50 protein-coding genes and 2 pseudogenes (1 of these 52 cut by a window edge) are annotated in these 55692 nt (G+C 67.1%); 41 read left to right on the forward strand and 11 right to left on the reverse strand.

What is annotated here, in order from left to right; all coding sequences use genetic code 11:
• From GVY39_RS09645 to GVY39_RS09680, 8 genes are all read left to right on the forward strand, one after another.
• Positions 1 to 1258 carry the 3' portion of a condensation domain-containing protein gene (locus GVY39_RS09645; protein ID WP_159922774.1) on the forward strand. The gene continues 209 nt to the left of window position 1, outside the view, so the window shows 1258 of its 1467 coding nt (coding positions 210-1467); its start codon lies off the left edge, out of view; its stop codon occupies positions 1256 to 1258.
• 106 nt (positions 1259 to 1364) lie between these two features.
• A complete protein-coding gene (locus GVY39_RS09650; protein ID WP_159922776.1) occupies positions 1365 to 4850 on the forward strand; it encodes a non-ribosomal peptide synthetase in 3486 nt (1161 codons plus the stop codon).
• A 19-nt stretch (positions 4851 to 4869) separates the two neighbouring features.
• Positions 4870 to 6276 carry a condensation domain-containing protein gene (locus GVY39_RS09655; RefSeq protein ID WP_236565370.1) on the forward strand — a complete coding sequence of 469 codons (1407 nt, stop codon included), beginning with the start codon at positions 4870 to 4872 and terminating at the stop codon, positions 6274 to 6276.
• Positions 6273 to 7424 (forward strand): acyl-CoA dehydrogenase family protein, encoded by a 1152-nt coding sequence (locus tag GVY39_RS09660; RefSeq protein WP_159922778.1) that lies wholly within the window; start codon positions 6273 to 6275, stop codon positions 7422 to 7424. Before GVY39_RS09655 ends, GVY39_RS09660 begins: the two co-directional genes overlap by 4 nt.
• A complete protein-coding gene (locus tag GVY39_RS09665; protein ID WP_159922780.1) occupies positions 7421 to 8701 on the forward strand; it encodes a wax ester/triacylglycerol synthase domain-containing protein in 1281 nt (426 codons plus the stop codon). The genes GVY39_RS09660 and GVY39_RS09665 overlap by 4 nt, the downstream gene beginning before the upstream one ends.
• Before the next feature lie 106 nt (positions 8702 to 8807).
• Complete coding sequence (locus GVY39_RS09670; RefSeq protein WP_159922782.1) at positions 8808 to 10448, forward strand: long-chain-fatty-acid--CoA ligase; 1641 nt, start codon at positions 8808 to 8810, stop codon at positions 10446 to 10448.
• Between the two features lie 102 nt (positions 10449 to 10550).
• Positions 10551 to 10982, forward strand: coding sequence for an ATP-binding cassette domain-containing protein (locus tag GVY39_RS35235; RefSeq protein WP_159922784.1), 432 nt, complete (start codon positions 10551 to 10553; stop codon positions 10980 to 10982).
• 92 nt (positions 10983 to 11074) lie between these two features.
• Positions 11075 to 12205, forward strand: a complete 1131-nt coding sequence (locus GVY39_RS09680; RefSeq protein WP_159922786.1) for an MAB_1171c family putative transporter — start codon at positions 11075 to 11077, stop codon at positions 12203 to 12205.
• A gap of 326 nt (positions 12206 to 12531) precedes the next feature.
• On the opposite strand, the gene GVY39_RS09685 is transcribed toward GVY39_RS09680, so the two are convergent.
• Positions 12532 to 12954 carry a hypothetical protein gene (locus tag GVY39_RS09685; RefSeq protein ID WP_201295191.1) on the reverse strand — a complete coding sequence of 141 codons (423 nt, stop codon included), beginning with the start codon at positions 12952 to 12954 and terminating at the stop codon, positions 12532 to 12534.
• Positions 12955 to 13430: 476 nt separating this feature from the next.
• Between GVY39_RS09685 and GVY39_RS09690 the strand changes: the two genes are divergently transcribed.
• Positions 13431 to 14048, forward strand: a complete 618-nt coding sequence (locus tag GVY39_RS09690; RefSeq protein WP_159922788.1) for a DUF6545 domain-containing protein — start codon at positions 13431 to 13433, stop codon at positions 14046 to 14048.
• Positions 14049 to 14305: 257 nt separating this feature from the next.
• On the opposite strand, the gene GVY39_RS09695 is transcribed toward GVY39_RS09690, so the two are convergent.
• Together GVY39_RS09695 and GVY39_RS09700 are read right to left on the reverse strand one after the other, a co-directional pair.
• Complete coding sequence (locus GVY39_RS09695) at positions 14306 to 14746, reverse strand: nuclear transport factor 2 family protein (RefSeq protein WP_236565371.1); 441 nt, start codon at positions 14744 to 14746, stop codon at positions 14306 to 14308.
• Positions 14747 to 14859: 113 nt separating this feature from the next.
• Positions 14860 to 15249 (reverse strand): cupin, encoded by a 390-nt coding sequence (locus tag GVY39_RS09700; RefSeq protein WP_159922790.1) that lies wholly within the window; start codon positions 15247 to 15249, stop codon positions 14860 to 14862.
• Between the two features lie 205 nt (positions 15250 to 15454).
• On the opposite strand from GVY39_RS09700, the gene GVY39_RS09705 reads away from it, so the two are divergent.
• Together GVY39_RS09705 and GVY39_RS35240 are read left to right on the forward strand one after the other, a co-directional pair.
• Positions 15455 to 16117 (forward strand): TetR/AcrR family transcriptional regulator, encoded by a 663-nt coding sequence (locus GVY39_RS09705; RefSeq protein ID WP_159922792.1) that lies wholly within the window; start codon positions 15455 to 15457, stop codon positions 16115 to 16117.
• Between the two features lie 141 nt (positions 16118 to 16258).
• Positions 16259 to 16390, forward strand: a pseudogene (locus GVY39_RS35240) (hypothetical protein); the annotation flags it as partial.
• A 627-nt stretch (positions 16391 to 17017) separates the two neighbouring features.
• Here the strand turns inward: GVY39_RS35240 and GVY39_RS09710 are convergent.
• Positions 17018 to 19066, reverse strand: coding sequence for a M13 family metallopeptidase (locus GVY39_RS09710; protein WP_236565372.1), 2049 nt, complete (start codon positions 19064 to 19066; stop codon positions 17018 to 17020).
• A gap of 362 nt (positions 19067 to 19428) precedes the next feature.
• Here GVY39_RS09710 and rplN point away from each other — a divergent pair, with 362 nt between their 5' ends.
• The 5 genes from rplN (at position 19429) to GVY39_RS09735 (ending at position 22823) form a co-directional block, all read left to right on the forward strand.
• Entirely contained in the window at positions 19429 to 19797 is a 369-nt protein-coding gene (rplN, locus tag GVY39_RS09715; RefSeq protein WP_039795505.1) for a 50S ribosomal protein L14, read from the forward strand.
• 1 nt (position 19798) lies between these two features.
• Entirely contained in the window at positions 19799 to 20116 is a 318-nt protein-coding gene (rplX, locus tag GVY39_RS09720) for a 50S ribosomal protein L24 (RefSeq protein ID WP_040864865.1), read from the forward strand.
• A gap of 1 nt (position 20117) precedes the next feature.
• Positions 20118 to 20681 (forward strand): 50S ribosomal protein L5, encoded by a 564-nt coding sequence (gene rplE / locus GVY39_RS09725; RefSeq protein WP_040864866.1) that lies wholly within the window; start codon positions 20118 to 20120, stop codon positions 20679 to 20681.
• 4 nt (positions 20682 to 20685) lie between these two features.
• Positions 20686 to 20871 (forward strand): type Z 30S ribosomal protein S14, encoded by a 186-nt coding sequence (locus GVY39_RS09730; RefSeq protein WP_014981705.1) that lies wholly within the window; start codon positions 20686 to 20688, stop codon positions 20869 to 20871.
• 398 nt (positions 20872 to 21269) lie between these two features.
• On the forward strand, positions 21270 to 22823 hold the full coding sequence (locus GVY39_RS09735; RefSeq protein ID WP_159922794.1) for an acyl-CoA carboxylase subunit beta: 1554 nt from the start codon (positions 21270 to 21272) through the stop codon (positions 22821 to 22823).
• Positions 22824 to 22973: 150 nt separating this feature from the next.
• On the opposite strand, the gene GVY39_RS09740 is transcribed toward GVY39_RS09735, so the two are convergent.
• Positions 22974 to 23633: a hypothetical protein gene (locus GVY39_RS09740; RefSeq protein ID WP_159922796.1), complete on the reverse strand. Its 660-nt coding sequence runs from the start codon at positions 23631 to 23633 to the stop codon at positions 22974 to 22976.
• Between the two features lie 194 nt (positions 23634 to 23827).
• On the opposite strand from GVY39_RS09740, the gene GVY39_RS33860 reads away from it, so the two are divergent.
• The 12 genes from GVY39_RS33860 to GVY39_RS09790 all read left to right on the forward strand — a co-directional run bounded on the left by GVY39_RS33860 (position 23828) and on the right by GVY39_RS09790 (position 31184).
• The gene (locus GVY39_RS33860; RefSeq protein WP_201295192.1) at positions 23828 to 24289 is read left to right on the forward strand and encodes a Fic/DOC family N-terminal domain-containing protein; all 462 of its coding nucleotides are present in this window, start codon (positions 23828 to 23830) and stop codon (positions 24287 to 24289) included.
• Positions 24261 to 24737, forward strand: coding sequence for a Fic family protein (locus GVY39_RS35245; RefSeq protein WP_201295193.1), 477 nt, complete (start codon positions 24261 to 24263; stop codon positions 24735 to 24737). Before GVY39_RS33860 ends, GVY39_RS35245 begins: the two co-directional genes overlap by 29 nt.
• Complete coding sequence (locus GVY39_RS33870; RefSeq protein WP_201295194.1) at positions 24619 to 25173, forward strand: hypothetical protein; 555 nt, start codon at positions 24619 to 24621, stop codon at positions 25171 to 25173. The genes GVY39_RS35245 and GVY39_RS33870 overlap by 119 nt, the downstream gene beginning before the upstream one ends.
• Positions 25174 to 25380: 207 nt before the next feature.
• Complete coding sequence (locus GVY39_RS09750) at positions 25381 to 25695, forward strand: WXG100 family type VII secretion target (protein WP_159922798.1); 315 nt, start codon at positions 25381 to 25383, stop codon at positions 25693 to 25695.
• A gap of 15 nt (positions 25696 to 25710) precedes the next feature.
• Positions 25711 to 26010 (forward strand): WXG100 family type VII secretion target, encoded by a 300-nt coding sequence (locus tag GVY39_RS09755; RefSeq protein WP_159922800.1) that lies wholly within the window; start codon positions 25711 to 25713, stop codon positions 26008 to 26010.
• The gene (locus GVY39_RS09760; protein WP_159922802.1) at positions 26007 to 27320 is read left to right on the forward strand and encodes a polymorphic toxin type 24 domain-containing protein; all 1314 of its coding nucleotides are present in this window, start codon (positions 26007 to 26009) and stop codon (positions 27318 to 27320) included. The genes GVY39_RS09755 and GVY39_RS09760 overlap by 4 nt, the downstream gene beginning before the upstream one ends.
• Entirely contained in the window at positions 27320 to 27727 is a 408-nt protein-coding gene (locus GVY39_RS09765; protein WP_159922804.1) for a HEAT repeat domain-containing protein, read from the forward strand. The genes GVY39_RS09760 and GVY39_RS09765 overlap by 1 nt, the downstream gene beginning before the upstream one ends.
• Positions 27728 to 28294: 567 nt before the next feature.
• The gene (locus GVY39_RS09770; protein WP_159922806.1) at positions 28295 to 28798 is read left to right on the forward strand and encodes a hypothetical protein; all 504 of its coding nucleotides are present in this window, start codon (positions 28295 to 28297) and stop codon (positions 28796 to 28798) included.
• A 161-nt stretch (positions 28799 to 28959) separates the two neighbouring features.
• Positions 28960 to 30117, forward strand: a complete 1158-nt coding sequence (locus GVY39_RS09775; RefSeq protein ID WP_159922808.1) for a helix-turn-helix domain-containing protein — start codon at positions 28960 to 28962, stop codon at positions 30115 to 30117.
• Between the two features lie 169 nt (positions 30118 to 30286).
• Positions 30287 to 30448, forward strand: coding sequence for a hypothetical protein (locus GVY39_RS09780; protein ID WP_159922810.1), 162 nt, complete (start codon positions 30287 to 30289; stop codon positions 30446 to 30448).
• Positions 30445 to 30978: a hypothetical protein gene (locus GVY39_RS09785; protein WP_159922812.1), complete on the forward strand. Its 534-nt coding sequence runs from the start codon at positions 30445 to 30447 to the stop codon at positions 30976 to 30978. Before GVY39_RS09780 ends, GVY39_RS09785 begins: the two co-directional genes overlap by 4 nt.
• Positions 30975 to 31184 (forward strand): hypothetical protein, encoded by a 210-nt coding sequence (locus GVY39_RS09790; protein WP_159922814.1) that lies wholly within the window; start codon positions 30975 to 30977, stop codon positions 31182 to 31184. The genes GVY39_RS09785 and GVY39_RS09790 overlap by 4 nt, the downstream gene beginning before the upstream one ends.
• 50 nt (positions 31185 to 31234) lie before the next feature.
• Here the strand turns inward: GVY39_RS09790 and GVY39_RS09795 are convergent, their stop codons facing one another.
• Entirely contained in the window at positions 31235 to 31483 is a 249-nt protein-coding gene (locus GVY39_RS09795; protein WP_159922816.1) for a ribbon-helix-helix protein, CopG family, read from the reverse strand.
• Between the two features lie 109 nt (positions 31484 to 31592).
• Complete coding sequence (locus GVY39_RS09800; protein WP_236565374.1) at positions 31593 to 32246, reverse strand: Uma2 family endonuclease; 654 nt, start codon at positions 32244 to 32246, stop codon at positions 31593 to 31595.
• Positions 32247 to 32528: 282 nt separating this feature from the next.
• Between GVY39_RS09800 and rpsH the strand changes: the two genes are divergently transcribed.
• From rpsH to map, 9 genes are all read left to right on the forward strand, one after another.
• Positions 32529 to 32927: a 30S ribosomal protein S8 gene (gene rpsH, locus GVY39_RS09805; protein ID WP_039795549.1), complete on the forward strand. Its 399-nt coding sequence runs from the start codon at positions 32529 to 32531 to the stop codon at positions 32925 to 32927.
• A 14-nt stretch (positions 32928 to 32941) separates the two neighbouring features.
• On the forward strand, positions 32942 to 33481 hold the full coding sequence (rplF, locus tag GVY39_RS09810) for a 50S ribosomal protein L6 (RefSeq protein WP_159922818.1): 540 nt from the start codon (positions 32942 to 32944) through the stop codon (positions 33479 to 33481).
• A 2-nt stretch (positions 33482 to 33483) separates the two neighbouring features.
• The gene (gene rplR, locus GVY39_RS09815) at positions 33484 to 33891 is read left to right on the forward strand and encodes a 50S ribosomal protein L18 (protein WP_159922820.1); all 408 of its coding nucleotides are present in this window, start codon (positions 33484 to 33486) and stop codon (positions 33889 to 33891) included.
• A gap of 70 nt (positions 33892 to 33961) precedes the next feature.
• Complete coding sequence (gene rpsE / locus GVY39_RS09820) at positions 33962 to 34621, forward strand: 30S ribosomal protein S5 (protein WP_159922822.1); 660 nt, start codon at positions 33962 to 33964, stop codon at positions 34619 to 34621.
• Entirely contained in the window at positions 34621 to 34800 is a 180-nt protein-coding gene (rpmD, locus tag GVY39_RS09825; protein ID WP_039795559.1) for a 50S ribosomal protein L30, read from the forward strand. Before rpsE ends, rpmD begins: the two co-directional genes overlap by 1 nt.
• Position 34801: 1 nt before the next feature.
• A complete protein-coding gene (gene rplO / locus GVY39_RS09830; protein ID WP_159922824.1) occupies positions 34802 to 35245 on the forward strand; it encodes a 50S ribosomal protein L15 in 444 nt (147 codons plus the stop codon).
• A gap of 171 nt (positions 35246 to 35416) precedes the next feature.
• Positions 35417 to 36739, forward strand: a complete 1323-nt coding sequence (gene secY / locus GVY39_RS09835; RefSeq protein ID WP_159922826.1) for a preprotein translocase subunit SecY — start codon at positions 35417 to 35419, stop codon at positions 36737 to 36739.
• Positions 36736 to 37281: an adenylate kinase gene (locus GVY39_RS09840; protein ID WP_159922828.1), complete on the forward strand. Its 546-nt coding sequence runs from the start codon at positions 36736 to 36738 to the stop codon at positions 37279 to 37281. The genes secY and GVY39_RS09840 overlap by 4 nt, the downstream gene beginning before the upstream one ends.
• Positions 37282 to 37310: 29 nt before the next feature.
• Positions 37311 to 38108 (forward strand): type I methionyl aminopeptidase, encoded by a 798-nt coding sequence (gene map / locus GVY39_RS09845; protein ID WP_159922830.1) that lies wholly within the window; start codon positions 37311 to 37313, stop codon positions 38106 to 38108.
• Positions 38109 to 38424: 316 nt separating this feature from the next.
• Here map and GVY39_RS09850 read toward each other — a convergent pair whose 3' ends face one another.
• The 4 genes from GVY39_RS09850 to GVY39_RS09865 all read right to left on the reverse strand — a co-directional run bounded on the left by GVY39_RS09850 (position 38425) and on the right by GVY39_RS09865 (position 41628).
• Positions 38425 to 38748, reverse strand: coding sequence for a hypothetical protein (locus tag GVY39_RS09850; protein WP_159989298.1), 324 nt, complete (start codon positions 38746 to 38748; stop codon positions 38425 to 38427).
• Positions 38749 to 38857: 109 nt separating this feature from the next.
• Positions 38858 to 39289, reverse strand: coding sequence for a DUF4254 domain-containing protein (locus GVY39_RS09855; protein ID WP_159922832.1), 432 nt, complete (start codon positions 39287 to 39289; stop codon positions 38858 to 38860).
• The gene (locus GVY39_RS09860; RefSeq protein ID WP_159922834.1) at positions 39286 to 39744 is read right to left on the reverse strand and encodes a DNA-directed RNA polymerase subunit beta; all 459 of its coding nucleotides are present in this window, start codon (positions 39742 to 39744) and stop codon (positions 39286 to 39288) included. The genes GVY39_RS09855 and GVY39_RS09860 overlap by 4 nt, the downstream gene beginning before the upstream one ends.
• Positions 39745 to 40104: 360 nt before the next feature.
• Complete coding sequence (locus GVY39_RS09865) at positions 40105 to 41628, reverse strand: hypothetical protein (protein ID WP_223518775.1); 1524 nt, start codon at positions 41626 to 41628, stop codon at positions 40105 to 40107.
• Between the two features lie 166 nt (positions 41629 to 41794).
• Here GVY39_RS09865 and dtd point away from each other — a divergent pair, with 166 nt between their 5' ends.
• The 4 genes and pseudogenes from dtd to GVY39_RS09885 form a co-directional block, all read left to right on the forward strand.
• Positions 41795 to 42238 (forward strand): D-aminoacyl-tRNA deacylase, encoded by a 444-nt coding sequence (dtd, locus tag GVY39_RS09870; RefSeq protein WP_159922836.1) that lies wholly within the window; start codon positions 41795 to 41797, stop codon positions 42236 to 42238.
• A 179-nt stretch (positions 42239 to 42417) separates the two neighbouring features.
• Positions 42418 to 42741: a hypothetical protein gene (locus tag GVY39_RS09875; RefSeq protein WP_159922838.1), complete on the forward strand. Its 324-nt coding sequence runs from the start codon at positions 42418 to 42420 to the stop codon at positions 42739 to 42741.
• Positions 42742 to 42754: 13 nt separating this feature from the next.
• Positions 42755 to 43255 (forward strand): YbaB/EbfC family nucleoid-associated protein, encoded by a 501-nt coding sequence (locus GVY39_RS09880; RefSeq protein WP_159922840.1) that lies wholly within the window; start codon positions 42755 to 42757, stop codon positions 43253 to 43255.
• 37 nt (positions 43256 to 43292) lie between these two features.
• A pseudogene (locus tag GVY39_RS09885) lies at positions 43293 to 55692 on the forward strand (hypothetical protein); the annotation flags it as partial.

The following is a 55692-nucleotide window of genomic DNA, read 5'->3' on the forward strand; positions in this document are numbered from 1 at the left end:
CGACGACTCCTACACTTTGGACGAGGTCGTCGCCTCGTACGAGCGGCTGGTCAACGCCTCCGAGGTGCTCGGTTCGGTCATCGTCGTCGGCGACGACGGCGTTGTGCGACGCGAGCCGAAACGCTGGGACGGTCGCTGGGTCGTCCCGGGCGAGGTTTGGGAGTGGGGCTCGATGCCCGAATCCGAGGAGGCCGCCGAGGGGGGCTCGCACGAGCAGAACGTCCGTGCCGCCGCCGTGGCGCTGTCGACTGCGTCGTTCCGGCTTCGACAGGACCCGCCCATTCGCGCGCGCGCCTACGCGGGCAAGAACGGCGGCGTCGCCATGGTGCTGGTGCTGCACCACTTGGCCGGTGATGAGACCGCGTTGTCCCCGATTCTCGGTGAGCTGGTGGCGCGTGCGGGTTCGGCCGAGGCTGCTGCGCCGTCCGCGCCGCAGGCGCCCGCACGTCCGGTCGCCGCGCTGGACCGCGCCGTGCGGCACGCGGTGCGGACCTGGGCGGCCGAGGGCATTCGCTATCCGCTGTCGGGCAGGTTGCCTGAGACCACTCCCGAAGAGAGCTGGTTGTCGGTGATGGGGGAGGGGCCGGGGGCATATCTCACCCGCCCGATCGATCCCGCCGATGTCGCCGCGCTCGCCGGCGTCGCCCGTGAGATCGGCGCGACGCCCCATGCGGTATTCATCGTCGTGTCCGCGCTGAGTATCGCCGCTCTGACCGGCGCCGACGACTATGTGCTGCTGGTGCCCGCCGACAACCGGCAGCCGGGCGATGCGGCCGACAAGGTCGGCTATTGCGGCAACGTGGTGCCCATGCGCTTCACCTTCGATCCGGCGGCGAGCACGAAGGACGCGCTTCGCGACGCGGTCTCGACGGTCTACGGGTCGATGGAATTCTCCTCCGTCGACTACGGCCCGATTCTCACCGCACTGCGCAGCGACGGCAGGCGTTTCCCGGTTGCCGAGGTGATGGCTCTGGTGAAGAACACCCCGCTGCGTGGCGTCCCGATTCCCGGCGGCGCGCGCGTGACCTGCGAGACCGTCTTCAAGGGCGTCGTGCACTATCCACTGGCGCTGGCGTTCGAGATCGCCGAGGACGAGCAGGTGCGGCTCGAGGTCGAGTACCGGACCGACATCCTCCACGAGGCGTATGCACAGCGCGCCGCGCAGGTGGTCGCCGAACTTGTCGCGCGTGTGCCGGATGCGCTGGATCTGCCGCTCTCGGACCTGTTCGGCACGCTCCGTGCCGCGGCAGGCGCGTAGACATCGGCGGCCCACGCGGGCCCGCCTGGGTCACGCCGAACCGAGATATCCTCATGCTAAGCTAGGCAAGCCTAGCCTAACTAAAGGTCTGATCGTAGGGAGTCACGTGATTTCGAAAGACCAGCTACGTGCTGATGTCGCGGCCTTACTGGGTGTTCCCGGTGACTCCATTGGCGACAGTGACGATCTGGTCCGCCTGGGCCTGCACTCCATGCTGCTGATGAAGCTTTCCGGCACATGGCGTCGTCAGGGTTACCGGGTGCAGAGTTCGCAACTGGCGCTGGAACCGACGATCGAGGCCTGGGCCGGGCTGCTGTCCGGTGGTGAGCCCGCCGCCCCGGCCGACCCCGCGCCAGTTCCAGCCGACTCCGCGCCGCTCACCGAGGACACCACGGGTACCGAGGACGACGAATTCGCGCTGGCCACCATGCAGCACGCCTACTGGGTCGGACGCCAGTCCGGGCAGGCCCTCGGCGGTGTCGCGGCGCACCTATACGTCGAGTTCGACGGCGCGGGCGCTGATCCCGATCGCCTGGAACGCGCTGTCGCACGGGTAGTCTCGCGGCACGACCAGCTGCGGGCCGCCTTCGGCGAGGCCGGCGGGCAGCGCATCCTGACGCAGCCGCCGCAGTCGGTGTACCGCGTGGTGGACCTGCGCGCCGACGCCGACGCGGACGCCGAACTCGAGCGCATGCGCGACCGGATGAGCCACCAGCTGCTGGACGTGGCCGCGGGCCGGGTGGTCGAGTTCGTGCTCACCCTGCTGCCCGGCGGTAAGCACCGCCTGCACCTGGACGTCGACATGCTCGCCGCCGACGCCATGAGCTACCGGCGCATCCTCGACGATCTCGCCGCTGCCTACGAGTCCGACGCGGCGCTGCCGCCGGTCGGCTACAGCTTCCGTCAGTACCTGGCCGAGCGCGGCGCCCGCATTCCGGCCGACGAGCACGAGGCCGCTCGTCAGTGGTGGACCGAGAAGCTGCCGAGCCTACCCGGAACCGCCGAACTGCCGACTATCCCGGAAGTCCGTCGCGCCGACCCGTCGCGCAGCGTGCGCTTCCATCACTGGCTCGAGCCGGAAGGTAAGACGCGACTGTACGCCCTGGCCCACGGCCATGGCCTCACCCCTGCGGTGACGCTCGCTTCGGTGTTCTCCGAGGTGATCGCGCGCTGGTCGGCGCGGCAGCGGTTCCTGCTGAATCTGCCACTGTTCAGCCGGGAGCCGGTGCACGACGAGATCGACCAGGTAGTCGGCGATTTCACCAACTCGGTGCTGGTTGACGTCGACGCGCGCGAGAGCGAATCGCTGCTGGCGCGCGCTCGCCGCCTGCAGCGCGAACTGCACAGCTGTGCCGCGAACGCGACCTACGAAGGTCTCGACGTGCTGCGCGATTTGGGCAAGCTGCACGGCTCGGCGGTGACGCCGTCGGTGGTGTTCACCTCCGGCCTCGGGCTCGGTGAGCTGTTCTCCGAGCGCGTGACGCGACTGTTCGGCAGCCCGGTGTGGATCCTGTCGCAGGGTCCGCAGGTCGATCTGGACGCCCAGGTGGCCGAGGTCGGCGGCGGACTGCTGGTGAACTGGGACACCCGCCGCGACGCCCTGCCCGAGGGCGTCATGGAGTCGATGTTCGCCGAGTTCCGGGTGCTGCTCGACAGCCTGCTGGCGCCTGATGCCGACTGGAACGCACCGCTGTCCATCGCGTTGCCCGCAGAGCAGCTATCCGCGCGGGGGGCAGTGGAAACCACGTCGGCGTCCATCGCGCCACGCAGCCTGCACGCGACTTTCTTCGAGCGCGCGGCATGTCAGCCGGAGCGCGTCGCCATCGTGACGTCGCAGGGCGAGGAACTGACCTACGGCGCGGTCGCCGAGCAGGCCCTGTCGCTGGCGAAGGCGCTGACCACCGCGGGCGTGAATCATGGCGACACCGTCGCCGTTATCGTGCACAAGGGTCATCAGCAGGTGATCTCCGTGCTCGGCGTCCTCGCTGCGGGCGCGGTGTACCTGCCGGTTGGCACCGATCAGCCGGTCGCCCGCCGCGACCGAATCCTCGCGCGCGGCCTTGTTCGTGCCGTGATCACCGGTGCGGCGGTCGACGTGCCCGAGGATATCGAGCGGATCGTCTTCGACGAGTCCGTCTCCGGCCCGCCCGCCGAGCGGGCCGTGGTGCCTGCTCCCGACGCCCTCGCCTACGTGCTGTTCACCTCCGGGTCCACCGGCGAACCGAAGGGTGTCGAGGTCAGCCACCGCGCGGCGGCCAATACCATCGATGCGATCGCCGAGGAATTCGCGCTGCACGCCGACGACCGCACCATCGGCCTGTCGGCGTTGGAGTTCGACCTGTCGGTGTTCGACATGTTCAGCCCGCTCGCGCTCGGCGGCGCGGTGGTCTGCATCGACGCCGGCAAGGTGCGTGACGCCGCGTCCTGGGCGGAACTCATCGCGGCGCACCGGGTTTCGGTGCTCAACTGCGCGCCCGGCCTGATCGGCATGCTGCTCGATTCCGCAACCGCCGAGCAGTTGCGCACCCTGCGCGTGGTGATCACGGGCGGCGACCGCGTGGATGCGGGGGTGGCTGCCCGGATCCGGGCTCAGGTTCCCGGACTGCGCTTTGCCGGTCTGGGCGGCACCACCGAAACCGCGATCCACTCCACCATGTATGAGGTCACCGACGAGTTCCCCGCCGAGTGGACCGCCGTACCGTACGGCCGCCCACTGTCCGGTGTGCACTGCCGCGTGGTGAACGAGCGCGGTGAGGACGCTCCCGACTGGGTCACCGGTGAGCTGTGGATCGGCGGCGTCAGCGTGGCCGACGGCTACCGCGGCGATCCCGAGCGCACCGCCGACCGGTTCGTCATGGCGAACGACATCCGCTGGTACCGCACCGGCGATCTGGCACGCTATCTGCCCGGCGGCACCATCGACTTCCTCGGCCGGGCCGACCATCAGGTGAAGATCCGTGGCTACCGCGTCGAACTGGGTGAGGTGGAGGCCGCCGCCAAGACCCTGCCCGAGGTCGGCGAGGCGGTGGCGGCAGTCGTCTCCGGACGGCTGAGCTTGGCCGCGGTGCGCGCCGAGTCCGGGCAGGCGGTCGACACCGTCGCGGTGGCCGCCGCCCTGGCCGAGCTGCTGCCGGAGTACATGGTCCCCGACGTCCTTTACTTCCTGGAGCAGGTGCCGCTCACCAGCAACGGCAAGATCGACCGCGCAGCCATCCGCGCGGTGCTCGAGCGTGCGGCCCAGGGTCGTGCCGAGGTCGAGTACGTGGCGCCGGAGACCGCGCTGGAGGCAGCGGTCGCCTACATCGCCGCGCAGGTGCTCGACATCGAGCGGATCGGCGTGACCACCGACTTCTTCGATGCGGGCGCCAACTCGATCCTGGCCACCACATTCGTGGCGAACGTACGCGGCCTGCTGGCCGTCGACGGCGTGGGCGTCACCGATGTGTTCGGCGCGAAGACGGTGCGCGGTTTCGCGGCCCGGCTCGTCGAACGCCAGCAGGTGCCGGGCCGGCTCACCCAGGTGGCAAAAATCCTGTTGGAGGTCACTGGAATTCCCGACCCGTCGGCCGACCTGGCCACGGCGCGAGTCTGATCGGCGAGGGACGATCGACGTGGCGTCATTAGAGGACCTTCAGGCCGCCATGCGGGCCCGACTGAGCGCTGTGGGCATCTCGGTCGCGGCCGGCGTGGCGACCCGGCGCGATCCGGGCCGGGCACCGCTGTCGTTCGCCCAGCGCACTGTGTGGGCGTATCAGCGGCAAACACCGGAAAGCACGGCCCACAATCTCTGCCTCGCCTTCACTTTCACCGGCGAAGTGGACGCGCCCGCGTTGCGCCGCGCGTTTCTCGCCCTGGTCCGCAGGCACGAAGTGCTCCGCACTACCTATCACGCGGACCCGGATGGCACGCCATACCAACGCATTCACGAGGATCTGCCGCCGCGCGTCGAGTCGCTGGATCTGCGTGACGAGCCAGCGGCGGACGCGCGGTTGCGCGCCGTGATGGCCGCTGCCGTCACCGAGCCCTTCGATCTCGCGGCCGAATCGTCACTGCGGCTGACCTTCGTGGAGTTGCCGCCGGACGATTCGGGACAGCCGAGAACCGCCGTGGTCATGGCGCTACAGCACATCGCCTGGGACGGTATGACTCTGCCCGTCCTCTCGCGGGATCTGGAACGCGCCTATGTGCGCGCGAGGGAACGGCCGGGTTCGGAACTGGATTTCGCGCCGCTGTCGTTGCAGATCGCCGATTTCGCCGAGTGGGAACAGAAGCGGTTCATCGAGACCGACCACGCCGACGATGTCCGTTTCTGGAAGCGGCAATTCGGCGGAGTCGAACCGCTGCGCCTGCCTTACGACCGGCAGCCGGATATTGTCTCCGAACGCAGCGGGCGTTGCGATCGCACGCTGAGCACGACGGCCGATAACAATCTGCGCGCCCTGAGCACGACCCTGCGCACTCCGGCGTTCTCCGTGTTCCTCGCCGCGTACTACCTGACGCTGCACCGGATCACCGGTCAGCGCGATATCGTCATCGGCACCGCGGTCGCCAATCGCGAGGAATCCGGGATGGAATCGCTGATCGGCAATCTCAGCAATTCCATCGCGCTGCGTATCGACGCCGGCGACGTCTCCTTCGCCGATCTGGTCGCGCACGTTCGCGCGGTCACGGACGCCGCGTTCGGCCACCGTGAATTTCCCTACGACCACATCGCCGAGGCGGCGCGACAGGTCGGAGGACCGGCCAGGCCGTACGAATCGCTGGTGCTGTTCCTGGAGCAGAAGATCGATGGCCCACAGCTCCCAGGCTGCACTACCGCCTGGGAACTCGCGGAGAAGGGATACACCCTGCTCCCGCTGACCGTGGAAGCGTTCCTACACGCCGACCATACCGATGTACAGATCGCCTATCAGGTCGATCTTTTCGATGAGCAGACCGTGACACGCATCCATGAGGATCTCGATCGGGTCCTCGCGAACGCGACCGCGGACGGACAGGACAGAGAGCTCGAACAGTGACCGGCATTTCGTATCAAGAAGTACTTGCCAAGGCGTTCGACGACCGCGTGGTCGCCTGGACCGAGCAGGCCGAGCTGGACAAGAAGTTTCCGCGCCGACTGCTCGAGCACCTGGGCGCCGCCGGGGTGTTCGCACATAAGTGGGAGAATCGCAAGCTCACGGAGCTCGAACACCACTTCGCGCTGGCCTACCAGCTCGGCGCGCTTGGCTCGGCGGCCATCGGAGTCGGTGTCAGCCTGCACGATTCGGCGGTCGCGATCCTGCGCCGCTTCGGGCGCAACGACTTCCTGCGCGACCTCGCCGATGAGGGCATCGCCGTGGAGAAGGTGCTGTGCATCGGCGCCTCCGAAGAATCGGGCGGCTCGGATTTGCAGAACGCGAAGACCATGATCGAGCCGGAAGGCGACGGCTATCGGGTGGTGGGGCACAAGAAGTTCGTCTCGCTCTCGCCGATCGCGGACTACATCTTGATCGTTGCCCGCAGCGCCACCAGCGGCTCGGCGGGCGATGTGGGCAATGTCGCCCTCGCGGCAGTGCCCACCTCGCAGGTGCAGGTCGGCACACCGTACGAGAAGCTGGGCGCGGGCCCGCTGGATACCGCCCCGGTGACGATAGACACCTGGATCCCGGAAGAGGCACTCATCGCGCGCCCTGCGACCGGACTCGCGGTCATCAGCTGGGGCCTGGCCCATGAGCGCTATTCGGTGGCGGGTCAGATCGCCGCATCGTGTGAGGTGATGCTCGGCGTCACCCTGGCCCGGATGTACGACCGTGTCCAGTTCGGCAAGCGCCTCTACGACCACCAGGCGTTGCGGCTGCGGATCGCGGATCTGCAATCGCGCGTCGACCTGCTGCGCTACGCACTGGCCGGTGTCGCCGCCGAAGGCAAGATCAACCTGCGCACGGCCGCCGCGCTGAAAGCGACCGCCGCGAAACTCGGCGAAGAAGTGGTCTCGGAGTGCCTGCACATCTTCGGCGGCATCGGCTATCTACAAGTCGGCTTGCCGTTCGAACGCTGGTACCGGGACATGAAGCTGGCCCGCGTCGGAGGCGGCGCCGACGAGGTGCTGTGGGAGCTTGTCGCGGCGGCCATGAAGCCCGACAACGAGCGCTACGCGCAAATGATGGCGAAGGTGGAACAGCCATGAGTACCGAGATCACGTCCGTCGTCACCGAGCTGACGCCGTCGGATCACACTTACCTGCACCTGGATAGCGGGAGTCGGCCGATGCACTGGTCGATGCTGCTGGAGCTGGCGACTGGCGGCCCGCAGTTGGCGGTCACGGATGTGCGCGAGCGGGTGCGTGAGCGCAGCGAGCTGTTCGAGCTGTTCCGCATGGGCATCCGGAACGGGCGCTGGCGCAAGCCGCAGGTGGTGCTGGCGGAAAAGGTTGATCTGGACCGGCATCTCACGGCAGTCGACTACGCCGACGAGGCCGATCTGCGCAAGCGGGTGGCGACCCTGCTGGAGATGCCGCTGCCGCGGCCGGAGCCGATGTGGCACATCACCATGTTCACTCCCATGGGTGACGGCTCCCAGTTCTTCCTGCTGCGCGTGCACCACGCCGTATCCGACGGCATCGCGGGTGCGGCCTTCGCCGCGCTGCTGGCCGACGGCACGCCGGAAGAACTCACCGAATTCGAGCGGTTCGCGACCAGTCCGCGTTTCCGCACCCCGGCCATCGACCCCGAGGTGCTGAAAGAGTCCAAGGCCGCGTTCAACGAGCAGTGGGCCGCGGGCCGCAACGGCCGCGGCTGGCCGAAGCTCACCAAGACCGGCAAACGCGAGTACGCCCTTTACAGCGCGTCCACGCGCGACCTGCGCCGCGCCGCCAAGAAGAACGGCGCGACCGTGCACGAGTTCGTGCTCGCCGCGATCGGCCGCACCGTGAGCATCGCGCCGCCCGCCACCACGACACCGGCCGAACTCATCCGGGTGACGCTGCCTGTCACCAACGATCCGGCCTTCCGCCACACCGGCAACGCGGTACTGGTCTCCCCGCTCAACCTGCTCGGCAATGAGACCGATCTGGCTCGGCAGATCGAGCGGACCCGGTCGGAGCTGGCCACCATCGAGCAGCGCCGTCCCGAGCTCGCGACCGCGGCCCCCGCCACCGCGCCCGGCTTGCCGTGGGCGGTGCAGCGGGCGATCGCGGCTGCGGCCATGGCGCATATGAGCCCGGATATCCATATCGGGTTGAACCCCGGTTTCTCACGGATTCGTGCTGTGCTCGGAAAGCCGATCGCGGAATTGACCCCGCTCTCACCGCTGGCCGGCTATTCGCTGTCCGTGACTGTGCTGATCCTGGGCAGCAAGACATCATTCGGCATTGTTACCGATCCCACCGCACTGGCGGTGGGGTACGCCGACACCTTCGTAGAGCATTTCGATCGGATGCTTCGCGAAACAGCTACACCGGAATGACCTGGCCGTGTCCCGGCGCCGACGGAATGGAGAGCCGGAACCGACTCCGATTGGATGCCGCGGTGCGTGCTGCGCGACCGGCGTGCGGGAAGAAAATGGAACACCAATGAGCAGAATCACCGAGTTGCTTTTCGAGCAGCATGCTTCCGAAGTGAACGGCCTGTGGAGCGGTATCGAGTCGTCGGATCTGGCGTTTCGATCCTGGTCTCAGGTGCGGTCGGTGGCGGGCCGGGTCGCGGGCGGTCTGGCCGAAGCCGGTGTGGGGCCGGGAGACTCGGTCGCCATCCTCGCGGGTGCCCCCGGCGACGTCGCGGTGACCGTGCAGGCAATCTGGATGCGCGGCGGGGCTTTCACGATGCTGCACCAGCCCACCCCACGCACCAATCTCGAGACCTGGGTGGCGGATACGCGCGCGGTGATCGAGATGCTGAACGCTCGCGTTGTGGTGGTCGGGGCGCCGTTTGCCGAGGCGGTGCGGGGTTTGGATATCGGTGTTCCGTTCGTGTCGATCAACGAGCTGGCCGATCGGTACGAGGAGCTGCGGCATGTGCCCACCGACGAGGAGGATATCGCGATCCTCCAACTGACCTCCGGCACCACGGGCGTGCCGAAGGCGGTCACGATCTCGTACGCGAATCTGCATCAGAACCAGGTGGCGATGGTCACGGCGGCCGGAGTCACGGCGGACGAGGTGGTCGTGAGCTGGCTGCCCCTGTACCACGACATGGGTATGGTCGGCATGTTGCTGACGCCGATGTTCGCGCAGGTCACCGCGGTCATCATCACACCGCTCGGCTTTCTCGGGAACCCGCTGTCGTGGGCGGACCTCATCACTCGATTCGGTGGAACACTCACCGCAGCACCAAATTTCGCCTATTCTCTGCTCGCCCGTCGGTTTCGCCGCGCAGCCGACGGCGCCTACGACCTATCGTCCATGCGCGTCGCGGTCAACGGTGCGGAGGCCGTCGACGAGAGCACGCTGGAGGAGTTCGTCGGCGAGGCCGCACGGTTCGGCTTCCGTCCGGAAGCGCTGATGCCCGCCTACGGCATGGCCGAGACCACGCTCGCGGTGTCGTTCACCGCCGTTGCCGAGCGGTACACGGTGGACGTCATCGACGCGGAGCGGGTCGAGGCCGACGGTGTCGTGCGGCGCGAGGAGATCACGCGCTCGCGCACCATGATGCGGCTGGGTGTCCCGGTCCCTGGGATCGAGCTGAAGGTGGTCGATGATCACGGCTACACCCTGCCCGCCGATCATATCGGCGACATCCTGGTGCGCGGCGAGGCCGTGGCCAAGCGCTACCTCGGCCCCGACGGCTACGTTTCGGCCAACGACGCCGAGGGTTGGCTGTCCACCGGCGATCTCGGCTACATCGTCGCGGGCACCGGTGAGATCGTGGTGTCCGGCCGCAAGAAGGACGTCATCATCGTCGCCGGCCGCAATATCTCCCCCACCGTGGTCGAGCGGGCGGCGGGTGTCGTCTCCGGTGTGCGGCCCGGCAGTGTCGCGGCCCTGGCGGTCCGGCTGCCCCACATGGCCAGGGAAGGCATCGCCGTCATCGCCGAATCGGATCTGGCGGCCGACGCCGACCAGAGCGAGCGCATCCGCAAAGAGGTGGCCCGTGCGGTCTACGACGACGTGGGCATCGCGCCCGCGGTGGTCACGGTCGTGCCCAAGGGCGCCCTGCCCAAAACCCCGTCCGGGAAGCTGCGCCGCTCCTCGGCGGTGAGCCTGATCCCCGCCTGATCCACCTCGAATCACCCGCAGCGACTCTTCGGTAACGCCACGGTCACACGGAGAGTCGCTGCGTCGTGTGGCATCCTCAGCAATACTCACAGGATTTCTCTCATGATCAGCGTTCGCGGCGTTTCCAAACGCTTCGGCGAGAACGTCGCCGTAGACGATGTCAGCTTCGAGGCCGGAGCGGGCTCGATCACCTATCTGCTCGGGCCCAACGGTGCGGGCAAGACTACGGTCACGCGCATGGTCGCCGGTCTCACGCAGGCCGGTTCCGGCTCGGTCGTCATCAACGGAACGGGCTGCTGGAATTCCAGGACACGATCCGCGAGATCGGTTTCGATCTCGGTGCATTCTCCCGCAACCCCAAGCACACCGTCGAACAGCATCTGCTCTAGCAGGCTCGGCTGGGTGGCGTGCCGCACCGAATGTCGGCCTAGCGCTCGATCGGGTGGGACTCGAGGGGGTAGCGCGCCGCTCGGTCGGCAAGCGCATGTGCCTCCTCGTACCGTCGGCTCTCGACCTGGTGGAGCAGCACTGTAGGCCGGAATCGCCGCGAGGAGAATGGGTATAGGGCGACGTCGCTCTGCGCTCGAGGTGGCCGTACTCCGCTCGACGACCTACTGTCGACCAGGATGAACGCGGTGCCGGTTTCGGTGGTGCTGCCGGTTGTCGTCTGCCTTGGGTTGATGACGGTGGGCCGGTGGCTTTTCGTCAACGAGACGATCGCCGATCGACTGATCAACAGAACGTGGAGCTCGATTCTGGTCGCGCTCCTGCTGTACCAAATCGTCTTTGCCTTGCAGCATCCCGACCTTGCGCGGCGCCTGTACCTCGGCGTTGGCATGATGTCAGTCGCCAGTTTCCTTGGGCTCGCCCGGCTCGTCGGCGGTGCTGACGTGGAGACTGCTTACCGGCGTCAGCGCCGATACGATGCGGCATTCGCCGCCGTCGGTGTTTCCGTGGTATTGGGCACACCGGCTGTCCACGCAGTGTTGCAGTTCGACTATGCCGAAGTCGTCTGGACGCTGTCGGCACTTCCGGCGATCTATGGCGGTCTTCTGTTCGGCCGTGCCTGTGTCCGCGAGTTGCGCGCCGCGAGTTCCTCGACCAGGGAAAGGTTCACCTATGCGGTGTTGCTGGCGATCTCGGCCTACTGGGCGGTCGGCTCGGCGATCATGGTCCTACGTTCGCTCGCCGGTACGCCGCCCAGCGAGCCGGGGAGTGCCTGGGGAATCCTGGCCTTCCTCATGCTCTTGGCGGTGACCCTGTTGACCGCGATCCCGCTGGTGACCGTGCTGCTCGCGCGGGCAGGGTGGGATCGGTCCAGTCGCATCTGCCGCAGCCTGCAATCGCTGTGGCGAGATTTGACCGCTGCTGTGCCGGAAGTCGTTCTGGTATTGGATAATTCGTTTCGGCATGATTCGTCCTCCCGGTTGTACCGGATGACCGTCGAGATTCGGGATGCACTGCTGCACTTGAAGCCGTACCTGCCGGAATCACCTGGGCACATCACTTCTGCCGAGATCAACAACGACGTGCGCGGCGACGCACTCCGGCTGGCGTGTGCCGTGCGAGCGAAGCGCGCCGGCGACGCACCGGCCATTGACCCGGCCGGTCGCAGTGCGGCACAATCCGAGCCTCGCGATCGAGCCGCGGAATTGCGGTATCTTCTCGAGCTCGCCCGTGAATGGTCGAAAGTTGGTGGGGAGCAGAGTGTCGACAGCCAGTCGAGTCCCAACCATCTCAACCGCAGGTTCGGCTGAGTCGTCCGTCATCTCCGGGTCGGCAGGACCGCTTCGATCGGGCGGATACTAGTGCCCGCACTGGGATCCGATGCCCAGCCGAGACCAAATATCGCATCGCGGGCTCGGAGCGCCGGACAGCCTACTGCCGAGCGCGATGAACGCTATTCCGGCTCGGTCGTGCTGCCGGTCGTCGTCTGCGTCGCCCTCGCGACCGTGGGGCGGTGGCTTCGGCCGGGGCCACCGCTCGATCGCTGTCTCAGGCGTTCGGGCGGGCCATTGGGAGCCGACCGTGCGAACCGGGGCAACTGTCGGCCCGCAGTCTCATCGACTTGCGGGGAAACGCACTACCCGATGTCGTGCGAGCTGGAGGCCGAACTGGTGCACCGACATCCACGACGGACGGTCAGGTCCTGCGTGTACTCTTCGGGATCGGAATCCGCGACGAAGAACCCGCCCCAGTGCAGGTCGTCGGCGAACTGTGCCTTGACGCCGATCGGCACAGCCGAATCCGCTGCTCCGAGACCGTCCAGCAGAGCGAGCAGGCGCGGGTCGTGGATGCGCAGCACGCACCAAGAAGTCGGATGTTCGAGCACGAATCCCTCGGAGTCCCGCCGGAGCACGGCGAACTTCGACAGCGTGGCCGACCACGCAGGCAGACTCGTCGAGGGACGAGCCGGTGGCTCGCCATACGACCGGATGGTATAGAGATCGCGCCCACCGTCGCGCACCGTGTAGTTGGTCGGGTGGGTACTTGTGATGGCGGGCAAACCGCTGACCTCCGCTAGCCGATTAGACAATCTGGTTTCGCACCTATAGCGACCGGCTGGTCAGCCAAGGCTAACCTATTTTAGGTTCCGGGGAAGAATCGCTTCGACCCTGTCCGGGATCACCGAGCAGCCGGTTCCCCTGTCCGGGATGTCTCGCACCTGCCTGGCCGTGACCGTGCCACGAATTGCGGCAGTTGCTGGAACTCGCGCGAGAATGGCCGAAAGCCCGCGCGGCCGGGGGTCGGATCCGACATCCGCTGAGCGCTGGTTGCGGCACTTCCGATGTATCGGGCTCGCGAGTCGCCATCCGACGGTCCATACCCTGCGTTGCGCGGCTCGCGCGTTGCCGATCGAACACACCGCGCTTGGTCGGCGGCTGCACCCGCACCGCCATGGAACCTGATCTCGAGCGCGATGAACGCTGTTTCGGTGGTGCTGTCGGTCGTCGTCTTCGTCGCCCTCATGACCGTGGGGCGGTGGCTCTGGTGAACGAGACGAGCACCGATCGGCTGATCAACCGTACGTGGAGCTGGGATGTTGTTGCTATCCCGCTGTATCAGGCCGCGGTCGAGTTGCATCGTCCCGACCTCGGGCGGTCGCTATACCTCGGCGCTGCGCTGATGGGGATTGCCAGTTTCTACGGGATGGCCCGGCTGCTCGACGGCGCCGATCCGGGGAGCGCGCGCCGCCGTCAGCGCCAATACGATTCGATATCTGCCGCCATCGCCATCTCGCTGATACTCGGCACGCCGGCCGTCCGGGGAGCGTTCGGGATCGACTTATTATTCGCGTTCTCGATCTACTGGTCGGCCTCGTTCGTGATCATGATCGGCCGCGCACTGGCCGGCACACCGCCGAGAGAATCGGGCACAGCGGCGGCTGTCGTGGTCTACCTCATGCAATTCATGCTCACGCTCTTGACCGGTACGCCCCTGGTCACCGTACTGCCGGCACGGACAGGATGGGATCGGACCGGACGCACCTGCCGTCGCCTGCGTCCACTGTGGTACGACCTGACCGCCGCCGTGCCGGAGGTTGTCCTTCGCGACGCTCGGTCGACGCCATGGACTCGGACTCGCGGCAGCACCGGATGACCGTCGAAATCTGAGACGCACTACTGCACCTGAAACCGTATGTTTCCGAACCTGCTTCGCCCGTCACGATCGAGACCGACGTGCGCGGTTACGCGCGCCGATTGGCTCGAGCCGTGCGAGCGAAGCGTGCAGGCAACGCACCGGCAGCTGCCTTCCCCGGTCGAGGCGCTGTCCAGGAGCCTCGCGATCGTGCGGCGGAGTTGCGTTATCTGCTCGAACTCTCGCCCACGAATGGTCGAAAGTGTCGCGGCCGTTGGCTACGAGTCCAGCACTCCACATGCAGCCGCGATCGCCGCGGTGTCCCAGTAGAACGGGTACACCTCGGCGATCCGGCCGTCGGCGAAGGTGATCGTCTGCAGGATCCCGAAGGAGAGTTCCTGGCCCGTCGCGCGTGCTCGCGCGTGCACTTCGGTGTGTACCACCGTGGCGTCGCCGGTCGCCAGGAATCGTTGATCGAGCAGGTCGAACTTCTCCCAGGTGTTGCTCATCGCGAGAAAGAAGCGTTCCATGCCGTCGTGACCCCGCCAGGTCCCGCCGTACGGCAGGCTCTCGGCCTGATGGAGCACCACGGTAGGGGAGAAGAACGGGGCGAGCAGGTCGAACGAGGCGGCGCCGGGGCCGCCTGCGCCCAGGTATTTCGCCTCGGCATCGTACATTCCGGTCAGCACGGTCATCGGGTCGCTGGTAATCCGCGTCATGTCGCCAGTCTCGCGGTCGGCCTATCGCGGGTCCGGCGGTTATCGGACGTCGCGCTGCACAGTCCGATTCCCGCCCACGTATCGGCCGTGTGCGGGAACCGGTGCGCCGCGGGTCAGCCGGCTGCTACGCGCTCTTGGCGAGTGCCGTGACGCAGGCCGATCGACATGATGTCGGAGGGTTCGTCCAATTCGATGCGATGCCAGCGGTTTCGGGGAACCACGAAGGCGGTGGCCGCGGTGAGGCGGACCATCGACTCGTCGTCGCCGGGGCGCTCCGGCCGCAGGTAGAGGCGCAGCGCGCCGGTCAGACAGCACACCGCCTCGTCGCTCCCAGGATGGATCTCCCAGTGGTCGGCGTGCACATCGGCGTCTGATTCGACGTGGAAGGTCGCGAGTTGCCAAGCTCCCTCACCGGTGCTCATCCGCCGTTCACCGGCCGCTACCCGGCCGTCCGGGTCGAAATGAATGGCGCGGCCGAACATATCGATCGGTGCGTGGGTCATTGTGCGTCCTCTCGTTGCGATTTGCGAGTACTTCTCGTCGGTGCGACGCCTGTCGAAAGCCCACCGGCGGTTCGCACTGGGCTCGCACGCTGCGCGGTCGAAGCGACGGCAGGCCGCCCGGTCGAGTTTTTATACATGTATAGAAACTAACCGGATATGCCGCCCTTGTCCACACCCGGTGCCGGGCATGGACGATGATGGACTGATGCCGAGCTCGTCGTCGCAGCCCCAGCGCACCGGCCGACCTGCGCGTATCTCGCGGGCGGAGATCGTCGCGGCGGCCAACGCGGTGATCGATGCCGAGGGTGTGGAGAAGCTGACCATGCGCCGCCTGGCCACCGAACTCGGTTGCACGCCGATGGCGCTCTACCACCACGTCCGCGACAAGGAAGACCTGCTCCGGTTGCTGCTCGACGACTATGCGGACCAGGTGGTGTGGCCGCCACTGCCGGAGCACCCCAGGGAGCGCGTCCGCACCGCGGCCCGCGCCATGCACGACGTCCTCGCCGTCCGGGCCTGGATCGTCGAAATCCTCGCTGCCGACGATCTTTTCGGTGTCTCGGCGCTGTGGGTCAGCGAGTCGATAGTGGACGGGTTCGTGGCTGCCGGCCTGCCGCTGGACCGCGCCGTCCTGGCGTATCGGGCCATCTGGCACTACACCGCGGGCGATCTCATCGTGCGGGCTCGATCCGCCCGCCGGGCCGCCGAGGATCGGCCCACTTTCCGCGCGCAGGTCTTCGCCGATCTCGACGCCGAGACCTACCCCCGCCTGGCCGCCCTCGGTACCGACTACTTGTCGCTCGCCGCCCGGGACACCTACGAACTCGGACTCGACGCCCTCATCGAAGGTCTGCTCCGCACTCCGTGAGCGGCGCCCTGTCGAGAGCTCCCGCGCTGCCGTTCCACTGCGTTCGCCGAGTTGTCCACACCTGTGACGGTTGTGCACAGGGTTGGGAAATCAGCTGGTGGGTCACGATCTCGTGGTTGGGCCGCGAGGCATGCTCGGCGTATGCGACCAGGCTTGGAGCAATTGCGGGACAAGCAGTTCGGGGTGTTCACCGCGATGCAGATACAGCTCGAGTACAGCCGCGCCGAACTGCGCGCCCGGATCGATAGTGGTGAGTGGGTGCGGGTATTCCGTGGGGTGTACCGCGAGGCGGCTACCCCGGCGTCACCCGGCCTGCGGGTCGAGGCCGCGCGGTTGTCCTTGGGGCTGGAATCCCTGGTTGCCGCCTACCACACCGCCGCCGAACTGCACGGGTTCGCCGTCTTGGACAATCGGCCGACCGACGTGCTCGGCATACTGGCCTCGCGCTCGCGTCGGCTCGTCGTGCATCGCGAGCGAGTCGATCCGGCGGAGTTGGAACTGGTGCGCGGGACCGTCGCCACCAACGCCGTCCGTACCGCCGTCGACCTCGCTCGCACACTGCCCCGGATGGACGCGCTGGCAACGCTGCACGCGGCGCTGCGCAGGGGAATCCCACCCGCCGCGCTAGCCGTCGAACTCGACAAGCACGTGGGTCGGCGTGGTCGACGGCAGGCAGCCGAATTGATCGCGACCGCCGCACGCGGCATGTCGGCCGACGTCGGGTGGTCCGCTGGACCGACGCTCGAGCTCATGCGCGCCGGGGACCGAGAACCGGTTCCGACGGCCCGGGTTCCGGACGTCGGTCCAGAGCCGTGCGGCGCCGCGAATTCGTCCGGGCCGCCGGCCGGCATCCCGCTGGGCGCGGGTTCGCCCCGCGCCCGCGGCTGCCGCGCCTTTGAATCAGAAGGTGACGCGCTGATCGGCCGGCAGGAACAGCTTGTCGCCTTCCTTCACCTCGAAAGTCTCGTAGAACTCCGCGAGGTTCCGGACGACCTGGTTGCAGCGGAATTCCGCGGGGGAGTGGGTGTCGGCGGCGAGGTAGCGGACCGTCAGTTCCTTGGTCTGCTTCTCCCGCCAGCTGCGGGCCCAGGACAGGAACATGGTGCGGTAGTCGGGGTTGTCGATACCGCGGCGTTTCTCCGCGATGCGGAAGGCGGCCAGCGTGATCTGCAGCCCACGGACATCGGCGAGGTTCTCACCGACGGTGAGCTCGCCGTTGACGTGCTGACTCGGCTCGAGGCCCTCCGGGACCAGCACGTTGTACTGCTCGACCAGTTGCTTGGCCTTGGCGTCGAACGCGGCGCGGTCCTCGGGTGTCCACCAGTCGCGGCGATTGCCGTCCCCGTCGTACTTGGAACCCTGGTCGTCGAAGCCGTGACCGATCTCGTGTCCGATGGTCGACCCGACAGCGCCGAAATTGACCGCGGGCAGGGCGTCTTTGTCGAAGAAGGGCGGCTGGAGATAGGCGGCCGGGAAGACGATCTGATTGGAGGTCGCCGAGTAGTACGCGTTCACCGTTTGCGGCGACATGCCCCATTCGGTCTTGTCGACCGGGGTGCCAAGGCGCGCGAACGCTCGCTTGACCTCGAAGTCGTTGATGGCGAGCAAGGACTCGATCAGCTTGCCCTTGGTGATCTTCAGCTTGGAGTAGTCGACCCACTTGTCCGGGTAGCCGATCTTGGGATCGATCTTGTCCAGCTTCTCCAGCGACGCCGTCCTGGTCGCGGGCGACATCCAGGTCGAATTGGTGAAGTTCTCCCGGTATGCGGCGATCACGTCGGCCAGCATCTCCTTGGCCCGCTCCTTGGCGTCGGGCGGGAAGTGCTCGGCCACGTACAGTTTCCCGAGCTGCTCGCCGAGCTTGTCGTCGACGATCCCGACGCCGTACTTCCAGCGTTCCGGGCGCTCGTCCTGCCCGTTGAGCACCTTGCCCTTGAAATCGAAGTTGGCGTCGTTGATGGCCTTGGGAAGGTAGGGGGCGAACTCCCGCAGCACGTACAGCCGGAGGTAGTCCCGCCACGTCGCGATATCCACCTCGGTCCACAACTGGCCCGCCGCCGTGATGAAGGACGGCTGGTTGACCACCATCGTCGCGAACAGCTCGCGCGGGCGGTCGGTGTTCCCGGCCAGCCACGGATCCCAGTCGAAGCCCGGGGCGAGCGCGGTCATATCGGCCCAGCTGTACAAGTTGTAGGTCGCGTCGGTGTCGCGGTTGCGCACGTTGTCCCAGTGCGCGGATGCGATCCGCTTCTCCAGGTCGAACACCCGCTGGGCGATTCCGGCCGGATCGGCCAACCCCGCGCCCGCCGCGATGCGCTCGAGGAAGGTTCGGTACTGCGCGAGCACCTCGCCGTACTCCGGCTTCCGGTAGTACTGCTCGCCGAGTCCGAGGCCGGATTGGCCGACGGAGGGGATGTAGGCGTCGGAATTCTTCCGGTCGACGCCGATGCCGAGCCCGATCAGCCCGCCGATCGGCAATTCGGCCATCACCTTCGCCAAGTCCGGCTTGGTGGCGGCTCCGTCGATCTTGGCGAACAACGCCGCCAGCGGGGTGACGCCGAGCCGTTCGATCTCGTCCCAGTCCAGGCGCGCGTCGTAGAGGTCCTTGATCTGCTGCGCTTCCGAGCCGGGCTCCGGATCCCGGATACCGTCGATGATCTCCCGCAGCTGCTGCTGTGTGCGCTCGGCCGCCTCGCTCGTGGAGCCGAAGGCGACCTTGTCCGGCGGCAGCTGGTATTCCCGCAGCCACTTCCCGTTGACGTGCCGGTACAGGTCGTCCTGCGGCCGGATCGTCTCGTCCGCTCCGGCGAGATCGACGCCGGTGAGCGTCCGGCTCGCGGGCTCGGCCTCGTTCGAGCACGCGACCAGCGCGGCGGCGGCGGGCACCGCTCCGAGTGCGATCAGGAAGGCACGACGATCCAGCTTCCCTGGACGACCGGTAGATGTCACGAGAATCCTCTCCCCGACGCGGCGTTGCCGCAGATGTACGAAGGCAGCCTTGCAGGACACGAGGCTACCGGCGCGGCGCCGGTCCAGCCCGGATTCGGGCACGGGCGCCGTTGTGTGTGTGGCCTGCGGGCTGCCCGGTCGCGCCCCCGATTTGGGAACGACCTGCGGATTCCCATACACTAGACCGGTTGCCTGCGGGAGCTGTGCCCGCAATCCGGCAGTGAACCCCCAGTGGTTGGTTCCGCGTTTCTTGCTCGAACCGAGAAAACCGCTGGCAGGCGCGCGTCCGGAGGGCAACCGACCATGCCCGTCGGGTCGGCAATCCGGCGTGCACATACGTCCAGGTCAAGGAGGACGCTGAAGTGATTCAGCAGGAGTCGCGACTGCGCGTCGCCGACAACACGGGTGCGAAGGAGATTCTCTGCATCCGCGTTCTCGGCGGTTCGTCGCGTCGCTATGCCGGTATCGGCGACATCATCGTCGCTACCGTGAAGGACGCCATCCCCGGCGGCAACGTGAAGCGGGGTGACGTCGTCAAGGCCGTCGTCGTGCGCACCACCAAGGAGCGCCGTCGTCCGGATGGTTCCTACATCAAGTTCGATGAGAACGCGGCCGTGCTCATCAAGGCGGACAACGACCCGCGCGGCACTCGCATCTTCGGCCCGGTCGGCCGCGAACTGCGCGACAAGAAGTTCATGAAGATCGTGTCGCTGGCTCCGGAGGTGCTCTGACATGAAGGTGCACAAGGGTGACACCGTGCTCGTCATCTCGGGCAAGGACAAGGGCGCCAAGGGCAAGGTCATCCAGGCCTACCCCAAGGAGAACCGGGTCCTCGTCGAGGGCGTGAACCGGATCAAGAAGCACGTCGCGAACTCCGCCAACCAGCGCGGCGCCTCCTCGGGCGGCATCGTGACCCAGGAAGCCCCCATCCACGTCTCGAACGTGATGGTCGTCGACTCCGACGGCAAGCCGGCCCGTATCGGCTACCGGACCGACGAGGAGAGCGGCAAGCGGGTCCGGATCTCCCGTAAGAACGGGAAGGACATCTGATATGACCACGACGGAAAAAGTGCAGCCCCGGCTGAAGCAGCGCTACCGCGAAGAGATCAAGGACGCGCTGAACAAGGAATTCGGCTACGCCAACGTGATGCAGATCCCGGGCGTGGTGAAGGTCGTCGTCAACATGGGTGTCGGCGACGCCGCCCGCGACGCGAAGCTGATCAACGGCGCCGTTGAGGACCTGGCCCTGATCACCGGCCAGAAGCCGCAGATCCGCAAGGCGACCAAGTCCATCGCGCAGTTCAAGCTGCGTGAGGGCATGCCGATCGGCGCCAAGGTCACCCTGCGCGGCGACCGGATGTGGGAGTTCCTCGACCGCCTGGTCTCCATCGCGCTGCCCCGTATCCGCGACTTCCGCGGCCTGTCGCCGAAGCAGTTCGACGGTAACGGCAACTACACGTTCGGCCTGAGCGAGCAGTCGATGTTCCACGAGATCGACGTGGACCGCATCGACCGTCCGCGTGGTATGGACATCACCGTGGTGACCACCGCGACCAACAACGAAGAAGGCCGTGCCCTGCTCAAGCACCTCGGCTTCCCGTTCAAGGAGAACTGAGCACATGGCAAAGAAAGCACTGGTCAACAAGGCCAACGCCAAGCCCAAGTTTGCGGTCCGCGCCTACACCCGCTGCCAGCGGTGCGGTCGCCCGCACGCGGTCTACCGCAAGTTCGGCCTCTGCCGCGTCTGCCTGCGCGAGATGGCGCACCGGGGCGAGCTGCCGGGTGTGCACAAGAGCTCCTGGTGAGCTCGCGCTCCTCGTGAGCGCACCCGGATAGCAAGACACCGAGGGCACGGACTCACATTGAGTCCGTGCCCTCGCCTTTCATGGAGGCGCTTGCACCGCGGCAACACTGATCGGACGCGGTTCCCGCCGCGAACGCCGCCGTGGAGTGTTCGACCGAAGGTGGAATCCTGCGCCGGCTCACCGTCGGCCGCCGCGTCCGTGCCTTCGAGTCGCCTGAGGCGATCACCGCCATGGAACGGCGTCTTGCCAATCCTTCGTTCCTCTGACTGTCGAGGATCTGATGTGTGGCCGACCCCGGCTGTGATTTGTCCCGGATATCCAGTTCGATGACACGTTTTGTGTCGATAGCGCTTAACGTCGCGGGGGCGCAACAGTTGGTTCGAAAGGTGGCGGCGAGCGTGACAGGTACCGAGGCGAAGCTCGATGAACTGCTCGAGATCCTGACGATCGCTGCGGAACCGGCGGGTGAGGCCGGTGCCGCCAAGCGGGAGAAGAAGGGCGTTCCGAGCGTTCGCCAGCGCGTGGACATGCTGCTCGACCGCGGGACGTTCATCGAGACCGGTGCGTTGGCTCGTCAGCCCGACCGACCGGATGCTCTCTACGGTGACGGGCTGGTCACCGGTCGCGGCCTGATCGGCGGCCGTCCGGTGGTGGTGATCGCCCACGATCAGACCGTGTACGGCGGGTCGGTCGGTATCACGTCCGCCCGCAAATTCATGCGGGCCCTGCAACTCGCGTTCGACAACGCATGCCCGGTAGTGACGATCAATGATTCCGGCGGCGCGCGTATCCAGGACGCGGTGGGTTCGATCGCTTCGTTCGGTGATATTTCCCGAGTGTTGGAGAAACTGTCCGGATATGTGCCACAGGTGTCGATCATTCTCGGCAAGTGTGCGGCGGGTTCGGTGTACGGGCCGATCAACACCGACGTGCTCATCGGCACCAGGGATTCCTACATGTTTGTCACCGGGCCGGAGGTGATCAAAGCCGTCAACGGTGAGGACGTCACCGCTGAGGAGCTCGGTGGCGCCGAGGTGCAGGCCAAACGCGGCACCCTGCATCACGTGGCCGACACCGAGCAGGAAGCCTACGAGTGGGCGCGCAATTACCTCAGCTACATGCCGACGAGTTGTCTCGAGCACCCGCCGATCGTGAACCCCGGCCTGGAGCCGGAGATCACTGCTACCGATCGGGAGCTCGACACGATCATCCCGGATTCCGATCGCGCCGGTTACGACATGCACGAAATCCTGCTGCGGATCTTCGACGATGGTGAATTCCACGAAATCCGCGCCGCGTTCGCACCGAATCTGATCACCGGGTTCGCCAGGGTCGACGGCTCTCCGGTCGGTGTGATCGCCAACCAGCCGTTGGTGCTGGGTGGTTCCATCGACGCCGCCTGCTCGGACAAGTCGACCTACTTCATCCGGCTCTGCGACGCGTTCAATATCCCGCTGGTGTTCGTCGCGGACACCCCGGGCGTGCTGCCGGGCCTCGAGCAGGAAGCCAACGGCGTGATCATCCGCGGCGGGCGGGTCCCGCGTGCGATCATCGAGGCGACGGTCCCGATCATCAACCTGGTCGTGCGCAAGTCTTACGGTGGCGCCTACGGCATGATGGCGGCCCGACAGGTAGGCGCCGATATCAGTTTCGCCTGGCCGACGGCCCGGATCGCTGTGATCGGCGCCGACAGCGCGGTCGACCTCATCGGCAAGCGGCAATTGGCGGCGGTGCCGGAGGAGCATCGGGCAGCGGCGCGCGAGTTCATGATCAACCAGTACAACGAGACGATCGCCACCCCGTGGATCGCCGCCGAACGCGGCTACATCGACGCGGTCATCGAACCGGCGCGTACCCGTCTGGAGATCCGGAACGCGCTGCGCCTGTTGCGGGACAAGCCGCCGGTCAAGCCGGAGTTCAACCCGCGCAAGCACCCGGTGTACCCGATGTGATCTTCCCGCCGCCTCTCGCGCGGCGACGGTGTGACCACCGAGCTTGCGCCGAGTAGCGAATCGCAGACGACCCGAAGAAAGGCGCTGCGGCGGATCAGCTCCGCCACAGCGCCTTTCGCGACTTCAGCTCAGCAGGTCAATCGCTGATTGTCAGGGCAGCACCTGCGGAATGACATCGGGTGCGACCGTACCCACGATCGCGCCGATCACGGCGCCCAGGATGGCGGTGGTCACCACGCCGACCACGGCGCACAGCGCGTAACCGACGACGAAGATCGCCAGGGTCGGGATGCAGGTGATGAGGGCGGCGACCGCGCCGACGCCCGCGCCCGCGGCCGCACCGTTCATGACCGGATCCGGGTACTGCGCTCCCGGATTCGTCGCGATGTCCTTCAGCTCCGCGCCCGTCGCTGCCGAGACCTCGGGTGTCGTCACCGACAGCGTCCGGCCGTCTTCGGACACCTCGGCATCCAGGGCGATGGTGGTTCCGGACGGCGTGGCCAGCGTGCGCGGAAGCTCGGTGACCGCCGCGCCCGCCTTGTTGACGACCTTGATCGAGGTCTCGCCGAGCTGGAAAGTGCCGGCATCCAGCGTTGTGGAGACGGTCCTCAGGTCCGGCGCGACGGTGGCGTTGTAGACGATGTCCGCGGACGTGCCCGTGGTCGAAATCGCCTGGGCCAACTGCGCCTGCTGCTCGGCGTAGTTGGTGGCCGATGCGGCTCCGGCACCGGCGAACGTAGTCGCCACGGCCAGCGGTAGCGCACCGATGAGCGCCTTACGACCGATCTGTATTGCAGCGCGATAGAACATTGAATTCATTTCCTCCCCGACCCCCGACACCCCCGACGTGGACGAATCGAACGTCGTATCGTGCGATGTGAACGCACTATTGGTAGCGATCGCACCGTCGTCAAGGCAAGTTCTGTGACATTGTCGACATTGCGGAACCGATTGAGCAACAGGGTATTTCGACCAGGCGCGGAGGTACGGCAAACCGAGAGCGAATGCTGTCGCAGGCATCGCCGCCGCATCGGGCGATTGCCGCAAAGCTCTTGTTCGGCGCTGTCCAGACGCGCTACCCCGGACGAGCAGGTCGACATCGTTCAGTGCGTCCCGGTCTACCCGTGCGTTTCGGCGTGGTGCAGCAATTCGATATCCGACCGGACCACGTGATCAGTGGATATGGCGGAACGTCGCCGGCACGGCGCGGTGCGGAGGTGGCGATCACCCGTCTCGATACGGAGGCGGTGGCGCTCGTCGAGACAGAAGCGTTGTCTCGGTTGCTGCTGCGCGCCGAGGCCATCGCATCGTCACGGATCGAGGGGTTGGTGGTCGGCGCGCGTCGACTGCTGCGCGCGGAGGCGGCGCGTCAGCTCGAAGGCGAATCATCGGACGTGACGGCCGCCGAGGTTGCTGGCGAATATCGATGCCATAGCTGTGGCCGCCAATGCGGTTGGCCGTGGTGAGTCGATCACCGAAGATGTTCTGCTCGAGATTCATCGACGGTTGCTCGCGGGCACCAGGCTCGCAGAGCACGGCGGATCTTTACGAGACGTACAGAACTGGATCGGTGGCAGCTCCTTCAATCCCTGCTCGGCCGCCTTCGTTCCACCACCGCCGGAGCTCGTACCCGAGTTGATGGAGGACTTGATCTCGTTCTGCAATAGCGACGATCTGCCCGCTGTCGCGCAGGCCGCCATCGCGCACGCGCAGTTCGAGACGATCCACCCGTTCATCGACGGCAACGGCCGAACCGGTCGCGCGTTGATCCACCTGATACTGCGCCGCCGGCGGCGTGGCCGAACGCGTCGTCGAGCCTGTGTCGCTGATTCTCGCCACGTGGAGCGACAGCTACATCGACGGTCTGACTCGCTTTCGGCACGTGGGTGCGCCCGATTCCGATCAGGCTACTGACGATCTGAACACTTGGGTGGCGCGTTTCGCCGCCGCCTGCACTCGTGCGGCGCAGGATGCTACCGCTTTCGAGATGAAGGCTGCGGAGTTGCAAAGGTCGTGGCGGGATCGAGTGGCGCCGGTGCGAGCGAACTCCGCGCTGGACCTGCTGCTCGGCAAACTGGTAGGAACTCCAGTCCTCACCGTAGCGACGGCGTCGGCACTCATCGGACGCAGTTTTCCTGCTACAAACGCCGCCGTGCAGCGTTTGGCCGAAGCCGGAATTCTCCGCCAGCTCAGCGTGGGCCGCCGCAACAGGGCCTTCGAGTCACCCGAGGCGATCAGTGCTTTCGCCGCCCTGGAACAGCGTCTCGCCAGCCCGGATGGCGACACGCGAACATCCGCCCCAGCACTGTCGCGTCCGGTGCCGTCGAAGAATATGCCGTCCGGCCGCTGACCGAGGGCCACAGGGGAGTTGGGGGCATGACGACGGACACAGCCACAGCAAGGCCTGCGTCGGCCTCGCACGTTCCGGCGACGGCACATTGCAGAGGGCGCGCGACAATCTCCTCGTGCGGACGGATGCCAGATCCGATGAATGACGGCGGCTGCGTGACTGGGGTACATTCGTCTGAATCATCCGCTGGCAGAGGGGGATAGAGGCGTGGCGGGGGAACAGCCATCACTGTCGATCGACACCGCTGAGGTCAAGGCGTTGGGACGCTTGGCATTCGATGTTGCCACTCAATGCCGGGACGGGTACTCCGCGCTGGAGACCGACGTGCGAGACATGTTGGAGAGTTGGACGGGGAACAATTCCGGCGCTTTCGCGGTCGGGTGGGAGGAGTTCCACCAAGGGGCGGTGCAGGTGTGGGACGCGCTGTTCGAGCTGGCGGAAAAGCTGGGTGTCACTGCCGACACCGTCCGTGAGACCGACCAGGCTTTCGCCACCGGCGTCAGCTCGTTGGACCTTCCTTGAAAGGTGGGGCACCGCATGTCCGACGCACAGGCCTTCTCGGTGGATCTCGCCAAACTCGACAGCTTGGCTGCCCGCATCCGCGGCTTCGCCGGGCTGCTGTCCGATCAGCTCGCGGCAATCGATCAGAAAGCCAAGGAGGTCGATGCCGCGTCGACCGGTGCCGTGATGACGGCCTACCGCGAGGCGCACGACGAATGGCTGGCGGGTGCTACGGATATCCGAGAAGGACTTACCGCCTTGGAGGAAGCCGTGAAGCTCACCCATGAGGGCTACACCGGCGCTGTGGCCGAGGGCCTGAGGATCCTCGGCATATGACGGCTCTGGCTGTCGATCCGAGGGCCTACTACCAAGCGGCCACCAACTGCTTCGACGCCGCGTCAGCGCTTCGCGACAGTTTTCTGTACATCTTCGCGGAGCTGTCCGCATGTGGATCGATGGCGGGCGTGGACGAGAACGGCCAGGAGTGGGCGCGTTCGTACAACACCTCAGCCTACGAGGCCGTGGGCTTCTTCCAGGATGTCCACTCCACCCTGTACGCGTACGGCAGCGCCCTCAACGACATCGGCTTCACTCATGCTCGAGCCGACGCCACCGTGAAGGGCGCGCCGCAACCAGACCGGCCCACAGACCCGGGCATGCCGGTTTTCGGACCCTTTTCGGTCCCCGCCTCCGCAGGCGGCCCTGGCCAGGGCATCGTGGACAAAGGCATCAATATCATCAGCCACATCGGCATACCTGTCCCTGACGGCGACACCGGGAAGCTCGCCAAGGCGGCCGACGCCTGGGACCGTCTCGGCACGATCTACCAGAACACGAACGCCCGCGACAAGATCACGATCGCGGCGAGCTTGTTCGACAGCGTCACCGCCGACGACGCGGGCTACATACGAGACGACCTCAAATCCCTCGCAAACTCGATTGATCAACTGCTGATCGCCTGCACACAGATCAGCCAGTCCTGCATCGCGTACAAGGACGCGCTGACGGAACTCCGCACCGAAATCGAAGGATTCTTGAAGTCCCTCGCCGCCGATCTCGCCATCGACGCCGCGATCACCATCGGCCTGTCACTGATCAGTTTCGGCGCGGGAGCGGTCACTGCTGGCAAGGCTCTGCTCACAGTGCAGAAATGGGCTGGAAAGATCAAGGACGGCGTCCTTGCCTGGCGAGCCCGCAAGGCGCTGCAAATTGCCGGTCTCAGGCAAGAGGCGAAGGACGCTGTTGTCAAGGCCAGAAAGGTAGTCACCGACCTACGTGATCGGCTGCGCAAGAAGGTTGACGACTCCCCTAAACCCCCGAAAAAATCTCTCAAGGAAGAGTTGGACAACGCCCAGATATGGACCGGTCGAAACTTGCCGACTCAGGGCGGTCCCCCGAACGGATACCTTGTAAAACGGGATTCTCAGGGGAACATCACGCATTACTCGTATTTCGATGCTGACGGGGTGGCGACCAGCCGGATAGATGTTGTCGGAAAGCCCCACATGGACAAGGCGACAGGGCAATATATTCCGACACCGCACGTTGTGGAAGTCCAGAAAAATATCGACCCTGCCACAGGTCGTATTTTCGCGCGTACCATCAATGACAGTGTCAGACCTGCTCTACCCGAGGAGATCCCATAATGAACACGAAAGATGGGCAAGTTGGTCTGCGGGCGGCCCTGGAACACTCCCGAAGCGACGAGGGACTGGTGCGGCTTCGCTCCATCGCAGAGCTGAGTACCCTGATCTCCGAGACTGAGGCGCGGAGGCGCCTCGTGGAGATGCTGGACGATGACGTGGTCACGATGCAGATCGAAGCGGCCGAGGCTCTCGTGCGATATGGCGGACAGGTAGGCCTGCTGTCGGTTCTGGAAGAGCTGGGTCGGCGAGACGACGGTGATGTCGATTACATCGCATACCGCCTCAGCGATCTGGACAATCTAGGAGAGTTTCCGGTTCTCGAGACTGCATCCTCGATCGCTGAGTCGGATATATCGCCCAATGCGCGACGCGGTCTGCAGGATCTGCACGACGTCATGGGGCGATAATAGGGTCCGAAACGACTAATTCGGCGATGCTCAGCGGTGAGTTGATCGAGCCGGATCAATTGCGATTTTGGAAGCTTTCGGCGCCGAGCATCGGTGATTGCGGAAGCAATCGGCTGACAATGACATCGCCCGCGCAATATCCGACAAGTATGGGAAGTCTCGGGCCGGAAATCGCTGTCAGCAGCCCGAAGGATTATTCGAAATTCGAACGACAGGCAAGTAACGCCTGATGGCTGCGTATGACAACGGTCATACTCAAGAGTGGAGGAACATACGACGGCAGGAGCCAGACGGCCAAAGATGTTTTGCGGGCTCGGTTCAATCAGTTCTCGGCACTGCTGGCGTTTTCTGCCGACAAGTTCCAGAACACAGATATCGACGCGGCCAACCGGCTTGCGGCAGTAGCCGATATCAACTCTGGCGACCCGCACGGGGACGATGGGCTGCGGCTCATGTTTCAGAGAAGGGTGAACGATGGTCGGCCTCCGCGCTCTGCGGACGGGTTCCGGGTATTGGACTGCCGCAACTTGGACCACTTCGCTGTGGTTCATTCCTCAGCTGATCGCCGTGGCAGCCGCGATGGCGGTGATCTACCCGGATCGCAATGAGCCACCTGTCGGCTGTTACTTGACCATCTCCGCTGTCGGCGCGCTCATCGGAGTTGGATCGGCATGGTCGAATTCTCCGAAACTCAGAGGTGTCGCGCTCGGCGTGCTCACCGCGTCCGCGGTGCTGCTTTGTGTACCGGCACTGCGGTTCTTTCCCCTGGCGCTACCGCTGGCGGCGATCTGGATCACGGTCGCTTCCGCCGACGAGGACGAGAGTTCGACCTCTGGGTTCGGCCGAGCGCACTTCGCTGGATGCTCGGTGGCCATGCTGGTGAATGCGGTTCCCTTGATCGCCACGGCGTACTATCTGCTCTTCCTGTACGCTTTCGTCTTGGCTGTCGAGGTAGTGATAGTCGTCATCCTGTTGCTGTTGAAGGGCAGGGCTCGACAGTTCGGCACAGGCGTCGCGATTTCCTGGCTGGGCCTAGGCGTCTCGATCCTTATGTCACTGCCCGTGTGGTGACGACAGCGCTTGTGTTCCTACTACTCGGGCAACAGCAACTCCGTGGTTCGACCAGGGACGCAATCTGTGCCTCTGCGATGGTTCGCGGGGATGCGCTTCTACTTGGGCAGTCGTTGCACGAATCCCTGCATGCGCGAACCGATAAGTCGTAGCCTCGGGATATGAGTGTGGACCGTGGGGACCGGCTGAAGAATGCCCGAAAGCGGGCCGGTATGACTCAACGCGACCTGGCCAATGCATCTGGGGTGTCCCTGTCACAGATCAGGAAGATCGAACAAGGCGATTACGAACCACGCCTCGAGACGCTGCGCAAGTTCGCAGTGGCGCTGAAGGTGCGTACTTCGCAGCTACAGGACCAACCCGACTACCAGATCCCTGATACCGACACCGAAGCGCAATGGGAACCCGTGTGGCCGACGCTGTTCGGGAATTCCCCGGGCGCCGACGAGCCAGCGACGGCCGCCGGTGTGCAGGCAACGCTCGACGCCGTGCAGGCGATGATCAGCGCAGACAAGTACCGCGACGTCACTGCGCTGCTCCCCGGCCTGATCCGGGACGCCGACAGTGTCGAAGACGGGCGCTCGATCCGATTCCGCGTCTTGAACATGACGGCCTCGTTACTCGTCCAGACCAGGCAGTTCGAGGCCGCCGACGCCGTGCTGAATCGCGCGATGGACGCGGCCGAGAGCCACATCGAGGCGGCCACGGTCATCGACACCATGCTGTGGGCCTTGCTGCGGCAAGGGCGTCTGGATGACGCTCGGGCACTGGCGACCAAGTGGGCCGATGATATCGAGCCGCGATTCTCGCGGGCGAGCGCGTCCACGGTGGCGATATGGGGTCGACTTTGGCTAAAGGTCGCCAACGCGGCCGTGCGCGACAACCAGCCAGGTGAGGCTGAAGACGCGATGTCGATGGCGCGTGCGGCTGCGTACCGGATCGGTCGCGAGATCTATATAGAGCGGCTGCTCGGCCGCACATTCGGGCCGATGGAGGTCGCTTACATCTCGGCTGAGTCGTTCGCCATTGCCGGTGAGCCAGAGAAAACGCTCGCTATCGCTGGTCAAGTCCCTGCGCCGACGATTGAACCGAACGGGGCCAGCAGGCTTCGGCATCGGCTGGATGTGGCCAATGCTCAGGTGCAGATCGGTCGGTTCAGCGAAGCCCTGGACGGGTTGTGGGGTGTGCAGAGGGCAGCCCCGGAATGGCTTGTGCAGCAGCGCTATGCGCGCGACATCCTCGGCAAGATCGTGACAACCAGGCGGACGCTGACATGGGAGACGCGAGAGCTGGCTGACCGGATCAAGCTCGAATACTAATATCTGCCAACACATTCGAAGATGGCACTTCCGGCGATTCGATCCGGAAGTGCCATGGTTCTTTCGATGCCCCCAGTGTGACTCTCTAGTCAGCACCGCCGCCAGGATCTCGATCCTATTCTCCGGCGCCGGGCTGTCCACAACACATTGCGTCAAGGGGGTTCAGCGAATGTCGGAACTTGCGGTTGTCCTGGTCGTCATGGCTGCGGTCACCGGGCTATTGGTATTGCTCTTTTGGGTGTTGCCGTGGTTGATCGACTTGGGCGGCGATCCGGATGAGTCGGTACGTGCGAGCGAGATCATTCGGCGGGTCGAAGACGAGCAGCGGTGACGGGGCTGCATGGTTGGGCAGGACTGCGGCAAGCTGAACTGCGCCTGCCCGGCACCCGTGCCTTCTTCGATATCTTCAACGCCCGCACCGAGTCGGCGGACGCGCTGCTGGTGTCGGCCGTCGGGCTGCTGGGCGTGTGGGTCCGGCATTACGAGAGCCGCAAGCCTGGACGTCCGATGAGCCAACGGCTCGCCTATCTGATGGACCTGCATATTTGGGCGATCGACCGATATGTGGAAGACATGCTCGAAACGGCGGGCCGAGAGGGTTATCGGCCTGCTTCGGACGCCCAGAAGATGCATTACTCATACGGCGAGATGGTCAGCCTGCTCACCGCGGATTTCGTTTGCTGCCGTCGAGAGGAACGGCAACCCGGCGGAATCACCGAGGATCAAGTTCTTCACCACGTGCGGCATTGGGATGGGTTCAACGCCATGGTGGACGCGGTGGCCGCCGGGAGAGTGCGACCGAAGATTCCGCACAGTGCGCGGCACGCGTCTTCGGATGCCGGGCCGCAGGAGAGGGCGTGACCACTCCGCGTCCAGAGGAGCCCGATGTCCATCTGCGCGTCCTGCTCGACGGCATGAGTCTGGACTTCGCCGCCTGCCACACCGCAGCCATGCGGTTCATTCAGGAATGGCGCGCTGTGCGCGCCGCTGCCGACCTCATCGTGGTTCCGGGCGGCGCGCTCGGATTGCCGCGACTGCCGTGCGAACGCCTCTACCTCGAGCCGTGAAGGCGCTGACCAATCGCCAGTCCGACCACCACCACCGCGAAGGGCGTGCCTCATCGGCGGTCTGGGTTCTCGCCGAAGTCACCGGCGAGGATGTCGTCGACGCGTGCGGCGAGTGTGGGATCGTTGCTGGCGAAACGCCTCAGACGCAGATGCTGGGATCTGCGGCGTGGCCGCAGTGCAGCCGCATGGATCGCCTGGCGGATGATCTCCGCATCGCTGACGCCGCTTCGCGCCGATGCGTCCTCGATGACGGCCAAGTCGTCGGCATCCGCGTACACCGTGATCCGCTCGAGAGGCATGTGCACACTGTGGCAGAGGCGGTCGCGGACGCGCGAGCGAAAGCCGCCACGAGGATACGGCGGGGTACCTGGGAGATTTTTCGCTTGGGTGGTCCCACCGCCGGCGACATTAGAACTCCAGGTCCGACCACGGGATGTGGATCGGGAACGGGAAGTCGATGGTGATGGCGTCGGAATCGTTCGGTGACCACTCGCCGATCAGGAGGTAGTTGGCCGGATGCAGCGGTTGGACGTCGTGTGGGAGCTTGCCGGGGGAGGTTTCCAGTGCGTGCGCGCGGACCATTGCGATGGTGTTCGTCCTGCGAGCGAGCGTCACTTCCCAGTACCAGGGGATGCCCGCATCGGCGTAACGCCTCTGCTCGTCGAAAGGATCGATCTCGATGGTCGACGGAGAATGGATTCGGCCCACGAGTAGCACGTCTCGGGCGTGGATGTCTTGGTAGGGGGCGTCGAGGCGGCGGTAGACGACGACGTCGGGGGTGACGAAGTCCGACTTCCCGGTCTCGCCGAAGAACACGTTGGTTTCGAAGTCGACGCGCCACCAGCTTTGTGGCTGCTCGGCCATGCCATCGCGTGCGCAGCGCTTGAGTGCGCTGGTCAGCGCGAATGTGAGCGCTTGATGTTCGGCAGGTTCTCGCTGTCGCCAGACGACGCGCCCGTTCCGCAGCTCGATCTGTCCGGCGATCTCCTCGGGTAGCTGCTCGAGCTCCTCCCAGGTCATGAACTCCGGGAGGTCCGGGCGTTCGACGCCTGAGCTCGACATAGCCTCATGTTAGACCGGCGGCGGGCCATTTCCGCTGGTCACAAACCGGATAAAACGACGGGCTCACAGACCCCGATTTTGCCCTGGTGAACTCGTTACCTACACTAGAGCGGTTGCCTGGGCACCTCCATGCCCGCATGCGTGCGCTCGGGCGATCGAACCTCCTCCGGTCGGCAAGGGTCGGCCGGACCATCCGAATTGTCGTAGGCCCACCGCGGCCGTGCCGATGTGCACGGCGGCGTTGTATGGGAACCGCGGCGAGAAAGGTGTCTAGGTCGAACCATGACCATGACTGATCCGATCGCAGACTTCCTGACACGTCTGCGCAACGCCAACTCGGCGTACCACGATCAGGTGAAGGCTCCGCACTCGAAGCTCAAGGCGAACATCGCCGAGATCCTCAAGCGCGAGGGCTACATCGCCGATTACCGGACCGAGGACGCACAGGTGGGCAAGACGCTCATCGTCGACCTCAAGTACGGCCCGAGCCGCGAGCGCAGCCTCGCCGGCGTGCGCCGTGTCTCCAAGCCCGGTCTGCGCGTGTACGCGAAATCCACCAACCTGCCCAAGGTGCTCGGCGGCCTCGGCGTGGCGATCATCTCCACGTCCTCCGGCCTGCTGACCGATAAGCAGGCGGCCAAGCAGGGCGTGGGCGGCGAAGTCCTCGCCTACGTCTGGTAAGGGAGGTCAGGACAATGTCGCGTATTGGTAAGAAGCCCATCGCCATTCCGGCCGGCGTCGATGTCGCCATCGACGGCCAGGACATCTCGGTGAAGGGGCCCAAGGGCTCCCTCTCGCTCACCGTCGCCGAGCCGATCACCGTCGCCAAGGGCGAGGACGGCCAGCTCGAGGTCGTCCGTCCGGACGACGAGCGCCGCAGCCGCGCGCTGCACGGACTGACCCGCACCCTCGTGTCGAACATGATCGTCGGTGTGACCCAGGGCTACGAGAAGAAGATGGAAATCTTCGGCGTCGGCTACCGCGTCGCGCTCAAGGGCCAGAACCTCGAGTTCGCCCTGGGCTACAGCCACCCGGTGCCGATCGAGGCGCCTGAGGGCATCACGTTCGCGGTGGAATCGCCCACCAAGTTCTCCGTGTCCGGAATCGACAAGCAGAAGGTCGGCCAGATTTCGGCGGTCATCCACGGCCTGCGCAAGCCCGACCCGTACAAGGGCAAGGGCATCCGCTACGCCGGCGAGGTCGTTCGCCGCAAGGTCGGAAAGACGGGTAAGTGATCATGGCGCAAACCGCAAACCAGAAGGCCAAGCGCATCCCCCTGGGCAAGGACGTGTCGACGCAGCGTCGCCTGTCGAAGACTCGCCGTCACTTCCGCCTGCGCAAGAAGGTGGAAGGGACCACCGAGCGTCCGCGCCTGGTGGTCAACCGCTCCTCGCGTCATCTGCACGCGCAGCTGGTCGACGACTCGGTCGGCAAGACCATCGCCGCCGCCTCGACCATCGAGGCCGACGTGCGCGCGCTCGACGGCGACAAGTCGGCCAAGAGCAAGAAGGTCGGCGCCCTGCTGGCCGAGCGTGCCAAGGCCGCCGGTGTCGAGGCCGTCGTGTTCGACCGTGGTGGGCACGACTACCACGGCCGGATCGCCGCACTGGCCGATGCCGCTCGCGAAGGTGGGTTGAAATTCTGATGCGTAACCTGCGGAGCATCCAGGAAACACAGCTGAGCGTTCAGCTGATCATGAACGGAAGGAACGTCTGATGCCGGGACGTCAGAGGCGTGACGGCGGAAGCGGACCCGCCGGACAGAATGGCAGCGCCCCCGAGGGCGGCCGCGGCGACCGTCGCGGTGGCGGCGACCGCCGGGGTGGCGGTGACCGCCGCGACAGCGCCGCCGAGAAGAACCAGCTCGAGCGGGTCGTCGCGATCAACCGCGTCTCCAAGGTCGTGAAGGGTGGTCGGCGTTTCAGCTTCACCGCCCTCGTGATCGTCGGTGACGGCAACGGTCTGGTCGGCGTCGGCTACGGCAAGGCCAAGGAAGTTCCCGCGGCCATCCAGAAGGGCGTCGAGGAGGCTCGCAAGAACTTCTTCCGCGTCCCGATGATCGGCTCCACCATCACGCACCCGGTTCAGGGTGAGGCGGCCGCCGGTGTGGTCATGCTGCGTCCGGCCTCGCCGGGTACCGGTGTGATCGCCGGCGGCGCGGCTCGTGCCGTGCTGGAATGCGCCGGTATCCACGACATTCTGGCGAAGTCGCTCGGCAGCGACAACGCCATCAACGTCGTGCACGCGACTGTCACTGCCCTCAAGCAGCTGCAGCGTCCCGAAGAGGTCGCGGCTCGCCGTGGCCTGCCGCTCGAGGACGTCGCTCCTGCGGGCATGCTGCGTGCGCGCGCTCAGGCTGCCGGAGGTGTCAAGTAATGGCAGATCTCAAGGTGACCCAGATCAAGAGTTCGATCGGCGCTAAGAAGAATCAGCGGGACAGCCTCAGGACCCTCGGTCTGCGCGGTATCCGCAAGACCGTGGTCCGCGAGGACAACGCCCAGAACCGCGGGCTGATCAACGTCGTGCGCCACCTCGTGACCGTTGAGGAGGTCTGACATGACCATCAAGTTGCATCACCTGCGTCCGGCTCCCGGATCCAAGACCGCGAAGACCCGCGTGGGTCGCGGTGAGGGCTCCAAGGGCAAGACCGCGGGCCGTGGTACCAAGGGCACCAAGGCGCGCAAGAACGTGCCTGCCGCCTTCGAGGGTGGGCAGATGCCGCTGCACATGCGGCTGCCCAAGCTCAAGGGCTTCACGAACCCGTTCCGCACGGAATACCAGGTCGTGAACGTCGGCGCGATCGCGAAGCTGTTCCCCGAGGGTGGCGAGGTCGGCAAGGCCGAACTCGTGGCGGTCGGCGCGGTTCGCAAGAACCAGCTGGTCAAGGTCCTCGGCGATGGCGAGATCGGCGTCGCGGTCCAGGTGACCGTGGACAAGGTCACCGGTTCGGCGAAGGAGAAGATCACCGCCGCCGGTGGCACCGTCACCGAGCTGGGCTGACGGTACTCTGCATGACAGCGGCATCGGACGAGTGAAGGCTCGTCCGGTGCCACTGTTAGAGTTCAGTAAGTTGTCTGCCAGCCTCGTCGTGGTTTTCGGCGTCCCTTCTGTGTCGAGCAGGGACATCGCTGAACATCCATGTCATGACCATGTCGTTCGCCAGGAGGATCAGTGCTTTCCGCCTTCGTATCGGCCTTCCGGACTCCGGACTTACGGCGGAAGATTCTCTTCACGCTGGGGTTGGTCGCGTTGTACCGCGTCGGTGCCGCGCTGCCGTCCCCCGGCGTCGACTACAAGGCGGTCCAGGAGTGCATCGACTTGGTCTCCGGCGGTGAGTCCGCCGGAATCTACCAGCTGATCAACCTGTTCTCCGGTGGTGCGCTGCTGCAGCTGTCGGTCTTCGCGATCGGCATCATGCCCTACATCACCGCGAGCATCATCATCCAGCTGCTCACGGTCGTCATCCCGCGGTTCGAGGAACTGCGCAAGGAAGGCCAAGCCGGCCAGACCAAGATGACGCAGTACACCAGATACCTGTCGATCGCGCTGGCCATCCTGCAGGCAACGGGCTTGGTCGCCCTGGCGGCCCGCGGCCAGCTGCTGCAGGGCTGCCAGCAGGACATCCTGGCCGACACCAGCATCTTCGGCATGATCATCATCGTGCTCGTGATGACCGCGGGCGCGGCGCTGGTGATGTGGTTCGGCGAGCAGATCACCGAGCGCGGCATCGGTAACGGCATGTCGCTGCTGATCTTCGCGGGCATCGCCGCTCGCATCCCGACCGAGGGCAAGGCGATCCTCGACAGCCGGGGCGGCTTGGTATTCACCCTGGTGTGCGTCGCCGCGCTGGCCGTCATCGCCGTCGTGGTCTACGTCGAGCAGGCGCAGCGCCGGATCCCGGTGCAGTACGCCAAGCGCGTGGTCGGCCGGAAGATGTACGGCGGCTCCTCGACCTATCTGCCGCTGAAGGTGAACCAGGCGGGTGTCATCCCCGTCATCTTCGCCTCGTCGCTGCTGTACCTGCCGAACCTGGTCGCGCAGCTGACGGGATCGCAGAACAACCAGGATCCGAGCTGGTGGCAGGAAGTCATCCAGAAATACCTGGTGAATCCGAGCAACCCGGTCTACATCGCGATCTACTTCGGTCTGATCGTGTTCTTCACCTACTTCTACGTCGCGATCACCTTCAACCCGGAGGAGCGCGCCGACGAGATGAAGAAGTTCGGTGGCTTCATCCCGGGCTACCGGCCCGGCAAGCCGACCGCCGACTACCTCAACTACGTCCTGAGCCGTATCACCCTCCCCGGCTCGATCTATCTCGGTCTGGTCGCCGTGCTGCCGAACCTGTTCCTCGACATCGGTTCCTCCGGTGGTGTCCAGAACCTTCCGTTCGGCGGTACCGCGGTGCTGATCATGGTGAGCGTCGGTTTGGACACGGTGAAGCAGATCGAGAGCCAGCTGATGAATCGAAATTACGAAGGGTTCCTCAAGTGAGAGTTGTACTGCTCGGTCCGCCGGGCGCCGGTAAAGGCACCCAGGCCGTCCTGCTGTCGGAGAAGCTGGGCGTTCCGCACATCTCCACCGGGGACCTGTTCCGTGCGAACATCAGCCAGCAGACCCCGCTGGGTCGTGAAGCGCAGAAGTACATGGACGCGGGCGACCTGGTGCCCAGCGACGTGACCAACCGGATGGTGGAGGCGCGGGTCAACGAGCCCGACGCCGCCAACGGGTTCGTACTGGACGGATACCCGCGCACGGTGGACCAGGCCGACGCGCTGGAGAAGATCCTCGAGGACATGAACACCAAGCTCGACGCGGTCCTGCGCTTCGTCGTGCCGGAGGACACCGTCGTGGCGCGGATGCTCTCGCGCGGTCGCGCCGACGACAACGAGAACGTCATCCGCAACCGGCTCCGGGTGTACCGCGAGGAGACCGAGCCGCTGCTGGATCACTACGACGGCTTGGTCGTCTCGGTCGACGGTGTCGGCGAGGTCGACGACGTCAACGCGCGGGCACTTCGCGCGCTGGGCCACTGAGCCGGCTCGTGATGGAGCACTGAGGCCGGATGGTCTTCAATCGCAAGAAGAAGGTCGTGCCGTTCCGCACGGCAGGTGAGCTGGATGCCATGGCGGCTGCCGGCGCGATCGTCGGCCACGCTCTGGTGGCCGTGCGCGCGGCAGCCAAACCCGGGGTGTCCACCCTGGAGCTGGACGAGGTCGCCGAGCAGGTGATCCGGGAGGCGGGCGCGGTGCCGTCCTTCAAGGGCTACCACGGCTTCCCCGCGTCCATCTGCGCGTCGGTGAACGATCGCGTGGTGCACGGGATCCCGACCGCCGAGGAGATCCTGGTCGAGGGCGATCTGGTGTCCATCGACTGCGGGGCGATCCTCGACGGCTGGCACGGTGATTCGGCTTGGACCTTCGGCGTCGGCACGATCATCGAGGCCGACCGGCTGCTCAGCGAGGCGACCAAGTCTTCGATGGAAGCGGGCATCGCGGCGATGGTGCCCGGCAACCGGCTGACCGACGTCTCGCACGCCATCGAGCAGGGCACCCGGGCCGCCGAGAAGGAACACGGGCGCGCCTACGGCATCGTCGACGGCTACGGTGGTCATGCCATCGGACGAGAGATGCACCTCGATCCCTTCCTCGCCAACGAGGGAGAACCGGGGAAGGGGCCGAAACTCGTGGTGGGGTCGGTGCTCGCGATAGAGCCGATGCTCACCCTCGGCACCACCCAGACCAAGGTGCTCGGCGACGACTGGACCGTGGTCACCGTGGACGGCAGCCGTGCGGCACATTGGGAGCACACAGTCGCCGTTACCGAGGACGGACCCCGGATCCTCACGCTGCGTCCGGAGTAGCACGGCCGTCGGGCGGCCCGACTCGGCGACACTGCGCGGCGAGGAAACGAGCCGCACCGACGCCAGGATTCCTGGTCGATCTCGCCACGTGGCCGCGTGCCGGCACCATGCGCCGACACGGCCACCGGTCGATACCCGGCTTTCACCGGATCGGTGACGTCGTTCCTTGCACCCGCGTCCTGCGTGTCGAGCCGAAGCGGTGCGCTCGGGGCGGTGCCCGTGCGGGGTGGAAGGGTTACTCCTCCTTGGTTCGATACTGTTCTGAACGATGCCGTCAGCGTATGGCCGGGCAAGTGGCGGCGACGTGAGTAGGCCGCTACTCGAATTCGCTTGGCACGCGCCGCAGTTCGATGTGATCGCGTCGGCCGGCTGACTCTGCGACGGTGACGGCGACACCCGTGACCTGGGTGTTTCGTGTGCGTAGGTAGTCCGCTCGGTCCGCGGCGCGCGGCGTCGAAGTGACGATCGACAGATAAAATCCGCCTTCGGCTGTCTCCGGGCGATAGCGCGGACAACCCTTGATACGGCTTAAACGACCCGTTACTCGGGCGATATCACCGGTGTGTGCGATCGGGGTGTGGCCGTCGAAGGCTCGGCGGTGCGCCGATGCAGATGCGGGAACAGCAGCGTTCGAACTCATGCTCCCGGAACAGCGGATGGCTGGGGGAGAGCTACTTGTCCGCTGGGTGGCTGGGGACCGTCCGGACTCCCCAGCCACCCACCATGCGGATGGGGAGCCGGGGCGGAACTTACGACGCGCCGGGAAGTCTCCGCACGCCCGCGCAGACCTCGGCGGCAAGGTCGTCGTAACCGACGGCCAGTTCCGCCAAGCGCTGCCAGGCATCCCACAGATCCCACTCCGAGGCGCTGGCCAGAGCCGCATAGGCGTTCGCGGTGAACTGGGCGAGGCGGTCGATCACGGCGCCGACGGTCTCGGTGTGCACGTGCGCGGCGCCGTGCGCGGGCGGCAGTTGCACAGTGATCCAGCGGTCGATGTCGCGAATCAGGCTCGCTCGCAACGCATCTATCTCGTCGAGCGATTCGCAACCCGCGCTGAGTCTGCGCTCGTGCAGCGTGGTCAGTTCGTGCGCACTGCGCAGCAGTGGGTTGCTTTCGTGCAATTCGCCTCGGCAGGCTTGCAATACTTGATGTTTCGCGGGCAGGGCGGCACTGGTCGTCATCGCCGAACCGTTCTCGTGCAGGCCCGGACGGTGTCGATGATGGACGAGCCGGAAGGACGGAAACGGCTGCGCGGAGCGATGATCCAGTGTCGATAGCCCGCATCGGCATCGGCGGGTGAGGGCAAGGCGATCTCGCCGCCGCTGGGCACGATCGATACGTTCAAGCGGAACAGCTCCGCGAACAGCCGCACGTCGTCGGGTAGATCCGGGCGGGTCAAGAAGGTCCACCGTTTGGAACGCACGTGAGAGATGATCGGACCCATATCGATTCGGCGATGGGTGAGGTCGTCGCGAACTTGCTGCCCCAGCGCGGCGGGCATCGTGATCGCGCCGACGAAGCCGGCGCGCAGGACGATACGGCCGATATCCGGATGAACTCCGGCGGGCAGGTCGCAGGTGTGTCGATAGTAGGCGCATCGGGCGGTCGGGGTGTCCGCCAACGCCAGTTGGTCCATGAGGCCCTCGGGTAGCTTCGTGTGATTGTTTACAAGCCGCCCGGTCGGCGCTGCGGCAGCGATGCTGTGATCCGGAGCACCGTGCGGGCGTTGTCTCAGTAGAGCACTCCATGGAACAAATCAAACATTCCGTTCAATTAGTTCTCGAGAAATTAGTTCGCCCGCTGGTTACCGGTGGGTGCGGTAACCAGCGTGGTCCGGTGCGCGGCCACGCGTTCACTTCGGCGTACATATTTCCTGGTCAAATGACCTATGCGGATGCGAGAGCGGAAACCTCGGGCATTTTGTTCACCGCCGCCGCGACCATGGGCGCTACCTTGCCGCAAATCGATCCCGCGCCAGGGATATCCCTACCGCGGCTCAGGGCGTGGTGCGGAAGAACAGCACTCGGTCGCCGTGCTCGGACAGTGGCGTGTGCACACTGATCTGGCGCAGCCCGCTGTCCGGCAGATAGGTGAGGTTGGCGAACACCTTCGTGTTGCCGAAGGCCGCGCGCAGTTTGGATTCGGTCGCCCGGTCGGGGTTGTAGAGGGCCAGCATCTCGAAGTTCAGTGGTGCGAGCGGTTTGTCGAGGGGAGCCTGCCCGGCCGGACGTCCGAGCGCGGCGTACTGGGTGGCCGCGCCGTGCTCGTACCAGCACAGTTCGTAGGCGACGTTCTCCGTGACCGTGATGGCCGCGACCGGCCAGTCCTGGGAGAGTCGCAGCGCCAGGGGATTCTTCGCAACCGGCGTCAGCTCCCAGTTCAGGCTCAGGACCGTCACCCAGCCGCCGTAGGGCTGGTCGATCAGCACGATGTCGTCGCCCAGGGTGGTCGAGGTGTTCAGTTCGGGTTCGCGGGTCTTCCAGTTCGACTCGTGGGTGCCGAAGTAGCTCTCGCGATCGAGCGGGTAGGCGTCATCGACGGCATAGGCGGCGATGATCGCGGCGCGCACCTGGGCGATGGCGTCGCGTTCCGGTAGATACACGCTCAGCGCGCCGAAGGTGGAGCCGATCTGCACGGGCATCGCGGGCTGATCCTGCTCGGCGCCCGGCGCGAGCGGCCGCAGGCCGACCAGGGCCAGCTTCCAGTTGATCTCCTCGACGGTCGACAGGTCGCCGGAGGACTTGAACATGACCTGCTGCTGGGTCAGGCGACCCGCCTGTTCCAGCGTGCGGCAGCCCAGTTCGAGCAACGCTCGGTGCGACTTCGGGGTGAGGTCCAGGTCCTGGATGCCGCACGCGCGCAACCGGATCGACATGGTGGTCGAGGTCAACGCGGCGTACCGCTCCCGGTACATGGCGATGGCCTGCTTGCGCGAACGGCCGACCATGAGCGTCCGCAGCAGCGTGCTCAGGCTGGCCAGGTATTTGCCGGACAGCTCCGGGTTCGCCGCGGCCAGGGAAGCGCGGATGCGGGCCGCCTCCTCGGTCGCGGCGACCGCTGCGTCCTGATCCAGCCTGCCCAGCCAAACCCCGCATTTGGACAATCCGTCGGCGCACGGGCCCGCGACCTCGGGATGCGCTCGCGCCACTTGACGGTAGACGTCACAGGCGCGCCGGATCGTCGTGGTCGCCAGCTCTCTGCGGCCGCTGTGCCGTGCCGCCTGCTCGAACGAGCGCAGCGCGTCGTTCAACTCGCCGGCGAGACGGGCGGTCAGCACTTGGCCCCGGGACAGCAGGCGCAGGCGGATCGCCACCGCTTCTTCGGCGGGCGCCAGCGCCTCCCTCGTGCGGTCGCGCGTGGAGCCGTTGGTCTTGGTGGCGATCAATCCCTTGGCGAGTTCGCCGAGGGAGGTGGCCAAGCGCAATTCGGACTCGACCGTACGGTCGAGCGCCGCATACCGATCCGCAGCGATCTGACGCTCCATCGCGTCCAGATCCATCGCGCTCCTCGTTTCCAGCATGATCCTCCGCCAACGCGCGGCAACCGCGCAACGCAACCGTCTGCGCACCGAGTTTGTCATGGTTGCCGCCCGCGCGCACCTGTATCCGGCCAGGCAGACAGGGCCGTGCGGCGGGCGGCCACCCACGGGTCGGCCCGTGCCGGACGAGAAGGCATGATCGAGGGTTGTGCGAGCCCTATTACAGCGCGTCAGTTCGGCGCGGGTAACCGTCGACGGCCAGGTCGTCGGCCGTATCGACCCGGCGGCCGACGGGGTCCCGCACGGCTTGGCCGCCCTAATCGGCGTGACGCACTCCGACACCGAGGAGACCGCGAAGGCGTTGGCCGACAAAGTGTGGCGGCTGCGCATCCTCGACGGCGAGCGATCGGCGGCGGATCTGCGCGCGCCGATTCTGGTGGTCAGCCAGTTCACGCTGTACGCAGACACCAGCAAGGGGAGGCGCCCGTCCTGGTCGGCGGCCGCCCCCGCGGTGATCGCCGAACCCCTGGTCGACCTCTTCGCACACACGTTGCGCGAACTCGGAGCGACGGTCGCCACCGGACGGTTCGGTGCGCACATGCACATCGACTTGGTGAACGATGGCCCGGTCACCCTCATGCTGGAGATGTGAGCGGTCGCTACCGGAAATCGTTGGCAGCGGCTGGATCCGATGACCTGCGCCGCGGTCGACCGGGAACGCAGTCTGTCCGCAAACGCCGAGGAAGATCCCGTTCACGTTGACGTCACCGGTGATTAGTCATCCGGTGTTACCGTGGGTGGGAAGGAATCGAGGGTGGAGGAGCGGACGCGATGGCGGACAATGTCGAATTCGATGAGCATCTGTTCCGCAAGGCGGCCCAGAAGACGGGGCATGTCCAGGACCGGGTGACCGGCATCATCGACAGGTTGAGCACGTCGATCGCCTCGCGCGGAAACTGCTGGGGCAACGACACCATCGGCCGCAACTTCGCCAACGGTCCTGACGGCCAAGGCGGCTACACCACCGCCCGCGACAACCTGATCAAGGGCGGGCGCAACGTGGCGGGGACATTCGGCAACTTCAGCGAAGGACAGACGAAGACGGCCGACCTGCTGCGGGACATGGAGCAGGGCAACCGCGACGGCGTGCGGTGATGCGGGGCCCCCGATGACGAACGAGCAAGCCAAGTCGGACTTGGCCGAGATCCTCGACGGTGTCCAGGAACAGATGCGGATCATCGTCCGGTTGCAGCAGGAGCGCGCCGAACTCACCGGCCGCGCGACGGTGCGCGGCAAGCGGGTGACGGTGGTCGTGAACGCCGACAACACGGTCATCGATACGCAGTTCGGCGCGACCATCGAGGACCTGAGCTATGCCGAGATCGCCAAGGCGATCACCGAGGCCGCGCAGCAAGCCAGCGCCGATGTGGCCCGCAAGACCCGAGACCTCATGGCGCCCCTCGATACTCACCGCGCACGAATGCCGAAGTTGTCCGATCTGGTCGAGGGCATGCCCGACCTGCGGGCACCGGAACCGGTCCCCGCCCCGACGGCGCCGCCGAACGCCCGTGAACGCAGGGATTTCTCGGACGGCAGCGGCATGCGTTTCACCGACACCGAGACCGTAGAACGCGATCGTGGTGGATCGGTCACCGATTCGAGCTGGTGAACTCGGTAGCCGCACCGGGCGATCGAGGTAACCGGCCATGGCTATCGAGCTGCCCGCGGCACTGAAGTACCTCGAGCCGATCGTCGGCATGGAGTGGCCCGAGGGCAACGAGGACCAGATGTGGGCCTTGGGCGGTGACTGGCGTACCGCCGCGAGCGAGTTGCGCTCGGTGATCCCCGACATCGAGGCGGCCAAGAGCGCCTCGACGACCGCGTATCCGTCAGGTGACGGTTACGAGGAAATGGTCAAGGCCTTCGACAGCTTCCTGCAATTCAGCGGAAGCAACCCGCAAGACGACCAGACGCTGGCGAAGCTGGCCGACTACTTCAAGGAGATCGGCGACTCGGCCTACGACGTCGGCACCGAGATCGAGTACGGCAAGTTGATGTACTGGTCCTCGCTGGCGTTGCTCGCGGCCGAGCTGGCGGCCTCGTTCTTCTCCGGTCCGTTCAAGCCCGCGGTGGACGCGGCGGCGATCGCGCTCACCAGGATCGCGGTCCGCATCATCGGTCAGCGGTTGGTGCAGGCGGTGATCCAGCGGGTCGGGCGGATCGTCGCGAACCGGTTCGTGAACTTCCTGCTCCGGCATGTCGCGATCGACACGATCCTCGGCACCATGCAGGAACTGGGGGTGCAGGCCTACCAGGTGGAGCAGGGGCACCGCAAGAACATCAACGTCGAACAGGTCATCGTGACCGCCGTCAGCTCCGCGGCGGGCGGTGCGGCGGCCGGACCGTTGGCCGAACGGGTCGGCAACGCGCTGACCCGGAAGTTCGGCCCGGAATTCAATCCGTATCTGCACGGCGCGATCACCGGGACGACGGCGGGATTGGCGGGGGCCGGAGCGGGTTCCGTGGCCGCGACCGCGACTCAGTTCGGGTTCGACGTGGCCACGGACGGGTTGGACAAGGCGCTGCAGAACCTGGGGAACACGCCGGTCGACTGGCGGATGTTCACCGCCGGCGCCTCCAACGGCGCCATGACCAGCGTGACCAAGGTCGGTTCCGCTCAGATGTGGAACAAGCTGATGCCGACCACGATGAGTCGTCCCGACCTGGGAACCCGGCTGGACAGTCTCTTCGCCGACGTGGGGCCACGCGTGGGTTTCCGGCCCGATGGCGCGGGAACGCCCGGAGCGGGTGACGGCAGCGGCCTGGCTCCCGGTGCTGGGACACCCGACCTCGCGGGTGGGTCGAACAATCCGGGGGGATCGAACGGTGCGGGTGCGCCGCGCGCCGGGATGCCCGCCGCCGGGAACAGCAGCCACACAGCGACGAGCCCCGCGAACTCGGATACGTCACGCTCCGGCGCAGCCGACGATACCGCTGCCACTGGTGGAGACCAGGTGTCGAGCGCCGACTCCAATGGGGCGCGGCAGGACGGCAATCAGGCCGGGCGCGACGGTGGGTCCACCACGGCGACATCGACATCCGGTGATCAGGGTTCCTCCGGCGAGCGTGCGTCGTCGGGGGAGCGAACATCGTCAGGCGAGCAGTCCTCGTCGAGTGAGCAGTCCTCCTCGGGGGAGCGGTCTACATCGGCGGAGCAGTCCTCCTCGGGGGAGCGGTCTACATCGGCGGAGCAGTCCTCCTCGGGGGAGCGGTCCATATCGGCGGAGCAGTCCTCGTCCGGGGAGCGGTCCACGTCCGACACCGGGGCGGGACTCGCCGACGAAGGAAAGCAAGACCGCGGGGCAGGCGCCGATCGTTCTGAGGAATCCAATATTGCTGCGGGACAACAGAACAGCGCCGTGTCGGGGGATCCGGCGGGTACGCAGCGCGGCACCGTCGATGGCGTGCAGAGCCCGGAGACACGGTCGCTGTCGGACGCGCCGACGCCGAGCGCGACGCCGGTCGCGGGCGCCCCGCTGACCGGCCCGGCGGCCACACCGCCCGCCGGGCCGACCACTGCGAGCGTGCCACCGTCCAGCAATGCGGCGCCGGGAACGGCGGCGTCACCCGCTTCGCCCGGATCGAGCGACGCGCGGCCCGCGCCGGCCGCGGATCCGCGCGGCCAGGCCGCCGCGCCGGACAGCGACGCGGGTCGCAAGGCGCCCTCCGACAGGGTCCGGGCCGGGGTCGCGGATCGCGGCTCACGTTCGGGCGGCGACGAGCCCGCCGTGCGGGCGGGCAAGGCCGACTCCGAGGCGCCGCGCGCCGAGGGTGAGTCCCGCCAGGACGGGCAGACGCGTCGAGAAGGGGATACGCGCAGCGACGGTGGGACGCGCCAGGCGGGTGCGGACCGACCCGAGGACGAGACTTCGCGATCCCGCGCCACTCCGGAATCCGACGACGGCCGACGCGACAGCGCCGAACCACTCGTGCTGCCGCTCGCCGGTGAAACCGGCGAGTCCAGAACCGCGCGCCGCCCGGGTCCCGACACCGATGGTCCGGCTCGCAGGAACTCGGACGACACCTCCCGGAACGATCCGGAATCCGATGCTCCGCGACAAGATTCGAGGAACCGCGGGGAGTGCGCCCGGCTCTCACTCGAGGAGATCCAGCAGGCCACCGGAAGCAACACCATACGGCCACCGGACGAGCCGGTCGGCGAGCGCGGCATGTCGCTGCGTGACATCCAGCAGGCTGCGGGTGGCCGCCTGTGGGACTACCCGGACGGCGGACCCGACCAGCCTCGCCACCAAGGCATCGCCGACGAACTGCTGCGAATGGCCGCTGGGATGGATCCGCGCGATATCGCCGAAGGCCGTGGGCCGCGCGCCCTGGTGGTGGACGAATACGTCGGCCCGGTGGACGAGCACGGGGTCGGCGCCCATGCCTATACCCTGACCGTGCGCATGGATCCGGACACCGGCGAATTCCACATCGAGGTGTCCGATCCGGCGGCGGGAAGCCGCAGAGGGTTCCCGCCCGACCTGCCGATGGACGTCCGCACGGTGTCGGCGATCCTGTTCGACGGTGCGGGAAACGCGTTGCGGCCCAGCGGATCCGACCCGCGAGTGCGTCCGACCGACGACCGCCCGATCTACAACCCCGACGGCGAGATCGCCGGTCGGCGCGGCGACGAATCGCCGAAGCGGTTCCAGGCACGGATGCGGGCCGAGATGGCCGACATGCGCGCCCGAGGAGAGGCCGAGCGCGCGCGGCGCCTGCGCGACCTGCTGGGCCGCATCGACGACGCGGATCTACCGGAAGGAGTGTCGAGGCGGTCGCTGCGGGTCAGGGCCGCGCAGGCGGAATGGCATGCCCGCGAGTTCCGCAAGAACGCCGACACGTGGTGGCGGGTTGCGGGCGGCAGACCCCCGGACGATGCCCGGATACCGCCGCGTTCGCCTGCGGACCCTGCGCCGGCTTCGGAACCTTCTCGCGTCGGTTCGAACCCATCGGACCCGGCACGGATTCCGCGGGGCGATCGCGATCCGGACGCCGAGGACGAGGCTCGGCGGCCATCCGATCCGACGACCCCGCCGCGCGACGCGGACGACGCAGCGCCGGCGCCGGAGGATCGGAGGGTGGCGCCACCGGCCCGCGACGGTGCGCAGCACGATGACGCGGCACAGCCCTCGCACGACCGCACACCCGACGAGACGCCGGATTTCCTCGGTGAATCCGACGACGTCGAGGAGCGATTGGAGCGCGGAGCGGACGACGATGTTCCGGCCGGCATGTTCCGCGACGCCGACGGGCTGCTGCACAAGTTCGGCGATCGTCCCGACTCCTACCGTGATCCGGACGGCACGTGGCACCACGAGGACGACGGTCCGGGCACCTACCGCGACGACAGCTTCCGGTTGCGCAACGCGCAGAACAATGAGTACATCTCCGATCATCTGACGAAGCGGCCGTACCGGTTCCTGGCCGATCCCGGCCCCGAGCGTGCGTACCCGGTGGTCGACGAGGTGATCGCCGAGCAGATCGCGAAGGCGGTCACCGAGCGCAAGACGTTGCAGGCGCAACGCGACGCGGCCAATGCCGCGGTCAAGCGTCATATGGCGGAGTTCGGGATCGAAGAGATCAGCGACCTCGCCGAGAACCAACTCGCCAAGCGGGTGGAGAGTCTCGAGATCGAGATCCTGGAGTCGGAACTCTCCGACGACGAGAAGCAAGCGAAACTGGATCGTCTCGGCGCGATGGAGCGCAACGCCGCGGAGTTCAACCGGCTGGGTCCGCCGCTGGTGAAGGCGTCGAAGACACTCGGCGAACTGGGCGGCAGGGCATTCGCGCTCGATGCGGATCAGCGGCCGGGTGCGGTGCTGCTGGCCCCCTTCGAGGGCGCGATCGATGGTGCGGACACCGTCGACATCGCGGTGCTGGTCCCTGGTGCGGACGGCGGGCCGCCGAGGCTGGTGGTGATCGAGGCCAAGGGCGTCGGTTCGCAGTTCGGTGGCTCCAAAACGGCCGAAGCGCAGCAGGGTTCGCCGGAGTATCTGCGCCGCACGGCCGCGATCGATAAGAATCTGCGGCGGATCCTGACCGAGACGCCCGAGGAGATGGCCGCGCGCGGTGTCGATCCGGACAGTGCGGCGGGCCGCGCCCTGCTGCGGGCACGTGAGCAACTGCTCCAGGCGCACCGGGACGGGACGCTCGAGGTGGAATACCACCTCGTGCACGTCTCCAAGAACGGGCACGTCACCGCCAGCCAGTTCAATCTCGAACGTGACGGTGTGCTGGTGCGCATCGACGTCATCGGCGGGATCGAATCGCCCGCGCTGGTGCGAACACCGGATCAGGCGACACCCGCCGACGCACCGGCACGCGCTGCCGACGACTCGGCGCTTCCGCCGCAAAGCGACAACGGTGATGCCGCGTCCGCTCGGCAGCTGCTCGGCGTGCCGGGCGAGGACGAATGGTCGCCCCTGAGTCCGGAGGAGGTCGGCGAGCGGCTGCGGGAGCACCTGCGCGACGCGATGGACGATCCCGGATTCGAGGTCTTCGGGTTCGACCTGCCCGGTCTCGATCCCGAGGTGGTGCGGGAGTACGCCAGGGCGATGGTCGATCTGTTCGACCGGTACCCCACCGTGGACCTGCGCAGTGTCGGCATCGGCGGGCTGCCGCCCAAGGTGATCGGCATGGCGCAACCGCGGCTGGATGCCTCGGGGCGCATGTTCACCGACTCGATCGTTCTCAGTTACGACCACGCGACCAGCGCGCAGACCTTCCGGGATCGGATGCAGGCCGGTGTCGACAACGGCCGGTTCTCCTCGGAAGTGTTGCGCCGTCCGGTGCGGGCCGTCGTAGCGCACGAGTACGGTCACGCCCTGGACTACGCGAGTCAGCAGAGTGCGCGGCATCGAGCCGAGGAATTCCTGTACGAGCGCTATCTGGACGACGACACCCGCATCCCCGGTCTCGGTTTCGAGGACTGGCTCGACCAGCTCAGCGGTCACAGCTTCGACCGCGACGGCGACCTGCGGCCGGAAGAGGCGCTGCCAGAGGCGTTCGCCCACGAGGTGCTGCGTCGTGACGACGACGATGCCGACCCGCTCAGCGCCCCGGCGCGTGCGCTCAACGACCTGCTGACCCAGCTGGCCGCCAACCCGCCGGACACCGCCGAGACGCCCCTATCGCTGGAACCCGACCACCTGGGTCCGCCGGCGGATGAATCCCCAGCGCGCGGTGGGGCGAAGAAACCACCGGACGGTTCGGACGGTGTGCCGGAGCCGGGTGATCGAAAAGTGGCGTCGCTGGACCGCGACGGCCCGGACGACAGCCCCGAGCCTCCGGAAACCGGGACGGCCGATGGCGGGGCGAACAAGCCACCCGCCGATCCGCCCGCCCGTACCCCGGACGAACCGAATGACGGCGGCGACGACCGCGACGAGGAGTCGGCGGCGAACGACACCACCCCGATCGCTCCGGAGCACGCTACGGCTGGGCATCGGCCCGAGGGCACGGACGAGCCGGGCGACGCTGACACCGCGCAACCCGTCTCCGGTGACGGCGGCGCCGGAAAGCCCTCCGCCACACCGCCTTCGGCAGACGAGCCCGGCGACGAGTCGGGCCCGCGGTCGGACTGGTACTTCCGGATGCGGATCGAACAGGCCGACTGGGAGGCGGACATGGCGGCCGACCATGCCGCCTGGCTGCGCGAGCTGGCCGACGCCCACCCAGACGACCCGTGGTCGCGATTGCGCGCCGAACAGGCGGAATGGAATGCCCGCATGGCCGCCGATCGCGCGGCCTGGCTGCGGCTGGAGGAGGCCGAGAACGACACATGGTCCGCCGCCGTCGAGGCGGATCGGTTGCGGCGCGCCGCCGACGCCGACCGTGACGATCCGTGGGCCGAACTCCGCGCGCAACAGGCGGAGTGGAACGCCCGGATGGCGGAGGACCGGGCACAGTGGCTGCGCAGGCTCTACACGCCTATCGGGACCGCGTCACAAGACGATTCGGGGGTGGGCACACCGGACTCCGGTTCGCCGGCGCGTCCCGGTTCCGTGTCCTCGGCCGACGCACCCGCCGTCGCACCGGAAGCGGGCGCAACGCCGCGCGCGGCGGACGAGTCGCGCACCGGCGACGTCGATGCGGCCGAGGACCCGCGCGACCGGATGTCGCCCGAGATCCGTGCGGAATACGACCGGCTCGCGGCCGAACTCGAGCAGGCGCAAGCGCGGCGAGCCGAACTGCGGCAGCGTCGCGACGACCTCGCGTCCCGGTTCCCGATCGATGACGCCGACGACTGGGCGGCCCTACGACCCGCACCCGACGGACTGGACCGGACGCTGGAGGACCTGCGCGGCCGGACCATGCCGGTCACCGAGATGCCGGAGCGGCTCGCCCGGATCGACGAGCTGGAACAGGCCGCGCGGGACTTCGCCGAGGCCGACGCCGAAGCCGCCCGCCTGGAGACGGAACTGGCGAACCTGGAGCTGTCCACCACGCCGCTGGCCCGATACGACCAGCTCGTCCAGCAGCGCCAGACACTGACTCGCGAACGCGAATTCTGGCGCGCCAAGCGCGACGACAGGGCCGCGCGCTGCGACCGCTGGGGCGAAAACGTCCGCTTGGAGGACTCGGCGCTGCGCGGTGATCAACTGGAAACCACGATCCTCCAGCTGTACGAGGCGGCCAACGTCCGGACCATCGACGACCTGGGCGGCCTCGACGACGCGCCGCACACCGACCGGGTCGCGGCGCCGCCGCTGGAGGCCGAGCACCGCAGGCAGGTGATCGGGAAGCTCGCGGCCGCCGCCGAGCGGGTCAACCAGCTCGACGAGCAGATCGAGCAGGTAGACCAGCAGATCGCCGATCTGCGCCAGGCCGGCGTCGGAACGGAACGGTCTCGCCCGCAGGACGTGATCGACGCGCTGGAAGAACTGGCGCAGGCCAGGGCCGACGCGCTGCGCGAGATCAAGCCGCGCAGGCACGAGCGCGACGACCTCGCCGCCTGTCTCGGCCTGCTGGACGAGCAGGGACGGGTCGACCAAACGGCCGGTGAGCCGGACCGGCTGGACCGGACCGTGGCCGACCTGCGCGCGGCGGTGCGGGACGGGGTCGCCGACGGAACGCTGTCCGGCGAGGATGCCGCCGCCCGCCGCCGGGACATCGCCGCACTCGACGCCGTCGCGCGGGAGGTGAACACCGCGCACAACGCGATCGGCCGCATCCAGGACGACATGGCCAGGGTGGCGGGCGCGTACCGTGACCTCGTCGAGCGCAGCGGCGGCCGGATGGTGACGGATCGAGTCGGCATCGTCGACGGTGAGCGACCTCGCGTCATCGTGCTCGGTCCCCGGCCCGACCCGGACGCGCCGCGCGCCGACCACGACGCCGCCCTGGCCGCCGCCCTGCGCCGCAGCTCTGATGTGGCGCAGGCGATCGTGCGGCCGGAGACCACGGTCGAATACCGGCGGGTGCTCGCCGACCGCGAGGACAACGTGCGGGCGGAGGAGATGGACCCGCCCGAGATCGAACGGTTGAGCACCGGTTGGGTCGGTGGCCGCCGCCTGGACATCACCTCCTGGCGCGACGCCGACGGCGTGTGGCACCACGTCGATCCGACCCGTCCGGACTGGGAGTTCGGGCGCGACCGGTCCGAGCTGCCCAAGAAGTTCACGCCGAAGGATCCGCCGGACGGTGTCAGCGGGTGGGCGATGGAAGATGTCGTCAACGACATCACGCTGCCGACCGACGACGTCCCGGCGGGCAAAGTCCCGGAAAGCACTCTGCCGGTGCACATGCCGCAGGCGCCGTCGCAGTATGACACCTCGGGCGTCGACCCGAACGACCTGTTCAGCCAGCACTGGGGCGCGGATTCGTACAATGTGGTGCGCCTGCTGTTGATGGCGGCCCAGGTGCCGAAGCATCCGGCGGTGAAGGCGTGGATCCAGCGTCATCCGGAGATCGGCGAGTGGGTGCGGGCGCGGCCGTGGCTACAGCACCTGCCGCCGTTCGGCACGGTGTTCCGCGACTACGCGTGGTTCGCCCCGCCGCGGCGCAACATTCAGCCGATGCACCGGCCGTGGATCGCGGCCGACCATGTGCCGCCGGGTGACCGGGTCGACATCCCGGCGGGCTTGCAGCGCGAGTGGGACCGCGACATCGCGGCCTGGCAGCGGGTACAAGACTGGGCGGACGCGGAATACCAGCGGTTCCTCGCCGACGACAGCGACCTCGACGGGATCGCAGACGGCATCGACAGACATCGGCGCGCCGAGCAGGAAACGCGGGCACGCGAGGTGGTCGACATCGTCGCGCGGCAGCTGGTCCTGCGGCAGCCGGGCATCGACCCGCTCGGCGACGTGAACGCCCAGCTGTCGCGCATCCAAGACGAGATCGACCGAGTGGCGGGCGAAGTCGCGGACCGGTTCGCCGCCGAGGATCCCGAGGCCGTCCGCGACACGATCGAGGACATCCGCGAACTGCTCGCCGGCGGTAGCGATCCCGAACAGCTCGCGGCCGCGCTCGCCGAGCACATGCGCGACGACGTGCCGACGTTCACGCGCGAGGAACTGGCGCGGATCAAGAACCACCTGATGGCCGACGAGCACCGGGTTCGCGACCACGCCGACCCGCACGGCCGGTATGTGCGCACGAGGATGGATCGCCTCGCCGATGTCGCCGAGGCGTGGAACCGCCTGATCGACGGGGCTCCGCTGCCCCAGGACTTCGTGCTGCTCAACGACATGCTGGCCGAGGCGCGTTTCCTCGCCGACAATCCCGGGGCGACCTGGCAGCAAGCCAATGCCCACGCGATCGCGCTCGGGTTCCACTGGGACGCCGACCGCCCGCCGCTGACCGGATGGCGCGCGGGCATCCCGTACGCTCCGGCTCCTCTTCCGCCGAACCCGGGTTACCTGCCGCCCGCGCCGGGTGCGCTCGGCGCGCCGCGGCCGCAGGGGCCGACCGGTGGCCCCGTGGAAGGTCCCGGAGGTGGCGGCGGCCGCCCGCGGGAGGAGCCGTCGCGTCCGCGGGAGGAGGCCGAGTCCTCGGCGCCGCAGCCGAGTGCAGACGGCGGCGCGCGGAAACCACCGGAGGACCCGCCAGCCGCGCGGCGTCAGGACGAGCCCGACGACTCCGGCGACGGCGAGCAGGCCGTGCCGGAGGAGTCCGGGGGCCGCGAGCGTCTGCCGGAGCTGCCGCCTGGCATCGCGCGTCCGGACGAGCCCGGGTTACCGCCGTCGTCTTCCGCGCGAGACGATGCCCACCGGGTGCTCGCCGAGCTCGACGCGCTACACCGTCGCATCGACCAGCAGCTCGATGATCTGCTGCGCCGGGCGAGTTCCGACCTGGACCGGATGCAGCAGCGCGCTCTGGACCGTCTCGCCGACATCGAAGCCGAGGTCACCGAACGGTTCGACGAGCTGTCCGCGCGGCTGCGCCCGGACCAGGCCGCGTCCGAAGGCTCAGCGCCGCCGCTCGGATCACCCGCGGCTCGCCTCGGCGCGGAGCCGGATGACCGGGCCGAGGCGGCGCTGGAGCGCATCCGCACGCAGTTCGATGAAGCGGCCCGCCGCACCGACCGACAGTTCGACGAGCTGCTCCGCGACACGCTCGCCCAGCTCGACGGGGTCGCGGCGGATCTCGATCAGCGCTTCGACGCCGCCGTCTCCCGGCTCGACCAGCTCGCCGCCGGAACGGACGATGCGGCCCACCCCTCTTCCGAGGCGCAGGCGCTGGACGATTTGCACGAGCGCCTGATAGCCGAGCTGGACGAGATCCACCGCCGCGCCATGGACCGGCTCGCCGGACTCGAACGCGAACTTGCCGGATCATCCACTCCCGACCCGGTCGATCTCGACGCACCACCCGCGCCGTCGCGGCCACTTACGGCCGGGCACCCCGGCGCGGGTACGCGCGTCGGCGACCCGGCGTCGCCGACAGCGGTTCGCGGTACCGAGGAATCGGCGCGTGCAGGAAGAGACGTCGATCGCCTGTCCAGGCAACGGGGTTCGGCAGCGCGGGAGTTGGCTGATGCGCAGGCGAATCTCGCGGAGGCTCGGCGTGGTCTGGTGGTGAACGATGCGGATTTGACGCGGGATGCGTTTGATGACGCGCTCGACGATTTACGCGGGCGCACGATTCGGGTCGACGAGCAGCAGCAATGGCAGGAGCGGGTTGCGGAGCTGGAGCGTGCGGCACGGCGGGTCTTCGATGCCGAGGACGAACTCGTCCGGGCCGAAGACGCCGTGCGCCACGCTCGATCCGCCGAGTCGGCCCGGCACGCCTCGGACGCCACAGGCGGAGAACCTATTTCGAGCCCGGCGGATGCCGAGGAGTCGCCCCGCGCCGATGCCGAACAGGAGCGCCTGTCCGCCCAGCGGGATGCCGCGGCGCGAGCGTTGACCGATGCCCAAACTGACTTGGTTGCGGCTCGGCGGGGTTTGCCGGTCGACGACGAGGATTTGGCGCGGGATGCGTTGGATGACGCGCTGGCCGGTTTGCGTGGGCGCACGATGCGGGTCGATGAACAAGGGCCGTGGCAGCAGCGGGTTGCGGAGCTGGAGCGTGCGGCACGGCGGGTGTTCGGTGCCGAGGACGAACTCGCCCGGGCTGAAGACGCGGTGCGTCGGGCTGATCACGCAACGGGGCTACTTTCGAACGATCAGAGCGGCACAGCGGTTTCGCGTGGAGCGGATGGTGAGGTCGGGGAGTCGGCGTATGCCGAAGCCGATGCCGAGCTGGGACGCTCGATCGCCCAACGGGACGCGGCGGCGCGAGCGTTGACCGAAGCGCAAGCTGACTTGGCTGCGGCTCGGCGCGGTGTGCCGGTGAATGACGAGGATTTGGCGCGGGATGCGTTGGATGACGCGCTGGCCGGTTTGCGTGGGCGCACGATGCGGGTGGATGAGCAGGGGCCGTGGCAGCGGCGGATTGCGGAGTTGGAGCGTGCCGCGCGTCAGGTTTTCGATGCCGAGGACGAGCTCGCGCGGGCTGAAGACGCGGTGCGCGAGGCTGATCGGACAAGGTCTGTGCAACGTTCGGCACAGGAAGGGCAGGCGGGCTCGCGGGCGCGCCGAGATGGCGGGGAACCGGATGTAGAGATGCCGCGTCCGGAGAGCGAGGGCGACCAGGACCCGCCCGAGGGTGGGGTTCGCGCGAGCCGTGACGGTGACCAGCACTCGCCGGAGGGTAGGGCTCGGTCGAGCCGAGACGGTGATTCGGAGCCGCCCGAGGATTCATCGGGTCCGGCTACGGCGCGCCCCCACTGGATGCCGCCGAATTGGGCGCTGCGCTCACACATTCCGCACCCGCCGAAGGACTACGAGTTCGAGATGCCGGGCCCCTTCCACAACGAGGTGGAGCCGTGGCCTGTCCCGATGCCGCAGCCGCCGCAACCTCCGAGGCCGCCCCAGCCGCCGACGCCGCCAGTGCCACCGCAGTCGCCGACACCACAGGTGCCTTCTCAGCCGCCGGTTTCGCCGCAGCCGCCGGTTTCGCCGACGCCGCCGGTTTCGCCGACGCCGCCGGTTTCGCCGACGCCGCCGGTTTCGCCGACGCCGCCGGTTTCGCCGACGCCGCCGGTTTCGCCGACGCCGCCGGTTTCGCCGACGCCGCCGGTTTCGCCGGTTCCGCCGGTTCCGCCGGTTCCGCCGGTTCCGCCGGTTCCGCCGGTCCCGCCGGTTCCGCCGACGTCGCCGGTCCCGCCGACGCCACCGGAGCCGCCGACGCCACCGGAGCCGCCGACGCCTCCGGTCCCACCGACGCCTCCGGTCCCGCCGACGCCACCGGAGCCGCCGACGCCACCGGAGCCGCCGACGCCTCCGGTCCCACCGACGCCTCCGGTCCCACCGGCACCTCCCGGCCCGCCTACACCTGGCCAGCCGACCTCGCCGTACCCGCCGGTGCCGCCAGGACCTCTACCGCCGTACCCGTCGGTGCTGCCAGAGTCACCGCCCTCGTACCCGTCGGCACCGCCCTCGTACCCGTCGGCACCGCCCTCGTACCCGTCGGCACCGCCCTCGTACCCGTCGGCACCGCCCTCGTACCCGTCGGCACCGCCCTCGTACCCGTCGGCACCGCCCTCGTACCCGTCGG

The organism is Nocardia sp. CY15, from assembly GCF_009829295.1.
In the GTDB taxonomy this organism is placed as follows: Bacteria; Actinomycetota; Actinomycetes; order Mycobacteriales; family Mycobacteriaceae; genus Nocardia; species Nocardia sputi.

What these genes read in the sequence shown, in the direction of transcription:
- GVY39_RS09865 (WP_223518775.1), bottom strand. Translation starts at nt 41,628, where the DNA reads ATGCTGGAAACGAGGAGCGCGATGGATCTGGACGCGATGGAGCGTCAG.
- GVY39_RS09740 (WP_159922796.1), bottom strand. Translation starts at nt 23,633, where the DNA reads ATGTTCTATCGCGCTGCAATACAGATCGGTCGTAAGGCGCTCATCGGT.
- GVY39_RS09680 (WP_159922786.1), top strand. Translation starts at nt 11,075, where the DNA reads ATGAACGCGGTGCCGGTTTCGGTGGTGCTGCCGGTTGTCGTCTGCCTT.
- GVY39_RS09775 (WP_159922808.1), top strand. Translation starts at nt 28,960, where the DNA reads ATGAGTGTGGACCGTGGGGACCGGCTGAAGAATGCCCGAAAGCGGGCC.
- rpmD (WP_039795559.1), top strand. Translation starts at nt 34,621, where the DNA reads ATGGCAGATCTCAAGGTGACCCAGATCAAGAGTTCGATCGGCGCTAAG.
- GVY39_RS09800 (WP_236565374.1), bottom strand. Translation starts at nt 32,246, where the DNA reads ATGTCGAGCTCAGGCGTCGAACGCCCGGACCTCCCGGAGTTCATGACC.
- rplO (WP_159922824.1), top strand. Translation starts at nt 34,802, where the DNA reads ATGACCATCAAGTTGCATCACCTGCGTCCGGCTCCCGGATCCAAGACC.
- GVY39_RS09765 (WP_159922804.1), top strand. Translation starts at nt 27,320, where the DNA reads ATGAACACGAAAGATGGGCAAGTTGGTCTGCGGGCGGCCCTGGAACAC.
- rpsE (WP_159922822.1), top strand. Translation starts at nt 33,962, where the DNA reads ATGCCGGGACGTCAGAGGCGTGACGGCGGAAGCGGACCCGCCGGACAG.
- GVY39_RS09730 (WP_014981705.1), top strand. Translation starts at nt 20,686, where the DNA reads ATGGCAAAGAAAGCACTGGTCAACAAGGCCAACGCCAAGCCCAAGTTT.
- GVY39_RS09665 (WP_159922780.1), top strand. Translation starts at nt 7,421, where the DNA reads ATGAGTACCGAGATCACGTCCGTCGTCACCGAGCTGACGCCGTCGGAT.
- GVY39_RS09795 (WP_159922816.1), bottom strand. Translation starts at nt 31,483, where the DNA reads ATGCCTCTCGAGCGGATCACGGTGTACGCGGATGCCGACGACTTGGCC.
- GVY39_RS09705 (WP_159922792.1), top strand. Translation starts at nt 15,455, where the DNA reads ATGCCGAGCTCGTCGTCGCAGCCCCAGCGCACCGGCCGACCTGCGCGT.
- rplX (WP_040864865.1), top strand. Translation starts at nt 19,799, where the DNA reads ATGAAGGTGCACAAGGGTGACACCGTGCTCGTCATCTCGGGCAAGGAC.
- rpsH (WP_039795549.1), top strand. Translation starts at nt 32,529, where the DNA reads ATGACCATGACTGATCCGATCGCAGACTTCCTGACACGTCTGCGCAAC.
- GVY39_RS09755 (WP_159922800.1), top strand. Translation starts at nt 25,711, where the DNA reads ATGTCCGACGCACAGGCCTTCTCGGTGGATCTCGCCAAACTCGACAGC.
- rplR (WP_159922820.1), top strand. Translation starts at nt 33,484, where the DNA reads ATGGCGCAAACCGCAAACCAGAAGGCCAAGCGCATCCCCCTGGGCAAG.
- GVY39_RS09670 (WP_159922782.1), top strand. Translation starts at nt 8,808, where the DNA reads ATGAGCAGAATCACCGAGTTGCTTTTCGAGCAGCATGCTTCCGAAGTG.
- GVY39_RS09695 (WP_236565371.1), bottom strand. Translation starts at nt 14,746, where the DNA reads ATGACGCGGATTACCAGCGACCCGATGACCGTGCTGACCGGAATGTAC.
- GVY39_RS09880 (WP_159922840.1), top strand. Translation starts at nt 42,755, where the DNA reads ATGACGAACGAGCAAGCCAAGTCGGACTTGGCCGAGATCCTCGACGGT.
- GVY39_RS33860 (WP_201295192.1), top strand. Translation starts at nt 23,828, where the DNA reads ATGCTGTCGCAGGCATCGCCGCCGCATCGGGCGATTGCCGCAAAGCTC.
- rplE (WP_040864866.1), top strand. Translation starts at nt 20,118, where the DNA reads ATGACCACGACGGAAAAAGTGCAGCCCCGGCTGAAGCAGCGCTACCGC.
- rplF (WP_159922818.1), top strand. Translation starts at nt 32,942, where the DNA reads ATGTCGCGTATTGGTAAGAAGCCCATCGCCATTCCGGCCGGCGTCGAT.
- GVY39_RS35235 (WP_159922784.1), top strand. Translation starts at nt 10,551, where the DNA reads ATGATCAGCGTTCGCGGCGTTTCCAAACGCTTCGGCGAGAACGTCGCC.
- GVY39_RS09855 (WP_159922832.1), bottom strand. Translation starts at nt 39,289, where the DNA reads ATGACGACCAGTGCCGCCCTGCCCGCGAAACATCAAGTATTGCAAGCC.
- GVY39_RS09780 (WP_159922810.1), top strand. Translation starts at nt 30,287, where the DNA reads ATGTCGGAACTTGCGGTTGTCCTGGTCGTCATGGCTGCGGTCACCGGG.
- GVY39_RS09875 (WP_159922838.1), top strand. Translation starts at nt 42,418, where the DNA reads ATGGCGGACAATGTCGAATTCGATGAGCATCTGTTCCGCAAGGCGGCC.
- GVY39_RS09860 (WP_159922834.1), bottom strand. Translation starts at nt 39,744, where the DNA reads ATGGACCAACTGGCGTTGGCGGACACCCCGACCGCCCGATGCGCCTAC.
- GVY39_RS09850 (WP_159989298.1), bottom strand. Translation starts at nt 38,748, where the DNA reads ATGAGTTCGAACGCTGCTGTTCCCGCATCTGCATCGGCGCACCGCCGA.
- GVY39_RS09700 (WP_159922790.1), bottom strand. Translation starts at nt 15,249, where the DNA reads ATGACCCACGCACCGATCGATATGTTCGGCCGCGCCATTCATTTCGAC.
- map (WP_159922830.1), top strand. Translation starts at nt 37,311, where the DNA reads ATGGTCTTCAATCGCAAGAAGAAGGTCGTGCCGTTCCGCACGGCAGGT.
- GVY39_RS09760 (WP_159922802.1), top strand. Translation starts at nt 26,007, where the DNA reads ATGACGGCTCTGGCTGTCGATCCGAGGGCCTACTACCAAGCGGCCACC.